The organism is Bradyrhizobium sp. 142 (assembly GCF_023074015.1).
Classification (GTDB): domain Bacteria; phylum Pseudomonadota; class Alphaproteobacteria; order Rhizobiales; family Xanthobacteraceae; genus Bradyrhizobium.
The window spans coordinates 1-42421 of the sequence record NZ_JADPKQ010000482.1; the positions used below are offsets into that span (position 1 = coordinate 1).

At 58.2% G+C, this 42421-nt stretch carries 35 protein-coding genes and 6 pseudogenes; 22 read left to right on the top strand and 19 right to left on the bottom strand.

The annotated features are described in order from the left end of the window. Nucleotides 1-362: 362 nt before the first annotated feature. Nucleotides 363-503, bottom strand: a pseudogene (locus tag IVA82_RS43480) (IS630 family transposase); the annotation flags it as partial. Nucleotides 504-729: 226 nt separating this feature from the next. Here IVA82_RS43480 and IVA82_RS43485 point away from each other — a divergent pair. Together IVA82_RS43485 and IVA82_RS43490 are read left to right on the top strand one after the other, a co-directional pair. Then, entirely contained in the window at nucleotides 730-867 is a 138-nt protein-coding gene (locus IVA82_RS43485; RefSeq protein WP_247383505.1) for a hypothetical protein, read from the top strand. Nucleotides 868-1507: 640 nt separating this feature from the next. Beyond that, entirely contained in the window at nucleotides 1508-1717 is a 210-nt protein-coding gene (locus IVA82_RS43490; RefSeq protein WP_247383504.1) for a hypothetical protein, read from the top strand. A gap of 105 nt (nucleotides 1718-1822) precedes the next feature. Here the strand turns inward: IVA82_RS43490 and IVA82_RS43495 are convergent, their stop codons facing one another. Next, nucleotides 1823-2068 carry a hypothetical protein gene (locus IVA82_RS43495; protein ID WP_247383502.1) on the bottom strand — a complete coding sequence of 82 codons (246 nt, stop codon included), beginning with the start codon at nucleotides 2066-2068 and terminating at the stop codon, nucleotides 1823-1825. 138 nt (nucleotides 2069-2206) lie between these two features. Between IVA82_RS43495 and IVA82_RS43500 the strand changes: the two are divergent. The 5 genes and pseudogenes from IVA82_RS43500 to IVA82_RS43520 all read left to right on the top strand — a co-directional run. Beyond that, a pseudogene (locus tag IVA82_RS43500) lies at nucleotides 2207-2369 on the top strand (SOS response-associated peptidase); the annotation flags it as partial. A 315-nt stretch (nucleotides 2370-2684) separates the two neighbouring features. Then, nucleotides 2685-2957, top strand: coding sequence for a hypothetical protein (locus IVA82_RS43505; RefSeq protein WP_187435552.1), 273 nt, complete (start codon nucleotides 2685-2687; stop codon nucleotides 2955-2957). 391 nt (nucleotides 2958-3348) lie between these two features. Then, on the top strand, nucleotides 3349-3519 hold the full coding sequence (locus IVA82_RS43510) for a hypothetical protein (protein WP_247383501.1): 171 nt from the start codon (nucleotides 3349-3351) through the stop codon (nucleotides 3517-3519). A 117-nt stretch (nucleotides 3520-3636) separates the two neighbouring features. After that, a pseudogene (locus IVA82_RS43515) lies at nucleotides 3637-3867 on the top strand (transposase); the annotation flags it as partial. Between the two features lie 825 nt (nucleotides 3868-4692). Next, nucleotides 4693-5481: a Crp/Fnr family transcriptional regulator gene (locus IVA82_RS43520; protein ID WP_247383500.1), complete on the top strand. Its 789-nt coding sequence runs from the start codon at nucleotides 4693-4695 to the stop codon at nucleotides 5479-5481. Here the strand turns inward: IVA82_RS43520 and IVA82_RS43525 are convergent. The 3 genes and pseudogenes from IVA82_RS43525 to IVA82_RS43535 form a co-directional block, all read right to left on the bottom strand. Next, a complete protein-coding gene (locus IVA82_RS43525) occupies nucleotides 5442-5642 on the bottom strand; it encodes a hypothetical protein (RefSeq protein WP_148743185.1) in 201 nt (66 codons plus the stop codon). The genes IVA82_RS43520 and IVA82_RS43525 overlap by 40 nt on opposite strands. Nucleotides 5643-5758: 116 nt before the next feature. Continuing rightward, entirely contained in the window at nucleotides 5759-6247 is a 489-nt protein-coding gene (locus IVA82_RS43530) for a phasin (RefSeq protein WP_247383499.1), read from the bottom strand. A 905-nt stretch (nucleotides 6248-7152) separates the two neighbouring features. Next, a pseudogene (locus IVA82_RS43535) lies at nucleotides 7153-7449 on the bottom strand (hypothetical protein); the annotation flags it as partial. Nucleotides 7450-7693: 244 nt separating this feature from the next. Here IVA82_RS43535 and IVA82_RS43540 point away from each other — a divergent pair. Then, entirely contained in the window at nucleotides 7694-7966 is a 273-nt protein-coding gene (locus tag IVA82_RS43540; protein ID WP_187436260.1) for a hypothetical protein, read from the top strand. A gap of 58 nt (nucleotides 7967-8024) precedes the next feature. Here the strand turns inward: IVA82_RS43540 and IVA82_RS43545 are convergent, their stop codons facing one another. Next, complete coding sequence (locus tag IVA82_RS43545; RefSeq protein WP_247383498.1) at nucleotides 8025-8723, bottom strand: response regulator transcription factor; 699 nt, start codon at nucleotides 8721-8723, stop codon at nucleotides 8025-8027. 1059 nt (nucleotides 8724-9782) lie between these two features. On the opposite strand from IVA82_RS43545, the gene IVA82_RS43550 reads away from it, so the two are divergent. Continuing rightward, nucleotides 9783-10124, top strand: a complete 342-nt coding sequence (locus IVA82_RS43550; protein ID WP_247383497.1) for an H-NS histone family protein — start codon at nucleotides 9783-9785, stop codon at nucleotides 10122-10124. Nucleotides 10125-10188: 64 nt separating this feature from the next. Here IVA82_RS43550 and IVA82_RS43555 read toward each other — a convergent pair whose 3' ends face one another. Continuing rightward, complete coding sequence (locus IVA82_RS43555; protein ID WP_247383496.1) at nucleotides 10189-10428, bottom strand: hypothetical protein; 240 nt, start codon at nucleotides 10426-10428, stop codon at nucleotides 10189-10191. Between the two features lie 297 nt (nucleotides 10429-10725). On the opposite strand from IVA82_RS43555, the gene IVA82_RS43560 reads away from it, so the two are divergent. The 3 genes from IVA82_RS43560 (at nucleotide 10726) to IVA82_RS43570 (ending at nucleotide 13677) form a co-directional block, all read left to right on the top strand. Next, nucleotides 10726-11565 carry a 2OG-Fe(II) oxygenase gene (locus IVA82_RS43560; RefSeq protein WP_247383495.1) on the top strand — a complete coding sequence of 280 codons (840 nt, stop codon included), beginning with the start codon at nucleotides 10726-10728 and terminating at the stop codon, nucleotides 11563-11565. Between the two features lie 146 nt (nucleotides 11566-11711). Continuing rightward, nucleotides 11712-12674, top strand: a complete 963-nt coding sequence (locus IVA82_RS43565) for a hypothetical protein (protein WP_247383494.1) — start codon at nucleotides 11712-11714, stop codon at nucleotides 12672-12674. A gap of 1 nt (nucleotide 12675) precedes the next feature. After that, entirely contained in the window at nucleotides 12676-13677 is a 1002-nt protein-coding gene (locus IVA82_RS43570; RefSeq protein WP_247383493.1) for a formyltransferase family protein, read from the top strand. Nucleotides 13678-13720: 43 nt separating this feature from the next. Here the strand turns inward: IVA82_RS43570 and IVA82_RS43575 are convergent, their stop codons facing one another. The 5 genes from IVA82_RS43575 to IVA82_RS43595 form a co-directional block, all read right to left on the bottom strand. Next, nucleotides 13721-14335 carry a transglutaminase-like cysteine peptidase gene (locus IVA82_RS43575; protein WP_247383492.1) on the bottom strand — a complete coding sequence of 205 codons (615 nt, stop codon included), beginning with the start codon at nucleotides 14333-14335 and terminating at the stop codon, nucleotides 13721-13723. 817 nt (nucleotides 14336-15152) lie between these two features. Beyond that, nucleotides 15153-16466, bottom strand: coding sequence for an HlyD family type I secretion periplasmic adaptor subunit (locus IVA82_RS43580; RefSeq protein WP_247383491.1), 1314 nt, complete (start codon nucleotides 16464-16466; stop codon nucleotides 15153-15155). Further along, on the bottom strand, nucleotides 16463-18166 hold the full coding sequence (locus tag IVA82_RS43585; RefSeq protein ID WP_247383503.1) for a type I secretion system permease/ATPase: 1704 nt from the start codon (nucleotides 18164-18166) through the stop codon (nucleotides 16463-16465). Before IVA82_RS43585 ends, IVA82_RS43580 begins: the two co-directional genes overlap by 4 nt. Before the next feature lie 321 nt (nucleotides 18167-18487). Next, the gene (locus IVA82_RS43590) at nucleotides 18488-20959 is read right to left on the bottom strand and encodes an Ig-like domain-containing protein (protein WP_247493908.1); all 2472 of its coding nucleotides are present in this window, start codon (nucleotides 20957-20959) and stop codon (nucleotides 18488-18490) included. Nucleotides 20960-21546: 587 nt separating this feature from the next. Next, entirely contained in the window at nucleotides 21547-22584 is a 1038-nt protein-coding gene (locus tag IVA82_RS43595) for a glycosyltransferase family 2 protein (protein WP_247383489.1), read from the bottom strand. An 843-nt stretch (nucleotides 22585-23427) separates the two neighbouring features. Here IVA82_RS43595 and IVA82_RS43600 point away from each other — a divergent pair. Next, nucleotides 23428-24510, top strand: coding sequence for a 2OG-Fe(II) oxygenase (locus tag IVA82_RS43600; protein WP_247383488.1), 1083 nt, complete (start codon nucleotides 23428-23430; stop codon nucleotides 24508-24510). Between the two features lie 293 nt (nucleotides 24511-24803). On the opposite strand, the gene IVA82_RS43605 is transcribed toward IVA82_RS43600, so the two are convergent. Beyond that, entirely contained in the window at nucleotides 24804-25820 is a 1017-nt protein-coding gene (locus IVA82_RS43605) for an aldo/keto reductase (protein ID WP_247383487.1), read from the bottom strand. A 16-nt stretch (nucleotides 25821-25836) separates the two neighbouring features. Next, nucleotides 25837-26934: a GMC oxidoreductase gene (locus IVA82_RS43610; protein WP_247383486.1), complete on the bottom strand. Its 1098-nt coding sequence runs from the start codon at nucleotides 26932-26934 to the stop codon at nucleotides 25837-25839. Between the two features lie 963 nt (nucleotides 26935-27897). On the opposite strand from IVA82_RS43610, the gene IVA82_RS43615 reads away from it, so the two are divergent. Next, entirely contained in the window at nucleotides 27898-28830 is a 933-nt protein-coding gene (locus IVA82_RS43615) for a hypothetical protein (RefSeq protein WP_247383485.1), read from the top strand. Nucleotides 28831-28845: 15 nt separating this feature from the next. On the opposite strand, the gene IVA82_RS43620 is transcribed toward IVA82_RS43615, so the two are convergent. The 4 genes from IVA82_RS43620 to IVA82_RS43635 form a co-directional block, all read right to left on the bottom strand. Further along, nucleotides 28846-29571, bottom strand: a complete 726-nt coding sequence (locus IVA82_RS43620; protein ID WP_247383484.1) for a polysaccharide deacetylase family protein — start codon at nucleotides 29569-29571, stop codon at nucleotides 28846-28848. After that, nucleotides 29568-30629 (bottom strand): glycosyltransferase family 4 protein, encoded by a 1062-nt coding sequence (locus tag IVA82_RS43625; protein ID WP_247383483.1) that lies wholly within the window; start codon nucleotides 30627-30629, stop codon nucleotides 29568-29570. The genes IVA82_RS43620 and IVA82_RS43625 overlap by 4 nt, the downstream gene beginning before the upstream one ends. Before the next feature lie 150 nt (nucleotides 30630-30779). Then, nucleotides 30780-32186 (bottom strand): O-antigen ligase family protein, encoded by a 1407-nt coding sequence (locus IVA82_RS43630; RefSeq protein ID WP_247493909.1) that lies wholly within the window; start codon nucleotides 32184-32186, stop codon nucleotides 30780-30782. Between the two features lie 95 nt (nucleotides 32187-32281). Next, nucleotides 32282-33280, bottom strand: coding sequence for a glycosyltransferase family A protein (locus IVA82_RS43635; protein WP_247383481.1), 999 nt, complete (start codon nucleotides 33278-33280; stop codon nucleotides 32282-32284). Nucleotides 33281-33703: 423 nt separating this feature from the next. Here IVA82_RS43635 and IVA82_RS43640 point away from each other — a divergent pair, with 423 nt between their 5' ends. From IVA82_RS43640 to IVA82_RS43670, 7 genes are all read left to right on the top strand, one after another. After that, nucleotides 33704-34684, top strand: coding sequence for an FkbM family methyltransferase (locus IVA82_RS43640; protein WP_247383480.1), 981 nt, complete (start codon nucleotides 33704-33706; stop codon nucleotides 34682-34684). Between the two features lie 423 nt (nucleotides 34685-35107). Beyond that, nucleotides 35108-36004 (top strand): class I SAM-dependent methyltransferase, encoded by an 897-nt coding sequence (locus IVA82_RS43645; protein ID WP_247383479.1) that lies wholly within the window; start codon nucleotides 35108-35110, stop codon nucleotides 36002-36004. A gap of 142 nt (nucleotides 36005-36146) precedes the next feature. Continuing rightward, nucleotides 36147-36311, top strand: coding sequence for a hypothetical protein (locus IVA82_RS43650; protein ID WP_247383478.1), 165 nt, complete (start codon nucleotides 36147-36149; stop codon nucleotides 36309-36311). 152 nt (nucleotides 36312-36463) lie between these two features. Continuing rightward, a complete protein-coding gene (locus tag IVA82_RS43655; protein WP_247383477.1) occupies nucleotides 36464-37537 on the top strand; it encodes a UDP-glucuronic acid decarboxylase family protein in 1074 nt (357 codons plus the stop codon). A 273-nt stretch (nucleotides 37538-37810) separates the two neighbouring features. After that, entirely contained in the window at nucleotides 37811-40189 is a 2379-nt protein-coding gene (locus IVA82_RS43660) for a glycosyltransferase (RefSeq protein WP_247383476.1), read from the top strand. 60 nt (nucleotides 40190-40249) lie between these two features. Continuing rightward, complete coding sequence (locus tag IVA82_RS43665) at nucleotides 40250-41212, top strand: glycosyltransferase (RefSeq protein WP_247383475.1); 963 nt, start codon at nucleotides 40250-40252, stop codon at nucleotides 41210-41212. Between the two features lie 182 nt (nucleotides 41213-41394). After that, the gene (locus IVA82_RS43670) at nucleotides 41395-41856 is read left to right on the top strand and encodes a transposase (protein ID WP_247383474.1); all 462 of its coding nucleotides are present in this window, start codon (nucleotides 41395-41397) and stop codon (nucleotides 41854-41856) included. An 82-nt stretch (nucleotides 41857-41938) separates the two neighbouring features. Here the strand turns inward: IVA82_RS43670 and IVA82_RS43675 are convergent. Continuing rightward, nucleotides 41939-42086: pseudogene (locus tag IVA82_RS43675) on the bottom strand (transposase domain-containing protein); the annotation flags it as partial. A gap of 200 nt (nucleotides 42087-42286) precedes the next feature. On the opposite strand from IVA82_RS43675, the pseudogene IVA82_RS43680 reads away from it, so the two are divergent. Then, nucleotides 42287-42421, top strand: a pseudogene (locus IVA82_RS43680) (IS110 family transposase); the annotation flags it as partial.

Consider the following 42421-nt stretch of genomic DNA (forward strand, 5'->3'; position numbering starts at 1 on the left):
ATGGCGTATCGCTCTCCTTGAGAGGTTCTGGCAGGCTCGACACCCGTCTCGATACGCCGCCTATCTCATTCCGTCATCACCCACTTTCCTGCATAGCTCCCTCAACGCTGCGTATATTCCCGGCGGCAGACAGCGCATCTCATGGATTGGCTCAGGCGTTTCGACTACTCTCGGCCCGCAGATCTTTTGCAGTCCAATGCCACATCGGTTCGTAAGCTTTGATATCGGCTTAAGACGCCGCAGTCGACGATGGAGCTGGCGGGTGTGCGCCAGCGAAGGCACGACCGTAATGTGGTTGGGCGAACAGCCGACCCGCGGCCAGATACAAGGCGACAGGCACGCTTTCGGCCGTGCAGCTCTTACTAGTGAATGGAATCTAACGCTTGGTGCCCTCGTCTGATAGCAGCAATAATGTGTTCGGGATCGGCGGTCCAAGCGAAGGGCTTGGCTTGCGGATAGTGCTCGGCGAGGTAGCGATTGATCGGCGGTTGGAGGTCGATAACGCGGACTTGCTCAGCAAACGTGACGTCAAGTCTGCCAGCAGCTCAGACGCAAGACCCACGATTGTCAAGCTTGCGTCCTCACACGCTGCGTCGAGTTTGATGAGCAAAGCTCGCAGTGTCCGAGTGGGCACGTTGTTGGTCAGTGGTCACAACGAGAACCCACAATGTCTTCCAACCACCGTGCGCGGCGAGATACGCCTGCATCTTCCGCTGGATGCTCGTGATCTTGACCACCGACGGGGCGCATAACGTATGCATGCGGACGCCATGGGATGAGGCGAAGGCGCTGCAACGGCCGTTGCCGGATGATGTACTGAAGGTCGTGATGCGTGGTGTGGAAAAGGAAGATAAAGCCGTTGCATAGAGGCGCGCGCTTGCTCGAAAGCGCAAACAAAACGCCGCCCAGAGGAGTGGCGAGTGTTAATCCCCACATGCAAGGGAAGTCACCTCTTCATGGCGTCTGGTGCATCCGGCGCGGCATCCTTGACGTCACCGGCCGCGTTGTGCACGGCGCCCTTGGCCCTGTCTGCCTGTCGGCCTTACCTTCTCTTTGGAGGTCCTTGTCGCCACTCAGCTTGCCAGCACCTTCCTTAGTCGTGCCCTTGGCCTTATCGGCGACACCTTTCACGTGCGCGATCCATAACGCGCTCCTTCAATCTTAGATGACGCACAACGCGCGAGAAAGTTCAGTGTTCCGAGTAGCCCTGTTAGAGCAAAGCCAATCGGCCGAGCGGGCGTTTATGCGTCAACAAAATTGATCAAAAAAGTGTCTCGGCCCTACTTATCACGAGGGGGCCTTGGCACCCGAGCCGTGCAATCCAAGCCGAATGGCCCGTTGGCGCAACGACGTTGACCGCGTCTTCGCTGGCTTGGCACGCGGTGAAGCAGAAGTCGCGGAGCGTTGCACATTTGCAACCCGCACAGCCATTCAACATAGTAAGCTGGTCAATCGAGACACCTGAAACATATTTCGTGTTATTTTCATAGATCAGCAGGGGCGAATGGTGTTTGATATCTATCGCAATGACAAACGCGACTTGCTCGTTCTAAGTTCAGGCTCGCCCGTACCCGTGCCTTACTCTGCACATAAGTGGCGCAAGAGCAGAGCAAGAGTTCTCAAAGTTAGCGACGAAATCAAGTCAGCCGTTCAGGCACAAGGCTACTACCTCCGCAGCCTCCGGGTCACCAACGAGCGAATGACAGAGGTCGAGTAGGTCGCGGGCCGGTGTTCTCCACGTGCAACCTTCACAGCATCACCAGCAACCAAGCCGCCATCCTCGCGCTCAAAGCGAGTGGTGCGCCTCTTTGCGTCGCAGCCTTCACTTAGGCTTCATTGTAGGGGGCCGCGCCCGATGGACGCTTCCGTGCCCCGGCGCCTGCGAGGTTCGGGTTATGGCGGCTTCAAACACCGCAATACGACGATCAAGTTGCCATAGCTCGATGTCGTTGACATCAACTAGCTGCTGAGCACGTTCGCGTGCTTCCTGCTCGTCGGCACACTGCAAATTGGCCACGCTTATAACGTGGTGGTGCTGATCCAAAAGGTAAGCTCGGTAGTGCGCCATCCCCACGCTCCAAGTCCAAAACAGGTTACTCCATTGATGCAAAGGGAAACTATTTAAATTTGGGCTCGGAAGTTCACGCTTAATGTCTATCCCTTTCAAAGTTGGTTCGATGCAGGAGGCTGACCAAGCGGGCCGGGTTTGGTCTACGGCTTCCTAACGACGACCCAAATGCGGTGGTCAGGCCGATCCATCCCAAGGCCATGCCGGTGATCCTGACGACGAACGAGGAGCACGATGTGCGCCCTGGGATGAGGCGAAGACGTTGCAGCGGCCGTTCCCTGATGACTTGCTACGGACCGTGATTTGCGGGCGCATAAAGAAAATCGGGCGGTGGCTTAGGTCGTCCTCGAAATGCGATGTCGGCGCCGTTGGGATAAGGCGGACATGGCCGTCACCCTGGAAATTTCTCATCGGACACCCGTTGCTCTTCAACCTCAATTCGACCTGGTCCGGCCTCTGTTTGCACCAGAAACCGTGGAACCTCGAAATCTTGGGTGAGTTACAGCACTGGAGAGGATTGGAGGGTAAGCGGTAATCCAATCGTGCGCAGTGGCACGCTGGATTTCTGTTGGTCCGTTCGTCCTCTATTGGGCAGCACTTGAACAGAGAGGTGACAATGAAAGCATCCCTTCTTCTTGCTGGCGCGCTCATCGTCGGATGCGCCGCTCCAGCAGTCGCTGACGAGTTCTACGTCGTGCAAGGACCGAGCCACAACTGTACGATTACCACCACGCGCCCGGCGGACAAGGAAGTCGTGACGCAGATCGGTCCGATGGCCTTCAAGAGCCGCGTCGAAGCTGAAGACCGCATCAAGCAAACCAAAGTCTGCGAGGAAGGCACCGTTGGTAGCAGCACCAGCAGCACGACCGTTATCAAAGAGAAGCAATGAATTCCTGATCGAATTTTGGCGAACTTCGAGAAAGATCGCGCCCTGTGGGCGCGACCTTTTTTTGCAGATCACCTCACTGGTGGGCTATTTCAGATCGTGTATTCGCCTCCCGCAGAGGGCTCGACAAATTGGTTGACCGTTGCCTTTGGGAGCCGGCATCCGAATTGACCACCGAAATGTCTGCTTACCACCGGTGTCACCCCGGTTCACTCCCCTCCAATCCTCCTCAGAGCGCCGGTTTACTCCCTTCAAGGTCGCGGACCCCGCGATCAAATTTCGGGTCCGAAAAATACGGAGTAATCGTGACGACCACATTCATTGGCCGTTCACTGGAAGCGCTCTAGCCCTCGCCGTCGAGGCAAGTAGGTGAGGATATGTCCTTTGAGACCTGATGGCCGCGGCGGTCGATTGGCTAGATGCCTACCGCGCCGGCGATATCGAGACGATCTTGGGAATGTACGCTGAAGATGCCGTCATCGTTATCGAATTCGGCAATGCAAAACAGGCCGCTGCCATCGATTTAGGCCACCCGGCGTTGAAGTGGGCGAGTAGGCTGTCCTGATTAAAACGCCGCCCGCTTAAATGAAGCGCGGGCGGCGGCGTTCCAGCCCCGAGAGGAATGAGCAAAATCCCGGATATCCATTGGTCTCGACGGCCAGGTAAAGGTTCACGCCGGCTTAGGCACCTCGGCGCCCGCATCGCCATCACCTCGGTTCTCCATACCTGGGGCTCGGCCATGACCCATCACCCACACGTCCACATGATCGTGCCGGGCGGCGGCATCTCGCTCGACGGCGAGCGTTGGGTGGCGTGCCGGGTGGGCTTCTTCCTCGCTGTGCGCGTGCTCTCGCGCCTGTTCCGCCGACTGTTGCTGGAGAAGCTGATCGCCGCCCAAGAGGCCGGCCGCCTCGTATCGTGGTTTCAATCTATTCGGAGTCTGGTCCATACCGCAGTTCGGGACGGGCGATTCCGCTACTCGCCACAACATCCTTGCGGCCAATTTGAGCGTCCTGGTCGATTTCCTGCACTCGACGATGGCAGCGCTCGTCCATCAGATGTCTGGCCCGACCACTTGCTTGACCGAATGACCCTTTGATTGGCGCTCCCGGCCCATTGAAAAGGACTGGCGAGATCTCCTTGCAGTTGAGGTGCCCGCCTGCGAGCGGTCGAGTTCGAGTCGATGGAGAGAATCCAACCCGAGGCTCGCATCATCCAATTTCTAGTTCTGCAGCAAAACGCGATCCTGCGGTGACAGGCAGATCGTCCGTTTTGCTCGCGCGAATATCCTATTCTACGATGAGCCTGTGCCATCGGATCGGCGCGCTGTATCGAATTGGTGAAGACACAAAACAAAAAAACAAAGGAAAAGATGCACAGTAATGCTCGTGTTGCCCCGACCATAATTGCACGAGACCCATTTTGTTCTCGGCGATCCCTCCGCGAAGTCTGGCCAAGTCTTTTAGCGGCCCCTCCGACAACACTCTTTTCCGGTTCCCGAGGAGCCGGCCGAACGATAGGCTTGGCCAAGATCAGCTGCGATGCTCGCGCGCCTGCCGGTCTCCAGTTGGAGCCGGCCGCAGGACTTAACGGGATTGTGCGTTGCCGTGCCGTCGCACACGCACGCCTCCACAATAGGAACCATATCCGCAGGGACCGGTTGGACCACCGTTGAGTTGTGCAGGGCGCCAGTCGGCACGCTCCCAGCACCGGCCATCCGTCGGGGGCGAATCCCGTGATGGACCACGCGACCAGAGTTGGTAATCGTTTGTTAGCAGCGTTGCCGCCGGCAGATTTTGCTTTGCTTGCACCTCATCTGCGGAAAGTCGTGCTCGAGCGCGACGCAGTGCTGGTCCGATCGGGCGACCGGATCGAGCACCTTCTCTTCCCCTGTAGTGGCGCGATCGCCTTTATCGTGGACTTGCCGAATGGGCAGACTGTCGCCACAGGGGTGGTCGGCCATGAGGGGGCCATCGGTCTGACGTCGGCGCTTGGCGCATCCCGCTCACCCCTGACGGCGGTCGCCCGCGTACCAGGGTCTCTGCTGCAGATCCCGGCGGCGCAATTTCTGCCGGCGCTAGGTCGCAGCCCCGCGATCGCATCCATGGTGCATATCTTCACGAGATCGCTGTTGACGCAATTTCAGCACGTCGCGGCCTGCAATGCACTGCATTCCGTCGAGGCCCGGATGGCGCGCTGGCTGCTTCACATCCACGACCGGACGAATGACGGCAATTTCCTCCCTTTGACGCAAGAGACCATGTCGGAGTTACTGGGCGTCCGCCGCACCACCGTCACGCATGTCGTGAGCGCGTTGCGCGCGTCGAGAGCGTTGAAATCCAACCGGCGCGGTCAGCTCGAGATTGATCGGCCGCGACTCGAAGCCGTGGCATGCGAGTGCTACAAGGTGATGAGCCGCCGGATCGATCGGATCGTTTCGCAGGGCTCAGCAGGGCGTGTTCACGCCGCGCCGACGCGAGACGCCTGTCAGCCGCCCGGCAACCGACTATCCAGGGCAGGCTCGTAGACCCAAGCCTCTCTCGCAAACCACTCGTGGGTAGCCGCGCAGACCCGGCAATAGGTGCGCGAGAAGAATACCGCGCTGCAGCGGAACCTTTCGCGATCGGTCTCGATGCCCGTCGAAATGGCGTCGCCCGTTTCCGGGCACTTGATCATCACCATACCCATCTTGATTTCCTGCATCCTTTTGCGGACTCTGAGCATGCCGGTCCGCCATCGGCTGGACCGCGCCTCTTCTTGCGGAGACGCTGGTCCAGCCGATCCACGCGGCCGGTAGCCTCAGTTCAGACGGGCCTGTGCAATAACCGGTTGAAGCTGGTCTTCATGGGAGCAGTCGTCTCAGTCGCGACCTTCTGCGCGAGTTCCCAAAGCTCGCGATTCTGTGCGGTGGCGACTTCGAAAGCTTCGCGGCTTCGAGTAGCCGAAAGATTCACAATATCCAGCAGCGACCGGGTTTCAGCGAGCTGGGACATGAATTCCAGCGTGGCGCTGGTATTGTGTTTGGAAATCTCGATGACCTTGGCGCCGTAATCAGCGGCGCTCTCGGCGCTCTTGAAACAGGCTTCGCGGACAACCTCGCTGACCTCTTCGGAGGCTGCTTTCACCTTCTCGATATTATCCTTGGCCCGTGTGGTGCCCTGCTCGGCGAAATTGCGGAAGAATTCCTGGAGATTTATCAGCGGTAAATCGAACCTCGGATTTGCACCATTCGTGCTCCCATTTACCGAATCGGCACGCGCTTCGACTTTCACATTGGTATCATTCACGAGCATTCATCCTTTCAAGCGAAACCAGATAATGGATTGAAGAACTCCCCGTCCCACCGCACGCTGCGCCAGGAAACCAGTCCCTATTCTCGGCACGTGGAATGCTGCGGATCAACCGACACCCCAAGGCCGAAGCCGACTATGATCGATCAAAGTCGCGTCATCCGTTCGCTTTCGGACGCTCGTTGAAAAAATTTCGATTTATCGCGATCAAGTGGCAGGTATGAGCTCTGCGTCTGCGAAGTTGCAACGACCGCTCGGTTGCACTCTGAGCTCGCTCGCCGTCCGAGATGGCCCGACTGGCGCAGCTCGCGCTGCCGGTTCTCTTCTCGACCTACTCGGTCTCTGAGACTCTCAAGTTCTGCGAGTTGGGAGGCAAGCGCTTCGAGACGCTGGCGAAGAACAGCAGCGGGGTTGTCCACTCGAGCGCAGATTTTCATGTGAGGTCTCCTAGCGAAATGTCTGGGAGGATTGCCCCAACTTTAACGGGCGGGAACAATATGCAATCAAAAATATGCAATCATTGGGAAACGCGACCATTTGGAAAAACGCGACTAACTTTTAGATGCTGCGTCGCCAGCAACGATGCGGCGGCGCGTTAAGAAAGTATTCATGCGCCCAGACCCGCGGCACGCGCCCTTTGGGGCCAGGCTGTTCGGCATGCGCTGATAGCGGGACGAGCCATGTTAATGCTCGGAGCCGGTTGCGCTCGAAACTCGAGTGGTGTCTCGCTCGCATTCGGGGTTGTGCTTCCGCTCCTCGTCTTCTTCATCTGCACAATCGACCCCTCCATATGCGCTCGGGCTTCCAGAGCTCCCCCCCGTCGCGAAAGGCCCTTTGCCACCGGCCGCTCCGCCCGATCCGCCGCCACCGCCGGATGATCCTCCAGTACCAGATGATCCACCAGGGCGCCCCCCAGATGCGCCACCACCTCCAGGTGACCCGCCGCCCGAGGACCCGCCGCCAGAGGACCCGCCGCCAGAGGACCCCGACGCTGCAGAAGACCGACGATCGTTGTCGAAGAATGACTGGCCCCTGTCGTCGCCATACCTTGCCCCGTTCTGTCCACCTGAACGCGCGATGGCTGTCGAGGTCAGCGAGGTCGACAGCAGCAGCGTCATGACGGGGGGTGTCACGGCCGCGAATCTTCCGCAGGTTTTCAGGAATGCCCGCCGGTCGTCATCTTCATTGCCGTCCCGGGTCACGATGCGCTCTCCCCAGATTTAAATTTGGTTTCAGTCGTATTATATATTAAATATGTTTTCAACCAAAACTTTTGTTTAAACGATGGAAGCTGTTGAGCGTGCGGCGGATAGATCGCTATCATTCCCATGACCCTCAGTTTTCTAGCCCTCGTCGGCGCCGGCGCCAAATCTGGACTCCCAAACCATTATTTAATATATATCTTTCTAATTTATCTTGGGCAGCGCACAACTGGAGTGGATGATTGCGATGCCACTGCAATTTCACCGGCCCGTCGCGAACATGGAGATCTGGAGCGCCAGCGGCGATGGCTTCTCGTTTGTGATCAGCCTTGGGAGCCCCACCGGTCCGGGCTTTCACGGACGTTCCGGCTACCTGGCGAGTTGGCGACCGCTCTACCAGAACAATGGCGCGATCAAGATCAGCGGCTCGCCCTTCCGAACGTTCGCCGAGGCCGAAGGAGCCTGCCGCCACATGGCCGAGCATCTGGGCGCTGCAACCGATCCTTACCGCCCAATATGATGCGCTTTCCAGCTAACGCGTGCGTTCCGGAAGGACATTGTCGCGCTTGACGTACTCGTCATTTCGAACTGCCGGATCCCGCTGTAGTAGGACGGAGCGGTCGATCAGGTGGGGCCACATGCTGCCCGTTTTGCGAAATTGCCAATGCCGCGAGAACTGTCCGATTGCTGATATCCAGCTTCTGGAAGATGTGATGAAGGTGGACTTTGATCGTACCGTCGGCAATGTTCAGGCGACGCCCAATCTCCTTGTTAGACAGCCCCTCCGATACGAGCCTCATGATCTGCCGCTCCCGGTCGGTGAGCTGTGTCAGAGGCCTCTCCTCACCCGCGCGAGACTCCCAGCCGATCTCCCCATCCGTGCTCGGCGACCGCGGTGCCAGTCCCTGGCTCTCCGCAACCTTCCGTAGGGTCGCGACCAACATCTCCGGATTCGTATCCTTCGTGAGGACGACGCAGGCGCCGTCCGTGGCCAGCCTTTGCAGCTTTCGATCGCCGGCCTTATCGGCGAAGAAAATGACCCGGGTCCGCTGGCCAGCAGGGTTTGCGAGAGCAAGGAAGTCCGGCCGACTGATATTGGGCATTGCAATATCGAGCAGTGCAATGTCCGGCACAAGGAGTCGGATCGCCTCAATGCAGCCTGCAGTATCGCCACAGGAGGCCACGATCGCAAAATCGTGCTGCGTCGCAAGGACGCTGCTGATCCCCTGCAAGACGATCGGGTGCCGATCCGCGATGACGATTCTGATGCGGCGCATGCTTCCCTTGCCTATCGCCAACAACCCCCCATGCAGCGGTTTAATCCAACCTTCTCTCTAAGAGACGCGCGGGGGGCATGACCAATCCATTCTGCCAAAAAACTTCGCACTGCCAATTTCGCCACGGCACGCATCGACAACGCATGATGGCCACATCACTGTAACTCGCTTGGAGAATGCGTGCAGCACCGTAGGAATGCGCCCCTCATGGAAAAACCGAAATAGCCGATTCATTGACAAAACAGCGCCCCTCCCGCAATGCTAGATTGCTGCGGTCTGCAAACTCTCCCACAGATTTATCTGTACAGTCATCGGCTGCTCAGTCAGCATTGGTTAACATCCGTTACCGGCGGCTTATTACGAACGGTATATAGGGATATTCACGATTCAAATCTAACATTCGACAAAGTGTCACCGGAGCGAGGCAATCTGAAAAGCGCCTCGAACCCAGAACAGGAAGAGGAGGCGCAAAAAAGTAATACTATTCATCAAGATTTAATACGAGGAACTGATCGTCAAGCGCGACAGCGGCTGGAATCCTTCTGATCTCAGTCGTGTGCTAGGCGGGAGGCTCAAAAATGAGGGGCACGAATTTTTTCAACCATTGATCAGACATCTCGAACGATAACTGCTCTGCTTCAATAGTAGCACCGATGAAAACCTGGTCAGCAAAGTTGGGGCGACATTTTCGCTAACCCAGCAACTTCAATCTGCAGTCACGGGTCATCGCTGGTAATGAGTAGGTGGTCACATGTATTCTTCGGCTGTTTTGCGGCAAACGCATGAAGCTCTGATCGTTCAATTCACCGAATTGCAGAATTTACGTAGTCGCGTGTTGATGGCCGAGCAGCGCTTGCTTGGTCCAATGCGAAGGGTCCGCCGGCGGAGAGCGGCTGGGAGGCGACCGGTCGGTCGAAGGCACGGGCCCGGCCGATAGCATCAAGAAGCACCGGGCTGCCACTGGCGTCTTACGCGTCAGCCGATCAGGCTTGCCCGACCGGGGTTCGACCTGATAATGCCCCCTCCTATTTCAAATCGGAAGTAGTGGGGACGGCTTCCATGGATAAGGACGACTGGGCATCCGCAACCACAGCCGAGCTGTGGCGGCTTTACGATGAGGTGACGACTGTCCTTAGTCGGAGAATGATCGCGGAAAAAGCCAAGCTCGAACAGCGGCTTCGCCGGATAGAGGGGACTTCCGGGGCCCAGAACGAGGAACGTGCGCGCCGCCCCTACCCGCCAGTGCTGCCGAAGTATCAGAACCCGAAAAACCCATCCGAGACCTGGTCCGGTCGCGGTAAGCAACCCCGATGGCTGAAAGCGCAGCTTCGCGCCGGCAAAAAACTGGGCGATCTATTGATCAACCGCTCATCCGGCCACAAGCGCCGCCGCACCGGTTGAGCCCCTGCGACGGCCGCGACGCCGTACACACCGCAATGCGCGGCTGTCCATTGGACCGCAACATCTAGCGATCGCTATCCTCTTTATTATTGTTAGGACTGCCATCACTGCCGCCGTTGCCGAAGCCATTGTTGCCATGCACAATATGGCCGCCTGAACTGGTTATGGCGGCTGAAGTCAGAGAGGTTGACAGCAACAGCGTCATAGCTGGAGGGGTAACGGCGGCAAACTTCCCGCAGCTCTTCAAGAACTCACGACGGTCTTCGCCGTCGGCGTCGAGGTGGGTCATCGGGTGCTCCAACATTCCAGCCCGTTTCCAAAATAGACCAAAATCATTGCGCCGCAACTGATATATGTTGATTTAACGATTTAAATTTACCGGATCGGCGACATCCAACTTGGCGGAGCAGCAGATTGAACAACATTCCTGCCCAGGAAAGCATCAGGCCCTTCACCAAGCTCCACCGCGGCGCGCAGCTTACGCCTTGTAGTTATTTAATTTGACATTTAATTCGTGTCGCTCAATCATGATATTAAATTTTGTGAGGCAGCATGCCTGGAGGGGAGCAACTCCAAGCCACCGCAGCCGGAGTCAGCGAAATTGCATGTCGACGTACAACTACACTCGCTAAGCGGCCTCTTCGCCCGAGGCGATGCCCTGCGCGCTGAATACGCCAATGCAAAACCTTGGCCGCACATTATCGTCAACGACGCGTTTCCCGAGAAATTACTGGATATGATTGCGGCCGAATGCGCCGCGCTCGAAGAAACCGATCTGATTACCACAAACCCCGATCGCCTGGTGAAGCAGGAGGTTTCTCACGGCCTCGGGCCAGCCACTCAACATTTGCTGAGCCTGGTGGATAGCGCTCGCTTTCGAGAGTTCGCGTCGGCCATCATTGGAGTTCGCGATCTTCTTTCCGATCCAACCCACCAATTTGCGGGGGTACATCGAACGCCTCCGGGAGGCTTCACCAAGGTTCATCGAGATTTCGAGGTTCATCCGACGACCCGGCTGTTCCACCGGGTCAATTTACTCATCTATCTCAATCGGGATTGGCCCGAAATCTACGGCGGCAGCCTCGAACTGTGGCCTGCCGACATGTCAGCTCTTGGACGCCGTATCTTCCCGCAATTCAACACCATGATCCTCTGGGAGACGCACGGCGCCACCCTCCGCGGCCTCCCTGATCCGGTCACCTGCCCGCCCGGTCGAACGCGCCTTTCTGTCGCATCGTATTACTACACGACGACACGTCGCGTCCCGGCGCCGGGCGAACGCCGCGTCCGGTACTGGGCCGCGCGTCCCGGCGAAGACCGCTGGATCGAGCGAATGAGTTGGCAGGATCATCTCCGCGCCCTCATACCCGACCCGCTCCATAACGTGCTGCGGACGGCACGCGATCGGGTATCCAGAGTGCGCCGGTCGAAGGCACCATGAATCCAGTTTTTACAGCGGCAACGGCGGGATCCCATTCCATGACCGGAATCGAGGCCGGAACAACCTTCGCCCAATCGCGATCAGCCGATACCGACACGCGAATTCCCTCCAGGCCGGGCTTCTCGCTTGTTCGACTGCGAACTTTGATGAAGCTCGCCATCAAGCGAACGGGGCTGGACCTCTCGGGATTGACAGTGCTGACCGAAGCGGCGACTGGCGCCTATGCCGTGACCGCGGTCCTCGCCGCGATGGCCGGAGCCAAGCACGTCTACGCGTTTACAAAACCTGGCCGCCACGGGACCGTGGCCGATGCCAAGCGGGAGACTCTGGAGCTCGCCGCCCCCCTAGGCGTCGCTGATCGCATCGAAATTCTGGAGAAGATCAGCCCCGAGGTGCTTCACAACGTCGACATCATAACCAACAGTGGCCACCTTCGCCCCCTGACGGCTGCCTTGATTGCCCATTTGCGCGACGAGGCCGTGATCGCCTTGATGTTCGAGGCCTGGGAATTTCGTCGTGAGGACCTGGATATCGAAGCGTGTGCAAGGCGCAAAATCCCGGTGGTCGGCGTCAACGAGCGACACCCCGCCGTCGATGTCTTCTCATTCCTCGGTCCGCTCGCCGTGAAACAGTTGCACGACTGCGGTTTGGCGGTCCTCGGCAACAGAATCGGTCTGCTCTGCGACAATGACTTCCTTGCCCCGCTGCACACCGGGCTAGCAAGCTTGGGGGCGAGCGTCACGACGTTCGACAGTGCTGCGGCGGTCCATCCCGACGCGTGGGATGCGTTCGTTGTCGCGTTGCAGCCAACGGCAACGCCGCGCATCGGCCAAGCGGAGGCCGCGCATCTGGCTGCATGCGCGCCCGACGGCGCCGTCGTGATACAGTTCTGGGGCGACGTCGATCGAGCGGCGCTGGCCCGAAATGGTTTTGCCCTCTGGCCCACGCGATCGGTCGGGCATGGCCATATGGGCATCCTGCTGTCGGAGATTGGTCCCGAGCCGATCGTACGATTGCAGACTGGAGGCTTGCGGGCGGCCGAATGGGTTTGGCGCGGCGGTGTAGTGACGCGGGACGGCTTCGCCCAGCTCGTACGATGGCAGCAGTGACATGACGGAGCGGCTGCAGCCCGATGTCGTGCTTCTCGCGGATGGACCGACAGGCCTCGCCGCCCTTCGGTCGTTGGTTGCGCAGTGCCGCGTGGTCCAAGTCTTCCGAAAGCCGGACCAACCCGAAGCTGGCGCGTTAAGGGCGTTTGCGAAAGCCCAGGGCATCTCGGTCGCGGAGTTGCGGGAATTGAACCAGCTTCGGAAAGTGATCGCCGACTTGCGCCCCGCCGCCGTCGTGATCTCTTCCTTCGATCGGATAATCCCGCCGCAAATTCTTGCGTTGTGTCGCTTCGTTAACGTGCACTATTCGCTTCTTCCGCACTATCGCGGCCGCGCCAACGTGAACTGGGCAATCATCAACGGCGAGACGACCGCCGGAATCAGCATTCACCTTGTCATCCCGGAGCTCGATGGCGGCAATCTGCTGTTTCAGCAAGCGATCCCGATCGGCTCGAGCGACACGGTCACGTGCCTGTACAATCGTCTCAACGCGATCCAGGAGCGTGAGCTCGGCGGGGTAGTTCTACGAGTTGTCACCGGCCATCAGGGCACCGGCCAGAATACCGATCAGGCCTCCTATGGCTGCACCCGCGTGCCGGACGATGGAGAGATTGATTGGCGACAGCCGACCGACGCCATTGATCGACTGATCCGCGGATTAACTCCGCCATTTCCCGGCGCGTTCACCCATCTTGACGCTCAGCGGCTCGTCATCGCCAGCGCTTCGCCGCGGCTTGATGCCCCCCTTTATATCGGCCGCGTGCCAGGCCGGATCGTGGGACGGTCCCCCTCCGAAGGTTGGGTGGATGTGCTGACCGGCGACGGCGTCCTGCGCTTGTCTAGCGTCCTTACTGCCAATTCCGAACGGCCATGTGCTGCCGCTTCCGTCATTGGATCGACGCGGGCTACCCTTGGGCTGTCGCGCCTTGATCTTCTCCGCCGGATCGTTGCACTTGAAGACAGGCTCGCTTCGCTCGAGCAGCGCCAATGCGCTCAGGAGTAGCGCTCAGCCTGTTCTGGCCGAGCAAGACTTAGGGCGCCGGCGCTCACGTCCCTTCCCGCCCAACCGCCGCCCACAGCCCATCGCGGCTCGGCCTCTGCACGCGAACCCAGCGATAGGGCGTCCGCGACCACGGCATGATCTGCGGCGTGAGATTATCGAGGACGACATCGCCGCTCCTGGCACGCACGAGAAGCACCAAATGATGTTCTCCGGAACCGACGACGACTTCGCTCAATAACAGGACTCGCGCCGGCCAGCCGCGCTGAAGCAGCTCGTGGCGCTTGCTCACCGCGTAGTCGTTGCAATCGCCGCGAGCGGGATTGATGATCCACGTCTCACCCGCAAGACCGAGCTCGTTGCGAGCTGGCGCTATCGCCAAGTTGACCGCGCGATTGATCTCCCGCAGGTCCACCCATCGCTTCTCCGTCAGCCGGATCGGCCCGCCCCGGAAGAAGCGCCGCAGGCGACATTCGGCCTCATAGCGGAGGCAAAACACCGTGTAGCTGAAGGGCGGAAGCGTCGGGCGCCCCAGCTCGATATGCGCAAGAGCCGCTTGCGGGGCCGTCGGCACGGTCGACAGTGCCGCACGCGCCCACTGAACGCCTCCGATCATGATGGCTACGGCTGCCACGACGGCCGATCCCGAGGTTCGTTGCATCTGCCGATCCCCCTGCGAACGCCAAACCAAGGCTCGGCTTCACCGCTCCGCGCGGTGGGCATGATCCTCGGTTAAATTACATTATTTAATCCTAATATGATTTAATTTAAATCGCAATAAATAGATTAAACATTAAATCGACGGCAAAGTCGCGCGCAGCGAACCGCAGTGGGCGCCCGCGGGTCCAGTCGAATGAAGGATGAATGGATCGAGACGTCCTGATCGGCTCGGGCGTCCGAAAGGCTCGCCCAGCGCGGCTCGACGTCGCGCATCCCGAGCCGGCGCAACAATTTAACGTCAAATATAATTGCAGCCGTTGATTTAATTATTCACCGAGGCAAAGTCTTCAAACGATACCTTCCTGGCGAGGAATTTCATATGCCGGACGAGCTGCTCGTCATTCTGGGGGCCGAAGCCACAATACTTGTCTTCGTGGCGGCGATGACCCTGTACGCCAAGCGAATGGACGTGCTGAGCGGACGCTCGTTCGAGCGGTCGGTCGTCTTGCCCGCGGGCAACAGGCATCCGTCACGGTCGATCGGTCGAAAGCCGCGCGATCTACTGCGATTGATCAGGAGGTGGGGCAACCTCACTACATTCGCCCCGCCTAATTTGTTGCGGCGATCTGACATCACCAGAACCAGACCGCAGGCTCCGTCCTGGCTTGTGACGCGCACTCGTCGGCCAGCCACACCCGCTGCGGATGCTTCCGGCCGCCCAGCCGTGCCTTCAGATGCTAGTCGCAACGCTGGCGCCCAAGGATAGGGCGCCAGCCCCGAATTCGCGCAGTCGAGCGCTGCTATCTTCCCGCGAAGAGTCAGCGCTCCTTGAATGCGCGCTCCGCCTGATCGTGCAGCGGCTTGAGCAGGTAGGATAGCGCGGTCCGACCTGCCGTCTTGATGAAGACCTCGACCGGCATGCCGGGCAGGAGCTTGGCCGACCCGAGTTTCGCGAGCTCTTCCGGCTTCAGCAGGACGCGTCCCGTGTAGTAGCTCGTGCCGGCGCGCTGATCCTGCGTAATGTCGGCCGAGACCATACTGACCTCTCCGTCGATTTCGGGCGTGGTCTTCTGGTTGAACGCTGCGAACCGCATTGTCGCTGTCTGCCCCATATAGACCTGGTCGATATCGCGCGGTGCGATCTTGACCTCGACCGCAAGCGAGTCCGCATCGGGCACGATCAGCATGATCTGCTCGCCGGGAGAGATTACACCTCCAACCGTGTGGACGCTCAGCTCGTGGACGCGGCCGGTTTGCGGTGCCCTGATATCGATTCGATTCAATTGATCGACCGCCGCAGTCTTGCGCTCGCTCAGCTCGGAGAGCTTCGATCGCGTTTCGATCAGATCCTTGCCCACTTCCGTCCGCAGGTCCTGGTCGATCTGAATGACCTGGAGTCCGATTTCGGCGATCTTGCCCTTCGACTGAGCAATCATTCCCGCCAGCTGGCTGCGCTCGCCTTCGAGGCGGGCGGAATCGCGCTCGAGGGAATTGAGCCGCGTGATCGGCACCAGATTTTTTTGCCAGAGACTGCGCACGCCCTCCAGCTCTTGCCGGATAAATTCGACTTCCTTCTGCTTGGCCTCGGTCTGCCCCGTAAGGCCTTTGATCTCGTTTTCCAGCTGCGCGCTTTTCTCCTGCAACTGCGCTTTTTGGCCGCTCCGCGCCTGACGACGCAGCTCGAACAGCTTTCGCTCCGCAGTGATTGCACGGCTCGCCTCGGAGTTGCTCTCCTTGGCCCGGTCGAGCAGCACCTTGGGAAAGCTAGCCTGCTCGGCGCCATCGCGCTCGGCCTCCAGACGAGCCTGCCGCGCGAACAGCTCATCGAGGCTGTTCGTGACGATGGTCGCATTTGCGAGCGTCTGAGTCTCGTCGAGGCGGATCAAAACATCCCCTGCATTGACCCGGGCGCCCTCCCGCACGCGCAACTCTCCTACGATCCCACCAGTGGAGTGCTGAACCTTCTTGACGCTCGAATCCACCACGACCACGCCTTGGGCGATCACCGCGCCCGACAATTGGGTCGTTGTCGCCCAACCGCCGATCCCAAAGGTTACCAAGCCGAACATGATCATACCGACGATCATGTAACGCTGGATGGATTGCATCGCCGGTGTCACCAGGCCGCTCATCGGCTACCTCCTTGAGCTTCCGCGACGACCTTGAGCGGTGTGGGATTTCGCAACACTCTCTTGAGGACCTCCTCTCTCTTGCCGAAGGACTGCACCCTGCCTTCCCCGAGGCACAAGACATGATCCACACCTTCCAACGCCTTCGGACGATGCGCGACAACGGCGACAATTCCGCCCCGGCGGCGCACGTTCAGGATCGCCTCGGTCAAGGCTTCCTCGCCCTCGGCGTCGAGATTGGACGAGGGCTCATCAAGCACGACCAGGAAGGGCTTGCCGTAAAAGGCGCGCGCGAGCCCGATACGCTGCCGCTGCCCCGCCGACAACGCCAGCCCTCCCTCGCCAATCTTCGTGCTGTAGCCGTCCGGAAGGGAGAGGATGAGGTCGTGCGCGCCCGCGCCATGCGAGGCTTCCAGAACAGCAGCGGCCGTTGCCTCCGGGTCGAACCGCGCAATGTTCATTGCGATGCTGCCGTCGAACAATTCGACGTCCTGAGGCAGATAACCGATATGCTTGCCGAGGGCATCCGAAGACCAGTGATCGAGCGCGGCATTGTCGAGCCGGATCCTGCCTCGAATGCACGGCCACACACCAACCAGTGCACGTGCCAACGTCGATTTGCCGGATCCGCTCGGACCAATGATTCCAACCGCCTGCCCGCTCCGCAACTGGAACGACACTTCACTGAGGGTGGGCCTCTCGGAGTTCGGGGCGCCAATATAGAGGTGCTCGGCGGTGAGGGTTTCAACAGGCGCGGGCAATGCCAACCGCTCCTCCTCGCTAGGCAGAAGCTTCAGCAAGTGATCGAGCCGTTGCCCCGATTGCCGCGCAGCGACGAATCCTTTCCAGTTCGCAATGGCCATTTCGACAGGCGCCAGTGCCCGCGCGGTGAGAATCGATCCGGCAATGATGATGCCGGCCGTCGATTCCTGGTTGATGACAAGCACAGCACCGACGGCAAGAACCAGCGATTGCAAGATCGCGCGAAAAATCTTGGAGGCGCCACCGAGTCCGTTTGCGACATCGCTGGCCCGCTCATGGGCGGCGAGATACTTCGCGTTGACGTCCCGCCAACGTAAACCCGCCTGTTGCCGCATCCCCATGGCCTGCAGAACTTCGGCATTTCGCCGTCCCTCGAGCGCAAGGGCAGTTCGCGAAACGGCCAGACGCGAGGACGCCTTTGCCGGCCCTCGGGTGCGCGTTTCCGTGAGCATCGTGATACCGACCAGCACCAGCGCGCCGGCCAGCGCAGTGACGCCAATCCAGAAGTGAAAGAGGAAGCAGACGCCGAGATAGATTGGCATCCAGGGCAGATCAAAGAGTGCCGTCGGCCCTCCGCTCGACAGGAAGCTACGGACCTGATCGAGATCCCGCACCGGCTGCAGGCCATCGCCATCGGCCCTGGTCTTGAGAGGCAGGCGAACAAGCGCATCGAATATGCGAACGCTGAGCCTTTCATCGAAATACCGTCCGACCCGGGCGCTGATCCTGTTCCTGACGAGGTCCAGCCCACCCTGAAACAGATAAAGTACCGTCGCCAGAACCATCAAGGCGATCAGCGTCGGTATGCTGCGCCCGGGCAGCACCCGATCATAGACTTGCAGCATGAAGAACGAGCCGGTGAGCATAAGGAGATTGCTCATCCCGCTGAAGGCCGCGAGAGCCCAGAAAATCCGGCGGCAAGACCGCAGGAAAGCCGACATCTCTGACAGCGACTCGTCATAGTCCTCCGCCGGTCGGGGTCGACCAGCGAATATCCGTTGCCGCAGGGCTTCGACCGGGCGCTTTGCCCAGCCGATCAGTCGCGCTGTCCGCAGTTCGGCGTCATCCGCCCACTGTCGTCCGGCCGCCCATAGGCCTGACAAATGCAGAAGTGAAATTCGATAAAGATTCGCGGGCGGGGGGACCACCCCCCGCCGTCCAAAGTCAGTCATGGCATCCGCCCTTGAAACATGCCTCGGAAGATCCCCCAAGAGATCCCCGAGGCAGTTATTGAGTACCACTCTGTGTGGTTGGCCCGTCCCTTACGCGAAGTGGAAGTCGTGGCTGGTCAACGCATCCAGCTTGGTGTTCTTCAACGTGAGCGTGTCGCTCCCCGTCGCGATCACGACGTCCTGGCCTGATTGGGCCGCGTGGGAGAGAACGCTCGCAAAACTGTCGAACACACTCTTGCTGAACTCGATCGTGTCGTGCGCAGGACCGCGGGCAACGAAGTCCTTGATGACGTCGTGGCCGAAGTTCGCGCCGAACACGAAAGTGTCGGCCTGGCTGCTGCCAACGAAGATGTCATCGCCTGACGTCCCCTTTAGCGTCGTGTTGCCTGTCGAGGCAACGAGCGTACTGCCCGAAGTAGCAACGACCTGACTGGTGCTGTCGGATACGGTGGACGACGCAGCCACGGTGGAAGTACCGATCTGCCCGTCACCGTTCAGATCCTGATGGAAGCTGGTCTCGAGCGATTTAAGGCCAGAGTCCGTACCCGACACGGAGCCGCCCGACGTCGAGCCAGTCAAGGTGCTGACATGGGAAACGTAGTTGCCGTTGTTGTCGGTGTTCCAGGCCGTGTACTGACCGGTACTCGCCTCCTTCCAGGCAACCTGATACCCCGTGGCCGTCTTCTCCGCACCAATCGGCGCCCAGGTGCCATCTTGCCCGTCCACAAAATCAACACCGTGATTCTTCAGCGAGGGGCCTGATCCGGTGCTGCCGTTGAGGTAATATTTTCCGCCGCTCTCAACGAGACTCGTCACGCCAGCCGACTCGATTACCTTATCAGAGGTTGGCGACGTCGGTGTGGTTGGCGACGTCGGTGTGGCCGTGCTGGAGGTACCGATCTGCCCGTCACTGTTCAGATCCTGGTGAAAGCTGGTCTCGAGCGATTTAAGGCCAGAGTCCGTACCCGACACGGAGCCGCCCGACGTGGAGCCGGTCAGGCTGCTGACGTGGGAAACGTAGTTGCCGTTGCTGTCGGTGTTCCAGGCCGTGTACTGACCGGTGCTCGCCTCCTTCCAGGCAACCAGATAACCCGTCGCCGTCTTCTCCGCACCAATCGGTGCCCAGGTGCCATCTGACCCGTCGACAAAATCAACACCGTGATTCTTCAGCGAGGGGCCTGATCCGGTGCTGCCGTTGAGGTAATATTTTCCGCCGCTCTCAACGAGACTCGTCACGCCGGCCGACTCGATTACCTTATCAGAGGTTGGCGACGTCGGCGTGGTCGGCGACGTCGGTGCGGATGGCGCCGTCGAGGTGCCGGTGCTGGCCGTGACCACGGTGGACGCTGCGCTGGTGTTGCCTGCCGCATCCATTGCCTTCGCGGTGAGGCTGTGCGAACCGGCCGTAAGGGCGGCGGACGTGTAGGACCACACGCCACTGCTGTTGGTCGTCGCGGTCCCGATCTGGGTCGTGCCGTCGAACAGCTTTACGACGCTGCTCGCTTCGGCACCGCCCGACATCACCACCTGATTGGCGCTGTTCACGGTATGGCTGGCAATGGTCGGCGCGGTCGGCGCCTTGGTGTCGACGGTGACTGCCAACGCAGATGACGCCGCGCTGGTCTGACCCGACGAGTTGGTCGCCGTTGCGGTGAGCGTATGCTTGGCGTCAGTCAGGACCTTCGTAATGTAGTCCCAATTGCCGCTTGAGTCCGCAGTCGTCGAACCGATTTGGGTGGTACCGTCGTAGATCTTGACCGTGCTGCCGGCAGCAGAGGCACCCTTGAGCTCGATGGTATTGTCATTGGTGATCTTGTCGCCAGCGACGCCGCTGTCGGTCGAGAACGACGCGATACTCGGAGCATTCGGCGCGGTCGGTGTCGTCGGTGCCGTCGGTGTGGTGGGCGCGGTCGACCCTTCAACCGGAAAAGGTGATGGGATAAGGGCGCCCGGAACGAGCACACCATTCTCGATTGTCGCGTAGCGTACATTTTCCCACTGCGTTATGTGTATGTTCGCATTGACCTCTTGAAAGAGAAACGCGTTATACTCGAATGGTCCCACGAAATACACGTCTTTGAGGGCGACGTAGTCGTCGTGACCGGCTCCTGCATCCGCGGCAATACGCAGGCCATACGGCCCCCCCTCGAACATCACATTATTGAAGGTGAAGTTTCCACTGTAACCATCCGCAACGAACATCCCAGCCGTTGCAGAACTAGTGTTGTGGGACACAATTGCCGTATTTGTGATGGTCACATTCCCGGTCCCGCCGGGATCATAGACCTGAATCCCATCGGCGTGATCGGCTCCAATTCCCGTCGTGTCGATATACGTATTATTGATGTTTATATTGCCGCTACCCGCAATGCGGACGCCTTCCCTTCCATCAATACGGACGTGGTCGAGGGTGAACGAGCCCACGCCTGCGACGGCCGCATCACCGCTGTTGTCGGTAACACTTGCATTCGAAAGCGTCGCGCCATTTTGAAGGTAGGTCGAACTCGGATTAGTAACGTTGCTAAACATCGGGTCATTCCAGCTCAGAGGAATGGCTGCCATCTAGTTTTCTCCTGGATTAGTTTGTCCCTTGGCACGCGCCCAATTCCGACCCCCCGAGCGACGATACCCTACACGCGACACTGCTGGCGCAGCGCCGTTGGATCCTCTTTAGTCGACGGGCAGAGGCTTTTTTGCGACGACATGACGGCCCGCCCGAGGTGATTTCTTAGCTGCTTGGTCAAAGTCACTCCGCACGAATTTAATGCGACGCGAATTTCTTCAATTCATTGAGGCATTCGCTCTGCCTGCTGGCTCAAGGAGGCATACGAAGGGAGAACAACATATACGAAGGAATACTGGGTCCCGACCGCCGATCTCGATCATGCCGTGATTCGTCACCGGATGACAGCTCGTCGAGAGTTGGCGTTTCCTGCAGAGCAGCACGATTAAAAAAGCCCCAGACAAGTCCGCTGCGCGCTCGGATAATATACATTTATCGCGGCGATTATTTGCCCATCAAACTCAAAAATTATCATCCCGTTGATTTCGGTTCGATTGGCGCCGGACGAAATTCGAGGGGCAGTCGGCATGCCGGCGCGACCCGCCATATCCGACGTGAGCTCAGGACTCGACTGGGATTGCGCCGATCAACCGAGCTGCTGTGGCCCGGGCGCGGCATCCGGCCGCCCTGACTTGCCTTTGGCACCGTCCAGCAAACCGGCGAAAGCGATCCTTCCGGCCGACAAGGAGCCTTTGAGCACATATCGGGCGGCAAACAACAGCCCGACTCCGAAATGGCAGATCCAGCGCCATCCCGCAAAGCGCCGCGCAAAGAGAATGCTGTTGCGGGCAGACAGATAGATCGAGAGATGCGAGCGCTTCTCGGGGGCTACCGCCGAGCCGATGGTCGTTCCTCCAACGTGGCGAATGACAGCTTTGCTCGCGAAGCCGATGCGGTGCTTTCCCCGCCGGCGCCCCCAATCCAGATCTTCCATGTAGAGGAAATAGTCCTCGGCCATGAGACCGACGTCTTCGACGAACGCTCGCGTTGCCAGAACACACGCGCCGCTTACCGCGTCAATCCTGCCAAGATCATCGGCCGATGGTGCGCTCCCCGCTGGCGCATTCCTTCCTATGGCGATGACACGGCCCGTCATGCGGGACCAATGCAGTCCGTAGTTGATGATCTTGTCAGAGGCGTTGTCGAAGACCAGGCTTCCGCCAACCATGCCGAATCCCTCCGCAGACTTGGCAATTAATTCAGACAGGCCGCGGCGCTCCACTTCGGTATCGGGATTGAGGACAAGCACTGATTCCCAACCGGGGACGCCGAGTAATGGCTCGAGCCACGCGTTGACACCGCCTCCGTAGCCGAGGTTCTCGGTCGCGAGCCCAACTCGGACGACATTTGCGCGATTCTGAAATCGGCATTTCGTCACTGAGGCCAGTCGCTTGTGTGGCCGGTCAAGAACATCCGACGCATCGGAAGCTCGTTGCAACGTTCGATCCGATCCCACGAGCGCAGCCAGTAATTTTCCGTAGGCTGCTTCCCCGCCATTTTCACAAATGAAGACCTCAAAGTGATCCCAATCCGAACGAGCGAGCGACTTCAAGCAACGATCTACATCATCGGCATTGCAGTATGAGACGATGATGACAGCAAGTTTGACGCTAGCGGTCGGCATAGCCCAGACACCTTTTATTTGCTGTCGACGCTGACGAGCGACCGCCGCCACGTAAAGGCCGGCGTACCTTCGAACGAGGCCTCCGACGAGACCCCATCCCGGACCGCAAGCGCGATCCACAAACGAGGACGGCCGCCCTTGTCCGAGCCCCCTTGCATCGGAGAAACGCGATCCGTTCACGCGACCCGACTCTATGACCGCTACCCCTGAGAGACGAGCCCGACATTTCGGCAAATAATCCTATTTGCCGAGTTTCCTTATAGCAACGCTAAAATACGCTGGCCCTCGCGCGACGGCCGCCAATCAGACACCGGAGATAAGGCCATAAGCTGGAGCCGCCATGGATTGCGATTGAAGCAAGTGGCGGCCTTTCGGATTGCCGCTTTCGACAAATGGGAAGTCCTGGGTGCGGCAGCCTATAAGCGGATCGCTCTGTTTTTGGCCGACCGGATGCTCGCTGGTTAGACTTCTCGCTTGCTGCCTGACCATCCCGCGCCAGCGCAATTATGCGACAATGGCGGACGCATTTTGTCGTCGACGATATTCCTATTAACTAGCGCAACGCGCCTTGCTATTAACTAGCATAATGCGGTTCTTCGTAATCATTATCTATCACTTGGCCCCGCGCGCCTTGAGAGGGCCATATTCGCGAACATCACTTCGGCCGTCTCGGAAGAGCCGGCACCGGCACGTGCTCTAGGCGTTGCGCGGCGTTCGCAGCGCCTCGCGGGTGGGGCGAACGCGATCCGCCCGTCGAATTTCAGGAACCAGGACAATGACCACTCTCTATGTAACTCCGCAGCTACTCGACAAATTGGGTCGTCATGTCCTGGGAGGCGGGAAGTGATCGGCATCGGTGAACCTGCGCCGTGGTTCCTGGCCGCGAAAGATGCCGGCGAGATGGTTCACTTCGATGAACTTGGCGGCCGCTATCTCGTGCTGTTCTTCTTCGGCCAAGCAGCCCCGCCCATTGTCGAAGCCTTGGCCCAGATTGAACGCTGCCCGCTTTTCGACGGAGATCGCGCGCTCTGTATCGCAGTGGGCAACCGCCGCGAGGATTTCAGCGAAGGCGCCTTGCCGCGAAGTCGTGCGGGACATCTCTATCTTTTGGATGGGCAGGGCGACGGCACGCAGCGCTACGGACTAACCCCGCCGGTGCAACCGGTAGCGTTCATCCTCAGCCCGGCAATGCAGGTCATTGACGTCGTAGCGCTGAACGATCCCAGCGTCTTTGCCGCCCACATCCGCTCAACGCTGACATCGCTCCTGACGAACAACGATTGGGAAAGCAATGCGCCGGTGCTGATCGTGCCGCAGATTTTCGACCGTCCGTTATGCGAGCGCCTGATCAATCTCTACGACGAAGCGGGCGGGCGCGAGATCGGTGCCATCGAGCGCAAAGGCGAGGCCCTCAAACACTTCAATCCGGAATTCCGCAAGCGGTTGGACTATTACGTAGCGGACGAGCCGGCGGTCATCCGTTGCAGAGAGTTGCTGGCGACCCGCCTGTTGCCATTGGTTTTCCGTGCCTTTCAATTCAGAACCACACGCATCGAGCGTTGGCTCGTTGGTTGTTATGATGCGAAGACCGGCGGGCATTTTCGGCCACACCGAGACAATACCGTAGCGGTCGCTGCGCATCGCCGGTTCGCGCTGACCATTAACCTCAATGACGGTTACGGCGGCGGCGATCTGGTCTTCCCAGAATATGGCCGCAAGACCTACCGCGCAGCGATAGGCGAGGCCATCGTATTTTCGTGTTCGTTACTGCACGAGGTCACGCCGGTTTCGAGCAATCGTCGCTATGCTTTTCTGTCGTTCTTGTACGATGAGGAGGGAGAGAAGATGCGCGTCGCGTCGTCGGCAAAACTCGACCGTTGGCGAGCCCTGAATCAGCCAGAAAAGAGCGATGATCGCGAAATGTGAACATATCGGACTCGACTCGCTGCCGGGATGGACGACACCGAAGCGGAATTTGGCTCGATGAGCAAGTTTAACTCAGGTGTCGAGAAAATTGGAGCCGGCTGCGCGGTAGCGCCGAGTTCAACCGCCACCCCGGTTCAAAAGACAGGCTGCGCAATTCCAGCGGCCTCCAGCACTGCGCGATCAATGTTGCCCACACCGGTGCGAAAGTCGTTCGCACCGGCCGCTTCCAGCCTGCCGCCCAGCACGAGTGCACGCCGATTTGCTCCGAGGATATCGTCGCCAGTCCGCACGTGTCAGAAATTCAGCCCTCGGAAGCTCGATTCAAAAAAGTCAGCAACGTGCTTTCGTGCCAACAATGCGTTCAAGCCCGCGATTTGTTTCTCATCGATAACCGGGCTACTGACCGATTTGACGTTTGCCACGACATTCGCTGGACTGGACGAGAAAAAGATGACGATTCCGTTTGAATTTGCTTTCAGCGCGTGCGCCAGAAGTAGATGAGCCAATTTTTTGGAGTCACGTGGGTCTACCTGCGTGAGCGACTGCCATTCAGCTGCCATTCGTTCATCCGACAGCAAGCGATTGAGCAGGATGTCAAATCGACTGGTGAGCGATGAGTGTGTAATCACAAGACCGTCTGTTGCCGGAAGTTTTCTAACGTTCATATTCCAGATGGCGCTCGGGATCTGTACAACGTCCAACAACCCTGCGTGCCTTTCAAGGATGGACATCGTCTCGTCTATGCCAGTGGCAATGCCAAAGGCGCGAATCTTTCCCGCGCTCTTGAGATCATGGAGATAATGTAGCAGGTCTGTTTCCTCTAGATCGGCGGCGGTGCACTCGTGCAACAATAGAATGTCCAGGTAATCAGTGCGCAACTCCTTGAGGCTTTTCTCGACACTGTTTCGGAATTCCACAGGTCCAAAGGCTCCGAAACGCGGGATCGAAGTTGACGGCACCGGCACGTGGTACTTTAGATTTGGCGCAACCTTGTGCAAAAACCGAATGCCGCGGCCCATTGCGCGTACATGAAGCGCTCGACTTTGTGGGAGGATGCCCGCCTTGCTTGCCAAAACCAGGCGATCCCGCTTTTGCGCGGTCAACTCTCCCAAAATGCTCTCTGCGCGACCGGCACCATACATTCGGGCAGTATCAAAATACGTAACACCACAATCCATCGCTGTTTCGAGCAACCTGAGTGCGTCACGACGGGTCCGTCGCTTGCTCAACAATGCACCGGATCCAAAACCCAGCGGGAGCATGTTTCGTGGAAGGATTTCTCGGAATGGCTTGACCATAGCAACCGCCATGACGTGGTGTCTCCGGCTACCTGAATGCGGCTTCTCGCTTTGTTTGGGTGACCGCGGTCACGGCGTGATGACATGCGCGCGCTGTCAGAGCGAGAATGGTCAAGGTGGGATTTTGCGTCCCCTGTGACGGGAAACAGGCACCATCTGTGACGTACAATCCCTGCGCGTCCCAGCATTGGTTATTTGGATCGAGGACAGAGGTCGCGGGATCCGTGCCCATCCGGGCCGTCCCGCACTCATGAATTCCAGAGCCTGGTGGGCCCGGCTTGCTATTGACGCGGCTGAGCGTCACGCCAGCGGCGGCGGCGATCTCGCGTACAGCTGCAGCCTGATCGCGGGCAAGCGCCAAATCTGCTTCGCTATGACGACAGTCGATATTCAAAATGGGAATTCCCCATTTGTCTCGCCGTGTGGGATGCAGCGTTACACGATTTTCGGCGCGAGGCAGCATTTCGCCGAAACTGACTGCCGTGAAATGGGAGCGCCCGTTCCCGCCCGCAAACTGATACAATTGCACGCCAAAACCTCGGCCGCCGCGCGGTGCAGACTTGTCGCGAGCATCGAAGCGCGGAAGGTAGACCGCGCATCCATCTTCAAGAACTGGGCTTGGCTTCAGTGGCTCTCCCCCACCCCACCCGGTTATTACGATATGGTCCATCAAGTTGCGCCCCAGCGCATTCGACGTTGCACCGAGCCCCTGAGCCCCTTTTGCCGAGCGCGAAAGCAATAGTATTCGCGTGGACTCCAATGACGACGCGCAAAGGAACACCAATGGAGCGCGAGCGTGCACATCGGTGCCGCTCTGTTGATCGAACCAGGAAACGCCGCGCACTCGACCCGAGCGGTCGACATCGATCTGCTTTACAATGGCCCCCTCACGACATCGAAGACGCCCGGTAAGAGCAGCGCCTTCCAAGGCGTCCAGCGGTGGCGCAAAACGTGTAAGCATCGGGCGCGAGTGGGGCCATCGTGTGCCAATCGCTGCCATGAGAGCGGATTGATTGAGCGTGGGTTCGAGCTCACGCGAGAGATGACTGTCAGGCTGCCATGGTACGGCCTCGGAGGCGCCGGCAAGCCCAAGCCGCCGCTCGACCATCGAATACCAGGGGTCCAACTCACCTGGCTCGATGGGCCAAGGCGCGCTCAATCCGTCACAGGGCGCCAGATCCGAGGAACTCAGGCGATAGTATTGCCGGCCATGCCCTGGAAGCCCCACCCGTCCGCCGAGCGTTCGCGCACGTATCCACACAAAAGGCTGGTCTCGCGGCGTCGCATACGGGCAATCACGGTCATCTACAAAAGCTTCCGGCGCGCGGCCCCAAATACTGCAGCGAGATTGGACGGGTTGACGTACCAAACCGACACTCCTCAAGGCGATCTTCCCCAAGGGAGCGGCCTTGGGAGGAAGCAAGCGAAGTGTGGCGGGGTCGGCGAGCTTTCGCGTCATGGTTGCCGTCGCACGGCTCACCCAAGAGCGTCGTGACTGACGCCATCCGGCCTCGAGCACGAGCACGCGCAAGCCGGCCTCAGCGAGCAGGAGTGCTGCCAGTCCGCCGGCGGCTCCAGCTCCAACGACTATGACATCCTGCGCTACGGCGGCCTGCATTTCGTCGATCGTTGTGGTCCGTAGTACAGCATCGAGGGCTGGCCCGATCCGCATGAGACTACCTCTGGGCAAAAATTGGTGGGAGAATACAATCGAAGTGCGGAGCACCATCGAACGCTTATCCCCTCAATCAAAAACAAATTAAATATATTCAAATTAAATGCTACAATGAATTCCAGCCATTTTCAACTCTCCGGCTCAGCAACGAGATGTCATGCGAACACCGGTTATTGCAAGTCCCAAACTATTGGAACTCAAGAATAAACAGGCCAAGTGCGTATTATGGTTATTAGCCAAAGGCGGGCAGGAAAAATCGCAAGCAGTTCCTGCCTCAAATATAATCTCGCCGGAAATGGCCCCGGCGAGGCATTCAATTCATCCGAGCAGGCACGCTCGAATGGCGAAGCGCAATGACGGCTCGACCGACCGAGATTGCAGATTCAACGCGCGCAAACCGCGCTAGGAGGTTCCATGCGCTATCTGATGACGCGGACCCTGTTGCTGACGGGGGCCGTTATTGCCCAACCGACCGTCACCTCGACGCGCATTGAGGCTGCAGAATGGACGTGCCGTGGTTCCGCGGACGCCGCCCTCTCGAGCCTGCTGCGGGATGACCAGGCGCCGGAGGCTTGCAGTGATCATGCGTTGGTGGCTCCGGGCCAAATGTTCGAGATGCGCTCCAGCGGCGATCGGATAGCAACAACGGTGCGTTTAGCCGGCGATCCTCCTCCGCTCCTTGACCCTGTAGCCCATGCCGCGCCTGACCCGGTGCAGAGTTCGGTCGGCGTTCCGTTGAGCTTCAACGATCCCATGTACGCCAACGTCAAAAACGGCACGAGCGGTATCATCTTGCCGCCGGACGCGTCCGGAACGGACCTCTCGATCGTTGAGAACTCAGGGGATTCGACAGTTGTCTGCAAGGGGTCCTGTAACCTCACGCGGGTCCGCATCCGATCACGAGAGGGCGTTCGCTGCATCAGCGGCGATATCAATATGAGTTGGGTCTATATCGAGGCCACAGGGGTCGAAGGTGATCATGCCGACGGGGTGCAGTGCTATGCTCCGGGTTCTACGGGCACAGTCACCGTCAAAAACTCGACGTTCAAGATGGCCGGCGTCACGACCGCAGGCTACTTCTCGTCCGACGGTTGGAGAGGCTCGCACGTCTTCGAGAACGTATTGTTCGACGGCGGCAGTTTCGGACTCCGTATCCCGGCAGACGGAGGCTCCTCCGTGAGTCTGAAGAACGTCTACTTCGTGCGTGGTTCCTTCCGCTACCGGCCATTCCTGTTCGACGTGGTCAAGGGACTGCGAATCAACATCGCGCAATGGGAGAATGTGCGTTGGGCGAATTGGGAGGGCGATAGGCTCGTCCTCGGAAACCCTATCCCGCGGCCGCCTTAGGTGCCGCGCAAAGCGCTATCGACACCGCCAGTGCATCAGTTGGCGATAGAGCCCGAGTTTGGTGCTGATCCTCCAGACAAAGCCGCGCATTGCATCCGGGTCGAGCAAATGCTGGCGCATGTACTCCACGTCCATATTGTCCGTCAGACAGAGGCGGGAATAGAGAAAGGGTTCAAATCCGCGATGATGCCCAAGCTGGATTGTAAAGAGGTGCGTGTAACCGGCGTTTAGAGCCGCGTCCCAAGCCCGTCGGGAAAAGCGCCCGTATGGGAAAGCGAAAAGAGTAACCTCTTGCCCAAGGCGATCCTCGAGCATCGACTTCGACACTGTGACCTCGCGACCGAGCTCGACATCCGAGACAGTGGTCAAATCGACATGGGCCATGCCATGTGAGCCGATCGTAACGCCGTTCCTGTCAAGTTCCTCAATCATCTCCCAACTCAGACGTCCCTGCGAGCCCACAAAATCCACCGGAATAAAGGACATGAAACCTGGGATCCGACCGGTCGTCACGTAACGGGCATAGACATGCGTGTAGTCCGAAATAAATCCATCGTCGAAGGTCAGCAGGACCTCATCGGTACGGCTGGCTTTCGGATCAGCGCATTGTTTCAGAAAGCTCTGAGGCGAGACCAGCCTATCCCCACACAGCGAGAGATGTGCATCGAATGTTTCATGCGTTAGGCACCACGCATTCGAGGGCGATGCTTCCACCAGTTCGTGATAGTTCAAGACGATCATAGCGTTTGTATCAGATCTGAGACACGCCGAGCCCAGACCTGCCAGTTCAATCGGGACTCGAAAGCATCGCGGCTCGATCGTCGAAGGCGTGCCAGCCGGTCCGGGTTCGCAAATGTCTCGGAGATGGCGGCCGCATAGTCCACCTTCGTCGCATTCGGCGGCAACAGGATGCCGGTCTCTTCGTCGCGGATCGCGCAGGAGACGCCGCCAGTGGCCGGCGCAACACTCGGTACGCCATGGGCCGCCGCTTCGCAAAACACGATGCCGTAGCAATCTGCCCGGGTCGGCAACAGAAAGAAATCCGCGTCGCGATAGAGCTGATCCAGCCGGTTGCGCTGTTCACGATCATTCTTGTCGAGGAAAGGGATGATCGTAACGCCATCCTGGGCGAAAGGCTTGGGCGGCGTGCATCCGCAGATCACCAATTCCGCCTCTATGCCCCTGCCCCTTAGTTCGGTGACAGTCCCCACTGCGATATCCGCACCCTTCTCTTGCCAGTTGGCACCGATGAAGAGGAGCCGGCACGGACCCGGCTTGCGGCGACCGAGCACAGAGGCACGACCAGGCGTTTCTTCGAGGTTGGCGCCCCAAGGAATGACATGCACCCGCGCACGGTCGGCGCCGTAGTCCCTAACCGCAGATTCGGCCGCCCATTCCGAGGGATAGAGGACCATATCGGCGCGCGCGATTGTTTTACGTTCCAGGCGTTCGGCAGTCTCTCGCGCGTTGCGTGACAGGTTCCGATAGTTGGGATGGTAATTGTCAACCAGCCGAAAGGTCGCGTCGGACGCATAGACGAGGGGAACCCCCTCAGGCACACTCCAGGCGAATGTGGACCCGGCGGGCGCGAAGACGACATCGGGAGCGACGGCGCGGATTTTTCGGGCTGCGTCCGCTGCATATTGTGCAACCACAGGACGTGCGTGAAACGGGGAGAGGCTCCGCCTGCGAAACGTCCGGCACACTCTGGAGTAGGTCTTGTAAAGAGGCAGGCTCGGTGCGCTCAGGGGACCGATATGGACGACCTCATGACCCTCGTGTGCGAGCGATTTCGACATGTGAAATGGAGTGCCGGACCAGAACTTGACCTCGCTTGCATCGCCGATCGTGACGAAGGCGATCCGCCGCTCTGCTTGGCTGCCGGAGATGTGGCACTGATTCATTTCATTCCCTTACACAAGAGACAAACAGCAGATGGAATCTCGCAGTCAAATCCCTCCGGAAAATCCAATCACGCCCCGGTTTTCCGCAGCACGCGCGGCTCTCTCGCGCAGTATCGCGGATTCCGCGAGGTTCGCCCGCATCCCGGCAAAGACAGCGATCAGGATCCAACAGGTACCCCAATAGTGCACGATGAATCCTAGAAAAACGAAAACGGTCATGACAATTCCGAGCGCCACCGCGAGCCGCCGTTCTTCGGGACTGAGGTAATGCGACCTATCAATCGAACCAAGCCAGCATGAGCCCACAATCGTCATGAGGATTAATGCGCTTCCGGGAATTCCATACGTCATCGCCGTGGCAAGCCAGAAGGCATCCACGCTGCCACTTACAAGCGCACCGTTAGCCTGCCAATTCCAGTCGCCGTTCAGACCTATCCCGAAGACCGGCGAACCGAGTACGACGGGAATCCCCGTGTCCCAGATCGCTTGACGGGCCCAGGCCGACTCCGGACTTACTCCGCTAAGGCGTACCAGCGTTGCCACTGGGCTGGCAGAAAAAATGAAAACGGTAAGGAGTACGGCAGTCACCAACAGTCCGACTAACTTCCATCGAGCGGTGAAGCGTGGGGTTGCAGCATAGAAAATTGCCAGTCCGAATCCGATAATGTAACCCAGCATCGGACCCTTCGCCTGCGAATAATACACGCCGATGAACGCAATGCCTGCAACAAAGCAGCCGAATGCCCGGGCCTTGAACGTAGTGAAGGCAAGGGCCCCGAACCAAACGCAAAGAGCACCGAACAATATCGAATGCTCCAGCGGACCCATTGCGCGAACGGATCCGTCCCGGAAGAAGGTCTCGGCCCGCTGAAGCAATGCGTCTTCATAACCTTGTTTCACATAACCGGTAATGCCTTTGGTGAACTCATAGGTGAACAGTTGATCATTCAAGGGGTCGAGAAGAGCGATACCGACGACCACAATCATCAGCTTGCACGAGAAGCGCGCGAGTCGCACGGAACTATCGAGAGGGCCGAGAAGATACCGGAAAGTCAGATATGCGCCGGTGAATGTAATCGCCTCGATTCCCGACCCTTTAAGTCCCGTCAGACCATCTATTGCGGTTGCAGCCAACATCATCCAGGCGCCCGCGGCTAGGGCCAGAATGTCTGATGGGACGCAGACCACAGCGCGCTTGCCTGCGCGCTGGGACAGCTGCGATATCGCCGCGATGGATGCACCGAAAATCAGCACTCGAGCGACGGAGAGGCGAAAATCTCCGATGAAGAAGGACAGGCCCTCGGGCAAGAAGATCGTAACCAGCAATAGCTTCAGAAATAGTTCGGTACCTGAGAGCGAGCCGCCTGCCGCACGCCCGACCGGGCTTAGCTGCTGGTCCTGCAGATAGGCAAGTTGCAGACCCGGATCCAGTTCCAAGCTTTTGCGGCTCAACGTGAATACCTCTAGTGCCTAGGACATTTCGTTAAAGGAGCTGCGCTCACAATCGAGGCGTCGCATGACGGGACCGGTACGTGCCGGGAAGCGTTTCATTTGGTCGTGGCAAAAGGAGTCGCCAGGAAGTAACGACGTAGACGGTTCACTACGCTGGGTGAAATAAGCGCGTAGACCAGCGCCTTGTAATAGTGCGGATCCGCCGGATGTAGACAGGCACATTGCAAACCCGTCCTCAAGGCAGACAAACGACGGTTTGACCGACGCCACTCCAGTACGCTCCTGATGAAATGGGCGGCGATGTTGTTATCCTGTAAACTGTTATCAGACTTGTGGCTGCATTCTGGCTCGAACCATAAACCCCGCCGCTCGCACGCACGCCTGAATGCTTCGACCTCAAATTGCCTGCGCCACGCAGGCGCACGTCGCGTGAGAGAATTGGGAAGAATGCGATACGCGTATAGGCACTCGCCCAACACGATCATTGAATGCACTTCTCCAATTCTCCATATGTAATCGCAGGTCTCGGCGACCTGCAATGAAGGCTCGAACCGCATATGGCCGACCAATGACATCCGAAACATTCCTGTCGGATCAAGGGCAGGCATTTGAAAGGCATTGATCTCGGACTGGCACTCGTCCTCGTTTTTGGGCGCAAACACGGGGGCCATGAATTTCCCGTCAATGATCAGCTCGTTGCCGCAGAATACGGCAGCCAAGTGCGGCTTGTTGAGCAGCGCGCCAACCTGCCTCTCAATTCGCGTTGGATGACTGATGTCATCCGCATCTTGAATTGCATAAAACTCACCGCGGACCCGATCGAGCGCTCGATTGATAGCCACAGGCTTCGTTGAATTCGCTTGATGGATCACCCGAATACGTTTGTCTGCCAGCAAATCCTGCACTGAGTTGAAACAGCCGTCCGTGCTGCCATCGTCGATAATGAGGATATCCAGATTTTTGTATGTCTGATCAATTATGCTCAACAGCGAAGGACGCAGATATTCGCCTGCATTGTAAACGCACATCACGACAGTGACGAGCGGACCTTCTGCTACCCGACCAGTTTTGGGCAAATGTGCCTGGTACGTCATGCGAACTCCTGGGTCAGTCGGCCGGCGGCTGACGGCTCTGACTGCATCGATGATAGAACTCGGAGGCGTTGCCCGCGGCACACACACACACCTCGCCTGGCACGCCAGAGAAGACGGGAGCTTCCAATTGAAAATCGAAGGGCCCCTCTTTCCCCTGACAATAAATATGCTAAGATTTAATATCAACCCAATTCTATTTAATTTTCGCTTGCAGCAATTCCAAGTGGATATATATTGCCTGCATGTTTAATGGAAAGGTAGAAGCGAATAGCCTATTGCTCCCTTGTCGAGGACCGTCAGCTTGCCGCGACACCTGACAGCCCTCGCCGAATGGCCCCAATTTAGAGCTCTCGTGATTACTTTGGATCTTTGATTTAGGTCGCTGGCCGAAGGCCGCGCCGTGCCCGAACATTGGCGGGCCCAATGCAACGCCAGACGACGCACTTACCGCCCGAATGGAGGACACCATCTGAGTTCGTCTTTGCCTGGGAGCTGGCGCCGTGCGATGCCGCGGGCTCCGTTCCAGCTTCCGTCGCTATCATCTCCGATCCGGAGAAACCAAAAAGCCGGAAAGACCTCGGTATTGATTCAATCCCGATGGCAGGGGTCGGGCTCAAGGAATGGGAGCACCTCGTGCCTGAGTGGAATCTGATTTTCGACGTTGGATGCCATCGCGGCGAGGACTCGCGCTTCTATCTACGGAAGGGCTTTCGCGTCGTCGCTGTAGAGGCCAACCCCGCGTTATGCCGTGAATTACGCCATACATTCTTTCACGAGATGGCTACTGGCCAGTTCGTACTCGTCGAAAAGGCTATCGCCGGCGTTGCCGGAGAGGTCGAGTTCTTCGTTAATTCCGCGCATAGTATATGGGGCACAATATGCCCGGAGATCGCAGAGCGCGATAGCGCGAATTTCTCCAGGATTGTCGTCCCCTCCGTGACGTTCAACTCTCTCCTGCGGGACTACGGCGTACCTCGTTACCTCAAAATCGATATCGAGGGCGCCGACATGCTGTGCCTGGAAAGTCTGCTGTCCGAACCGGATCGCCCCGACTTCGTCTCGTTCGAGACTGACCGCAAGACCATAGCAGCCCTCCGATCCGAGCTGTCGCTCCTGACACGTCTGGGCTATCGGCGATTTCAGCTGGTCGATCAGAAGACCGTGCAGCAACAAGAGCAGCCCTTCCCTGCTCGTGAGGGCCTGCACGCGGACTGCGGGATAGCTCCTGACGCTGCGGGGCTCTTCGGGCTCGAGCTGCCGGGTCGCTGGCTCTCGCCACCTGGATTTATCGCCAGCTACGCGCGCGTGATGGCGCGTGATCGCCTGGCCGGCTTGGCCAGGCGTTGCGCTCTACCAAACCTCATTCGCGGATCGTGGTACGACATCCACGCCACTAGATCGTAAGTGTCCGCGCCCACGCAGTCGCGCTTTCTGCCACCGCCGCCACGGATGATAGGTCCTATCCGTTCTGAGGCGAAGTGCAGTGCTGCCGTGCGGAATAGTTTCAGAGCACGGCGGCGCGGGAGGTGCCAACGCGGCGCCCCGAATTTCATTTGGCCGAGGAAGCCGATCAAATAACCACGATTTAATTTAGACAACGCCACTCCGGTTCAATATATTCAGACTGCAAGGTGACAGAGCCCTGCTCCGATCAGGGGGCCGGGCAGAGCGATCAGATCGAAGGAGGCGGTATCAGCGAACCCGTCAATTTGCCGCGACGACTTGCGACGAAAACCACTACACCCGTTACGGCTTCTCCGGCGCCGGCGGAGCCTGATTTCGATCCCCTGCTGTGGCTAGGCAATTCAGATGATTTGTAAAACATGCTTGTCAGATGGCGAACATCGCTGCCACCAATTTATCGAGATGATGTTCGGCACAAGAGAGCGGTTTGAGTACCAAGAATGTATTGATTGTGGGACGATCCAGCGCCTGTCGGATGTAGTAGACGAGAGTCGCTTTTACCCCGATGGGTACTATTCATTCGCCGACGTTCGGCGAAATTCACGGGTTACCGCGATCAGGGACGCTCACGCACTCGGCACCAAAAGCATATTGGGAGCCGTGGCGTCCTTTGTGAGGTACGATCCCATCATTGGGGTCATCGGAGACTTTGGAATTGATCCTAGCTCTCGGGTGCTGGACGTCGGCTGCGGCTCTGGGAAACTTCTTCATAGAATGTCTGCGGCAGGGTTCAAGAGCCTTACCGGAGTTGACCCCTACATTTCCGAGCCAACATCGGGTGCCGTGACGATTCACAAATCCGATCTTCGGAAGTTGTCCGGCGAGTTTGATTTCATCATGTTCAATCACTCGTTGGAGCACGTCCCCGATCCGCACCAGAGTCTTAGCGCTGCAAAAAGGCTACTTGCGCCCCGCGGACGCATTCTGGTTCGCATCCCAACTTCGTCCTCGCATGCATGGATGGAGTACGGCTCGAACTGGGTGCAACTGGATGCGCCGCGCCACTTGGTGATTCCATCTCGCAAGGGAATGAACGCATTGGCGGAGCGCTGCGGCCTGTCTGTTAGACAATCGGTCGACGATTCTACTGCGTTTCAGTTCTGGGGAAGCGAAATGTACAGGAAATCCAAGCCGCTCGCATCATCCGGGCCAAACGATGTGTTTAGCCGCCATGAGTTGAGAAGGTTTGCCAAACGAGCGGCAAAGCTAAATATCGAACAACAGGGAGATCAGGTCGCTTTCCTGCTGACCGCCGCTTAGGGCTCGGTGGCCCCGAGCGGGCGGCCGCGCGCAGCTGAAGCAGCTCAAATCGGCGCGCTTGATGAATTCAAGGAAGCGCCGGGCTTCATGCAGCCGCGAGCAGTGCCAGATCCAACGACGTGCCCACGTTGGCTGCTTGGCAATGGCCGACGCTACAATGCGCCAAAAAGCGTTCCTCAAAGAGAGCGTGGCCGGCCACGGAACCAACCGCGCGCTCAAGGCGGCCCGCGATCACGTCATCGACTGGATTGGGTTGGTCTGGCGAAAATTTGTCCTTCAGTTCCAGCTTTCCTCCCGTATTTACTAATGTCAATTAATCTCCTTGCATTTAATCTTGGCTTGCAAGATAAAAGAGGGTATTATTAACGCGGATTAATTGCGACCGCGAAGCTTTGACGCATGAATCCCCCTGCGATAGGGACCGTGGATTTTTTGCATGCGGGTGGCAGGGAGACCAAGATGGCAAGAGCTTATGCTAGCCGAAAACGCATTCTAGTGACGGGGGGGGCCGGCTTTCTCGGTTCGCATCTTATTGACCGGCTGTTGTCCGACGGACATGAAGTCCTGTGCGTCGATAACCTATTCACGGGCACGAAACGCAATAACGAGCACCTTCTCACGAATCCTCGCTTCGAATTTCTACGCCACGACGTGACCTTTCCGCTTTTCGTTGAAGTGGATCAAATTTATAACCTCGCCTGTCCCGCCTCACCCATTCAGTATCAGCACGATCCGGTGCAGACGACAAAAACATCGGTGCATGGCGCAATCAACATGCTCGGCCTCGCCAAACGCTTGAAGTGCCGCATACTGCAGGCATCTACCAGCGAAGTATACGGTGACCCCGCGGTTCATCCGCAGACCGAGCACTACTGGGGTCACGTCAATCCAATCGGACCCCGCTCCTGTTACGATGAGGGCAAACGGTGCGCCGAAACGCTATTCTTTGATTACCATCGCCAGGCCGGCGTTGAAATCAAGGTAGCGCGGATCTTCAACACCTACGGACCTCGCATGCACCGCGCCGACGGCCGCGTAGTCTCGAATTTCATCATTCAGGCGTTGGCCGGCGAGCCCATCACTCTGTTCGGCGACGGCAATCAAACCCGCTCATTTTGTTTCGTCAGCGATCTCATCGAAGGCCTCGTGCGTCTGATGGAAACTCCGAGTTCCTTTACCGGGCCGGTCAATCTGGGCAATCCAGTCGAATTCACCATTCGCGAGCTTGCCGAACTCATTCTGAAGGAGACTGAATCGTCGTCGAAGCTGGTTAATATGGCCTTGCCTCGGGACGACCCAAGGCAACGCCGGCCGGATATTTCATTGGCGAAAGCAGAGCTTGGATGGGAGCCCAAGATTAAGCTGGCTGATGGCCTTAAATCGACGGTCGACTTCTTTCGAGAGGACAACAGGAACGAGGTAGGTGAGGTTCAACCAAATGCTCAGATCACAGCAGCGTCTCAACAAGTCCGTACGGCATTGAGAGAGCTCAACGGCGCTGCTGGGCGATATTCGGCCTCGCACCCGCAGTAATTGACGCGCGCGGCCTGGATCGCTCGGCTTGCTGGAAATGCACCTTCGGCTGCGCGCTGAGCGTGTTCAGTTGAACCCGGCATGCCGTTACTGCCGAGACAAAGGGGGCCGCCGCAGCGTGACGCTTTGGCGCTGGATGTAATATTTGAGTTTAAATGACCGACTTGCCGGCGTACCCGTCTGGATTTGGAAGCAATTGCAAAGCTCGTCAAGACTGAACCTCGGGATCATCGCCGTACCATACTTGTTGCGTCTCCCAGGCCCGGTGTGATCATGAACCACGATCCTTCGAAGCCGAAGCTTCTGTTCTTCCAGTGCCGGCATGGCAAGGAGCTACCCGAATTTCTGGTCATGCATCGACTGCAGCAGGTGAAATGCCTGTCAGAATTCTTCGACGTCGTCGTTATCCAGGAAGATTGCGATTACCGCCGCGTCTGCGACCAATACGAGCCGGACCTTGCGCTCTTTGAAATGCTCAGTGGCGCCGAGCTCCTGAACACTCGGAGACCAGAGATAGCGAATGCGCGTACGTGCCGTGACATACCCAAGCTCGCTTTTTTCAATGCCGACGCGTGGTGCGACGCCCGGGCCGGCTTTCTTTCCGATATGGAACATATGGCTATCGACACCGCGTTCTCTATCTGCACTACCGCAGCCGAACACACCCCTGAACTAGCCGACAAGCTATTTGTCTGGCCAAATTTCATCGACCCCGATGTGTACCGAGATTACGGCCAAGCCAAAGTGATTCCGGCTTTCTTTACCGGCGCCATGAGCACGTTATATCCTTGGAGGCGCAAAATCGAAGGAATCGTGGCGGACCATTACCCTTCGCTGCTGAGTCCTCACCACGGATACGTCAGGCGTCCTCGCGCTGGCCGGATGATGTACGGGGAGACCTATGCGCGCGCCATCAATGCCTCCTGGTTTGTACCAACCTGCGGAACGGTCGCAAAGGATGTTCTCCGCAAGCATTTCGAAATTCCTGGCTGCAAAGCTTGCCTCATTACCGAGCAATCTGCGGCACTCGAAAGCGCAGGCTTCGTCGACATGCACAACTGTGTCTTTGCCGACGAAACGACCGTGCTCGACAAGCTCGCCTATCTGTTGGAGCACGAGGAAGAACTGGTCGGAATTATTCAAGCTGGTTATGAATTCGCTCACGCTCATCATACTTTGCGGCAGCGCGATCAAATCCTCCAATGGTTCCATCTCAACAAGAAGCTCCGGGCAGGCGAAAAGATCGTCCAGGAGAATCCCTTCGGGCGGTTAATAGTCACGGACGGATCATCGGGCCGCAGTAATCATCCGACGGGCCAGGGAATACATCTAACGCTGCTCCAACAGGGAGATGCAGCGCTATGGGCCGGCGACTATCCGGGTGCTGGCGCTTTGTACCGGCGATCCTCAAATTACATCCCCTGGATGCCAGAGCCGAACCTTAGATTGGCGCTCTCAAACCTCTACCTCGGTGATGCCAAAGCTGCCTATGCCCAGATCACCGAATTGGTCCGCTATATCGCCGTTGAATACAAAGCGGCCGACCCTGATCCTGTTGAGTGGGCGTATTTAATTGTCTCGCTCCTCTGTCTGGGAAAGCTGAATGAGGCCAGCCAGCGTGCTAGCCAGTTCCCTGCTCTTCGTCACCCAGAACTTGATCATGCTCGATGGGCCGTCGAAGCCCTGACAACTCGCGGTACGATCGCCCCCTTGCCTGGCAATGGAGTTTATCGCTGCAGTATTCACCAAATGCCGCAACGAACTCTCAAAGATTGGATCGAGCAGCTTTGCATCATTCTCAGGGCATGCAAACAGCCTGAGTTCTCCGCGGAGCTGATGGAATTGCGTTCGCTTCGCCAAGGGGGTGGCGGTCTCTCTGCTCCTCGGAACGATGCTCCGGCGAATCGGAACCGAGGCATTCGGAAACACTCGCCGATCGAGTTGCTTCCCGTATCTTCCAAGAATTCCAGCCTGAGACAAAGAGTGCGCACACGCATCAGACGAGGGGTTGGCGATCTCATGCATCGCCTGGAAAGAAGGTACGGGTACTTTTTGCCTTACCAGCTTTCAGAAATGCGGAATGATGAATTCCTTCGAGAGGTTCGAAAACTGGCACGGGAAAAACCATTCCAGACAGCACTGCTAATGGGCGCAGCGAAAGGTGACGGAATCACTGAGGCTTTTCTCTCGGGTGTGATGGAAAACGAGAACAAACCCACGGTGTTCTGCATAAGCAGTTTGGAGAACGAACTTTCCTGCCTAGAGAAAGCTTTCGCGGACCATGGACGCGTGAACTGCTACGGGATTGCCATCTGTTCCGAAGACGAGCTTGTCGGACAACTACAGATGACAGCCACACAGATTAAGAAAGATCACGGCTTGAACGGATTTGAAGTGGTGGTGATCGATGGCTCGAAATTCAAGCAACTTGCTCCGTGCGCCCAATTGAGAAAAGAGCTTCATAACGCCACGCATATCCTGCTGGATGATATAAACGGCTCGTATAATCACATGAATTACCATCAGCTAGTCAGGGATCCCGACTTCGTGACAGTGGACTGCAACCTCGGAGGATTGCGTGATGGCTACGCGATCTTTGAGAAAATTAAGGCGCCGCGTCGGCGGACAATCTCGGCCAGGGCGGATTGTTGAACCGAGCAAGCCCGATCATCCGATCGCATGATGAGGTTGGCAAGCATGCATACCCCTCTAGTGAGCATTGTCATCAACAACTACAACTATGCCTGCTTCTTGAAGGAAGCCATCGAAAGCGCCCTCAATCAGACCTATTCGCTGATAGAAATTGTAGTGGTGGATGATGGCTCCAGTGATGGGTCGCGAGAGATCATTGCCAGCTATGGCGATCGAGTCGTTTCGGTCCTTAAGGAAAACGGCGGCCAAGCATCAGCACTAAACGCTGGCGTATCGGCGAGCCGTGGCGATGTTCTATGCTTTTTGGATTCCGATGATTATTTTTATCCGGACAAAGTTGCGCAAGTCATCGATTTTTTCTGCACACATGGGATGAATTCAAAGCCGACACTTCTGCATCACGGCGTGGCAGTGAAAAATCTGGCTGGCGATGATCTTCCTGCATCTTTTTTAGCGCGCCGGCTGCACCAATCTCCAATGAATCTCTACAACTCCGCCAAGCGCTACCGTTTTCTTGAGTACCTCGGTGGGCCGACGACGGGGATTTCCATTAACCGAATGTTAGCCGATAGGCTTTTTCCAATCCCGGAAAAGGGCGTGCGTGTTTCGGCCGATGATTTCATCGTATACGGCTCTTTTCTTATCGCGGACGCGTACTCCATGGATATGCGTCTAAGTGCATATCGGCTTCACGGTAGCAACTATTGGTATGACTCCGATAGATTGAAGACCCGAGAATTCCGTGACGTTCTAGACAAGTATTTGAATACCAAGCTCATCGAAGATGGAAAGCAGCCGGTGATCTCGTTCTATGATTCGATGTTCGCTTGGTCCGAATTTGTCAACAAGCGGCAATGGACCAAGTTAGCGGCACACATGCTCAAGCTTTCCTGGAAGCAGCGCGACCTCTTCACGGCGACTTATGTCTGGCACACTGTGATCATGATTCTTCGCGTTTGCAAAAGGGCGCTGATCCAAAGCATGCCTGCACCAGGAGGAGTTAGAAGTCCGAGTAAGTCTTGAGCGAGCTGTTCAGACCGCCACGCTAAAGCCGGGCTCCAGCGCGTGATTCATGCGCGTTGCGATGATCCGTTGTGGGCATCTGGCGCCGGGTCGCTTGATTGCTCTCTTGATGGCTCTAATGTCACTGTGGCCAAATCGACCGTAAGCGCGAAGGCGATACCCTGGCTTCAGAGTTAGAATAAATGTGCGAAGAAGCCTCCGGGTTGGACAGCAGGTGTGGGCTGGGATTGGACGGCAAAAAGGACGCCCATTTGGACGGCTCATCGGTAAGGTCGCTTAGCCGGCTAGAAGTGCTTGAAGGACCGTCGGGGCGTCGTGTGCGCTCGGAGGCTGAGAGGGCGCGGATCGTCGCTGAGAGTCTGCTGCCCGGCGCTCAGGTGTCGGAGGTGGCGCCCAAGCACGGAGCGACGCGCTGGCAGATTTACGATTGGCGACGACGCTTTCGACAGAGAGGCGCATTGCCGCCGTGCGAAGCTTCGGAGTCGACATTTGCGCCGCTGGTTGTGGAAGGGCCGCTGGAGGAGCGTCACGTTCCGGCGATCAAGCTCGAGATTGCGATCGGCGACGTCGTCGTAAGGACGGACGCGGCAATAGATGGGGAACAGCTGTCTCGAGTGATCCGCGCCGTGCGGGCATCACGATGATTGCAGCGGGGTCCGCATACGACGAAGACCACCTGATTGACGCCTGCGCGCGGGCACGGCGAGCTCTATGATTGCGAGAAGGTCAGGCAGCCTGCTGATCGGCGGGCTTGTCGGCTTGGCGCAGGAGCTTCCATTCCCAGGGCAGCAGTTCGTGGGGTGCGAAGCGGGATATCGGCGATACGGGCGAGGACGTCGGCGAGCCAGGCCTTGGGATCGACGTCGTTGAGGCGACCAGGATTCCGATTTATTCCGGCCGGGTTTTCCGACGTGAAGCCGGCCACCGTTCCGATTTGAAGCCGGCCGCCATTCCGATCAATTTCCGGCCAGGTTTCTGAGAAGGTCGGCGTGTCCGTTAATGGGATGGTCCGGCCGTGCTCCGGCCCTGCCAGCACGACAAGCTGGCAAGGGGCGCCCAAGACAGGAGCACGCCATGTCTCAGAAACTCAGCTCAGCGATCGCCGTGATAGGCATCGATATCGGCAAGAACTCGTTCCACATCGTGGGCCACGATCAGCGCGGCGCAATCGTGCTGCGGCAGAAGTGGTCACGCGGCCAGGTAGAAGCA

Coding starts and splice junctions, on each gene's coding strand:
- IVA82_RS43555 (WP_247383496.1), bottom strand. CDS start 10,428: ATGTTGGAGCACCCGATGACCCACCTCGACGCCGACGGCGAAGACCGT.
- IVA82_RS43615 (WP_247383485.1), top strand. CDS start 27,898: ATGCGCTATCTGATGACGCGGACCCTGTTGCTGACGGGGGCCGTTATT.
- IVA82_RS43595 (WP_247383489.1), bottom strand. CDS start 22,584: ATGCCGACCGCTAGCGTCAAACTTGCTGTCATCATCGTCTCATACTGC.
- IVA82_RS43530 (WP_247383499.1), bottom strand. CDS start 6,247: ATGCTCGTGAATGATACCAATGTGAAAGTCGAAGCGCGTGCCGATTCG.
- IVA82_RS43520 (WP_247383500.1), top strand. CDS start 4,693: ATGGACCACGCGACCAGAGTTGGTAATCGTTTGTTAGCAGCGTTGCCG.
- IVA82_RS43650 (WP_247383478.1), top strand. CDS start 36,147: ATGGCCGACGCTACAATGCGCCAAAAAGCGTTCCTCAAAGAGAGCGTG.
- IVA82_RS43590 (WP_247493908.1), bottom strand. CDS start 20,959: ATGGCAGCCATTCCTCTGAGCTGGAATGACCCGATGTTTAGCAACGTT.
- IVA82_RS43585 (WP_247383503.1), bottom strand. CDS start 18,166: ATGTCGGCTTTCCTGCGGTCTTGCCGCCGGATTTTCTGGGCTCTCGCG.
- IVA82_RS43605 (WP_247383487.1), bottom strand. CDS start 25,820: ATGGCGGTTGCTATGGTCAAGCCATTCCGAGAAATCCTTCCACGAAAC.
- IVA82_RS43670 (WP_247383474.1), top strand. CDS start 41,395: ATGTGCGAAGAAGCCTCCGGGTTGGACAGCAGGTGTGGGCTGGGATTG.
- IVA82_RS43550 (WP_247383497.1), top strand. CDS start 9,783: ATGGATAAGGACGACTGGGCATCCGCAACCACAGCCGAGCTGTGGCGG.
- IVA82_RS43640 (WP_247383480.1), top strand. CDS start 33,704: ATGCAACGCCAGACGACGCACTTACCGCCCGAATGGAGGACACCATCT.
- IVA82_RS43580 (WP_247383491.1), bottom strand. CDS start 16,466: ATGAGCGGCCTGGTGACACCGGCGATGCAATCCATCCAGCGTTACATG.
- IVA82_RS43565 (WP_247383494.1), top strand. CDS start 11,712: ATGAAGCTCGCCATCAAGCGAACGGGGCTGGACCTCTCGGGATTGACA.
- IVA82_RS43525 (WP_148743185.1), bottom strand. CDS start 5,642: ATGGGTATGGTGATGATCAAGTGCCCGGAAACGGGCGACGCCATTTCG.
- IVA82_RS43635 (WP_247383481.1), bottom strand. CDS start 33,280: ATGACGTACCAGGCACATTTGCCCAAAACTGGTCGGGTAGCAGAAGGT.
- IVA82_RS43655 (WP_247383477.1), top strand. CDS start 36,464: ATGGCAAGAGCTTATGCTAGCCGAAAACGCATTCTAGTGACGGGGGGG.
- IVA82_RS43620 (WP_247383484.1), bottom strand. CDS start 29,571: ATGATCGTCTTGAACTATCACGAACTGGTGGAAGCATCGCCCTCGAAT.
- IVA82_RS43495 (WP_247383502.1), bottom strand. CDS start 2,068: ATGGCGCACTACCGAGCTTACCTTTTGGATCAGCACCACCACGTTATA.
- IVA82_RS43505 (WP_187435552.1), top strand. CDS start 2,685: ATGAAAGCATCCCTTCTTCTTGCTGGCGCGCTCATCGTCGGATGCGCC.
- IVA82_RS43510 (WP_247383501.1), top strand. CDS start 3,349: ATGGCCGCGGCGGTCGATTGGCTAGATGCCTACCGCGCCGGCGATATC.
- IVA82_RS43625 (WP_247383483.1), bottom strand. CDS start 30,629: ATGTCGAAATCGCTCGCACACGAGGGTCATGAGGTCGTCCATATCGGT.
- IVA82_RS43570 (WP_247383493.1), top strand. CDS start 12,676: ATGACGGAGCGGCTGCAGCCCGATGTCGTGCTTCTCGCGGATGGACCG.
- IVA82_RS43660 (WP_247383476.1), top strand. CDS start 37,811: ATGAACCACGATCCTTCGAAGCCGAAGCTTCTGTTCTTCCAGTGCCGG.
- IVA82_RS43545 (WP_247383498.1), bottom strand. CDS start 8,723: ATGCGCCGCATCAGAATCGTCATCGCGGATCGGCACCCGATCGTCTTG.
- IVA82_RS43575 (WP_247383492.1), bottom strand. CDS start 14,335: ATGCAACGAACCTCGGGATCGGCCGTCGTGGCAGCCGTAGCCATCATG.
- IVA82_RS43540 (WP_187436260.1), top strand. CDS start 7,694: ATGCCACTGCAATTTCACCGGCCCGTCGCGAACATGGAGATCTGGAGC.